The 57,671-nt window shown below is 69.9% G+C and carries 44 protein-coding genes and 1 pseudogene (2 of these 45 only partly in view); 22 read left to right on the top strand and 23 right to left on the bottom strand.

The window, feature by feature from the left end; genetic code table 11:
* Positions 1-4 carry the 5' portion of an O-antigen ligase gene (locus KCH87_RS26365; RefSeq protein ID WP_210588742.1) on the bottom strand. Its footprint begins 1,064 nt before the window's first position, so 4 of the gene's 1,068 nt are visible here — the first part of the coding sequence; its start codon is at positions 2-4; its stop codon lies off the left edge, out of view.
* A 240-nt stretch (positions 5-244) separates the two neighbouring features.
* On the opposite strand from KCH87_RS26365, the gene lnt reads away from it, so the two are divergent.
* The 4 genes from lnt (at position 245) to KCH87_RS26345 (ending at position 5,270) form a co-directional block, all read left to right on the top strand.
* The gene (gene lnt, locus KCH87_RS26360) at positions 245-1,855 is read left to right on the top strand and encodes an apolipoprotein N-acyltransferase (protein WP_210588741.1); all 1,611 of its coding nucleotides are present in this window, start codon (positions 245-247) and stop codon (positions 1,853-1,855) included.
* A 57-nt stretch (positions 1,856-1,912) separates the two neighbouring features.
* On the top strand, positions 1,913-2,392 hold the full coding sequence (locus tag KCH87_RS26355; protein WP_210588740.1) for an NUDIX domain-containing protein: 480 nt from the start codon (positions 1,913-1,915) through the stop codon (positions 2,390-2,392).
* A gap of 54 nt (positions 2,393-2,446) precedes the next feature.
* The gene (locus KCH87_RS26350; RefSeq protein ID WP_210588739.1) at positions 2,447-3,247 is read left to right on the top strand and encodes a 3-hydroxybutyrate dehydrogenase; all 801 of its coding nucleotides are present in this window, start codon (positions 2,447-2,449) and stop codon (positions 3,245-3,247) included.
* Between the two features lie 76 nt (positions 3,248-3,323).
* Complete coding sequence (locus KCH87_RS26345) at positions 3,324-5,270, top strand: GAF domain-containing protein (protein WP_210588738.1); 1,947 nt, start codon at positions 3,324-3,326, stop codon at positions 5,268-5,270.
* A gap of 67 nt (positions 5,271-5,337) precedes the next feature.
* Here the strand turns inward: KCH87_RS26345 and KCH87_RS26340 are convergent, their stop codons facing one another.
* The gene (locus KCH87_RS26340) at positions 5,338-6,723 is read right to left on the bottom strand and encodes an MFS transporter (protein ID WP_210588737.1); all 1,386 of its coding nucleotides are present in this window, start codon (positions 6,721-6,723) and stop codon (positions 5,338-5,340) included.
* A 406-nt stretch (positions 6,724-7,129) separates the two neighbouring features.
* Here KCH87_RS26340 and KCH87_RS26335 point away from each other — a divergent pair, with 406 nt between their 5' ends.
* A complete protein-coding gene (locus KCH87_RS26335; RefSeq protein ID WP_210588736.1) occupies positions 7,130-8,548 on the top strand; it encodes a Gfo/Idh/MocA family protein in 1,419 nt (472 codons plus the stop codon).
* 237 nt (positions 8,549-8,785) lie between these two features.
* Here KCH87_RS26335 and KCH87_RS26330 read toward each other — a convergent pair whose 3' ends face one another.
* Entirely contained in the window at positions 8,786-9,163 is a 378-nt protein-coding gene (locus tag KCH87_RS26330) for a MerR family transcriptional regulator (RefSeq protein ID WP_210588735.1), read from the bottom strand.
* 116 nt (positions 9,164-9,279) lie between these two features.
* Between KCH87_RS26330 and KCH87_RS26325 the strand changes: the two genes are divergently transcribed.
* Both KCH87_RS26325 and KCH87_RS50790 read left to right on the top strand, forming a co-directional pair.
* Positions 9,280-10,353, top strand: coding sequence for an alkene reductase (locus KCH87_RS26325; RefSeq protein WP_210588734.1), 1,074 nt, complete (start codon positions 9,280-9,282; stop codon positions 10,351-10,353).
* Positions 10,354-10,407: 54 nt separating this feature from the next.
* Complete coding sequence (locus KCH87_RS50790) at positions 10,408-10,701, top strand: hypothetical protein (protein ID WP_374199034.1); 294 nt, start codon at positions 10,408-10,410, stop codon at positions 10,699-10,701.
* A 12-nt stretch (positions 10,702-10,713) separates the two neighbouring features.
* Here the strand turns inward: KCH87_RS50790 and KCH87_RS26315 are convergent, their stop codons facing one another.
* A complete protein-coding gene (locus KCH87_RS26315; RefSeq protein WP_210588733.1) occupies positions 10,714-13,467 on the bottom strand; it encodes a SpoIIE family protein phosphatase/ATP-binding protein in 2,754 nt (917 codons plus the stop codon).
* A gap of 199 nt (positions 13,468-13,666) precedes the next feature.
* On the opposite strand from KCH87_RS26315, the gene KCH87_RS26310 reads away from it, so the two are divergent.
* Both KCH87_RS26310 and KCH87_RS26305 read left to right on the top strand, forming a co-directional pair.
* Entirely contained in the window at positions 13,667-14,788 is a 1,122-nt protein-coding gene (locus tag KCH87_RS26310) for a PP2C family protein-serine/threonine phosphatase (protein WP_247196848.1), read from the top strand.
* A 313-nt stretch (positions 14,789-15,101) separates the two neighbouring features.
* Positions 15,102-15,269 (top strand): annotated as a pseudogene (locus KCH87_RS26305) (hydrogenase expression/formation protein HypE); the annotation flags it as partial.
* Positions 15,270-15,524: 255 nt separating this feature from the next.
* Here KCH87_RS26305 and KCH87_RS26300 read toward each other — a convergent pair.
* From KCH87_RS26300 to KCH87_RS26290, 3 genes are all read right to left on the bottom strand, one after another.
* Positions 15,525-17,060, bottom strand: coding sequence for an AMP-binding protein (locus KCH87_RS26300; RefSeq protein ID WP_210588731.1), 1,536 nt, complete (start codon positions 17,058-17,060; stop codon positions 15,525-15,527).
* Positions 17,061-17,214: 154 nt separating this feature from the next.
* Positions 17,215-19,665, bottom strand: a complete 2,451-nt coding sequence (locus tag KCH87_RS26295; RefSeq protein WP_210588730.1) for a SpoIIE family protein phosphatase — start codon at positions 19,663-19,665, stop codon at positions 17,215-17,217.
* Positions 19,666-19,853: 188 nt separating this feature from the next.
* Positions 19,854-21,929, bottom strand: coding sequence for a SpoIIE family protein phosphatase (locus KCH87_RS26290; RefSeq protein ID WP_210588729.1), 2,076 nt, complete (start codon positions 21,927-21,929; stop codon positions 19,854-19,856).
* A 176-nt stretch (positions 21,930-22,105) separates the two neighbouring features.
* On the opposite strand from KCH87_RS26290, the gene KCH87_RS26285 reads away from it, so the two are divergent.
* Positions 22,106-25,480 (top strand): pyruvate carboxylase, encoded by a 3,375-nt coding sequence (locus KCH87_RS26285; protein WP_210588728.1) that lies wholly within the window; start codon positions 22,106-22,108, stop codon positions 25,478-25,480.
* An 88-nt stretch (positions 25,481-25,568) separates the two neighbouring features.
* Here the strand turns inward: KCH87_RS26285 and KCH87_RS26280 are convergent, their stop codons facing one another.
* Positions 25,569-26,570: a GlxA family transcriptional regulator gene (locus tag KCH87_RS26280; protein ID WP_210588727.1), complete on the bottom strand. Its 1,002-nt coding sequence runs from the start codon at positions 26,568-26,570 to the stop codon at positions 25,569-25,571.
* 106 nt (positions 26,571-26,676) lie between these two features.
* On the opposite strand from KCH87_RS26280, the gene KCH87_RS26275 reads away from it, so the two are divergent.
* From KCH87_RS26275 to KCH87_RS26250, 6 genes are all read left to right on the top strand, one after another.
* Positions 26,677-27,315, top strand: coding sequence for an HD domain-containing protein (locus tag KCH87_RS26275; protein WP_210588726.1), 639 nt, complete (start codon positions 26,677-26,679; stop codon positions 27,313-27,315).
* A gap of 97 nt (positions 27,316-27,412) precedes the next feature.
* Positions 27,413-27,844, top strand: coding sequence for a hypothetical protein (locus tag KCH87_RS26270; RefSeq protein WP_247196847.1), 432 nt, complete (start codon positions 27,413-27,415; stop codon positions 27,842-27,844).
* A 410-nt stretch (positions 27,845-28,254) separates the two neighbouring features.
* Entirely contained in the window at positions 28,255-30,501 is a 2,247-nt protein-coding gene (locus tag KCH87_RS26265) for an MMPL family transporter (protein WP_210588724.1), read from the top strand.
* Positions 30,494-30,985 carry a hypothetical protein gene (locus KCH87_RS26260; protein WP_210588723.1) on the top strand — a complete coding sequence of 164 codons (492 nt, stop codon included), beginning with the start codon at positions 30,494-30,496 and terminating at the stop codon, positions 30,983-30,985. Before KCH87_RS26265 ends, KCH87_RS26260 begins: the two co-directional genes overlap by 8 nt.
* Before the next feature lie 8 nt (positions 30,986-30,993).
* Positions 30,994-32,310, top strand: coding sequence for an amidohydrolase family protein (locus KCH87_RS26255; RefSeq protein WP_210588722.1), 1,317 nt, complete (start codon positions 30,994-30,996; stop codon positions 32,308-32,310).
* Positions 32,311-32,349: 39 nt separating this feature from the next.
* Positions 32,350-35,178 (top strand): AAA family ATPase, encoded by a 2,829-nt coding sequence (locus KCH87_RS26250; protein WP_210588721.1) that lies wholly within the window; start codon positions 32,350-32,352, stop codon positions 35,176-35,178.
* On the opposite strand, the gene KCH87_RS26245 is transcribed toward KCH87_RS26250, so the two are convergent.
* From KCH87_RS26245 to KCH87_RS26230, 4 genes are all read right to left on the bottom strand, one after another.
* Complete coding sequence (locus KCH87_RS26245; protein ID WP_210588720.1) at positions 35,168-36,010, bottom strand: GNAT family N-acetyltransferase; 843 nt, start codon at positions 36,008-36,010, stop codon at positions 35,168-35,170. The genes KCH87_RS26250 and KCH87_RS26245 overlap by 11 nt on opposite strands.
* 86 nt (positions 36,011-36,096) lie before the next feature.
* Positions 36,097-36,786: an alpha/beta fold hydrolase gene (locus tag KCH87_RS26240; protein ID WP_210588719.1), complete on the bottom strand. Its 690-nt coding sequence runs from the start codon at positions 36,784-36,786 to the stop codon at positions 36,097-36,099.
* Between the two features lie 82 nt (positions 36,787-36,868).
* Positions 36,869-37,765, bottom strand: coding sequence for an alpha/beta fold hydrolase (locus KCH87_RS26235; protein WP_210588718.1), 897 nt, complete (start codon positions 37,763-37,765; stop codon positions 36,869-36,871).
* Between the two features lie 165 nt (positions 37,766-37,930).
* Positions 37,931-38,854, bottom strand: coding sequence for an alpha/beta hydrolase (locus KCH87_RS26230; protein ID WP_210588717.1), 924 nt, complete (start codon positions 38,852-38,854; stop codon positions 37,931-37,933).
* 171 nt (positions 38,855-39,025) lie between these two features.
* On the opposite strand from KCH87_RS26230, the gene KCH87_RS26225 reads away from it, so the two are divergent.
* Complete coding sequence (locus KCH87_RS26225; protein ID WP_210588716.1) at positions 39,026-39,898, top strand: helix-turn-helix transcriptional regulator; 873 nt, start codon at positions 39,026-39,028, stop codon at positions 39,896-39,898.
* 12 nt (positions 39,899-39,910) lie between these two features.
* Here KCH87_RS26225 and KCH87_RS26220 read toward each other — a convergent pair whose 3' ends face one another.
* Together KCH87_RS26220 and KCH87_RS26215 are read right to left on the bottom strand one after the other, a co-directional pair.
* Complete coding sequence (locus tag KCH87_RS26220; protein ID WP_210588715.1) at positions 39,911-40,855, bottom strand: RNA polymerase sigma factor; 945 nt, start codon at positions 40,853-40,855, stop codon at positions 39,911-39,913.
* A 57-nt stretch (positions 40,856-40,912) separates the two neighbouring features.
* On the bottom strand, positions 40,913-42,286 hold the full coding sequence (locus tag KCH87_RS26215; protein ID WP_210588714.1) for a carotenoid oxygenase family protein: 1,374 nt from the start codon (positions 42,284-42,286) through the stop codon (positions 40,913-40,915).
* Between the two features lie 214 nt (positions 42,287-42,500).
* Between KCH87_RS26215 and KCH87_RS26210 the strand changes: the two genes are divergently transcribed.
* Positions 42,501-43,181, top strand: coding sequence for a DUF899 family protein (locus KCH87_RS26210; RefSeq protein ID WP_210588713.1), 681 nt, complete (start codon positions 42,501-42,503; stop codon positions 43,179-43,181).
* 64 nt (positions 43,182-43,245) lie between these two features.
* On the opposite strand, the gene KCH87_RS26205 is transcribed toward KCH87_RS26210, so the two are convergent.
* Genes KCH87_RS26205 through KCH87_RS26195 form a run of 3 tightly spaced genes read right to left on the bottom strand, consistent with a single transcriptional unit; the run spans position 43,246 to position 46,823 of the window.
* Entirely contained in the window at positions 43,246-44,115 is an 870-nt protein-coding gene (locus KCH87_RS26205; protein WP_247196846.1) for a geranyl diphosphate 2-C-methyltransferase, read from the bottom strand.
* Between the two features lie 42 nt (positions 44,116-44,157).
* Positions 44,158-45,396: a family 2 encapsulin nanocompartment cargo protein terpene cyclase gene (locus KCH87_RS26200; RefSeq protein WP_308298917.1), complete on the bottom strand. Its 1,239-nt coding sequence runs from the start codon at positions 45,394-45,396 to the stop codon at positions 44,158-44,160.
* Between the two features lie 5 nt (positions 45,397-45,401).
* On the bottom strand, positions 45,402-46,823 hold the full coding sequence (locus KCH87_RS26195; protein ID WP_210588712.1) for a family 2B encapsulin nanocompartment shell protein: 1,422 nt from the start codon (positions 46,821-46,823) through the stop codon (positions 45,402-45,404).
* Positions 46,824-47,090: 267 nt separating this feature from the next.
* Between KCH87_RS26195 and KCH87_RS26190 the strand changes: the two genes are divergently transcribed.
* Together KCH87_RS26190 and KCH87_RS26185 are read left to right on the top strand one after the other, a co-directional pair.
* Positions 47,091-48,332: an acyl-CoA dehydrogenase gene (locus tag KCH87_RS26190; RefSeq protein ID WP_210588711.1), complete on the top strand. Its 1,242-nt coding sequence runs from the start codon at positions 47,091-47,093 to the stop codon at positions 48,330-48,332.
* Positions 48,333-48,427: 95 nt separating this feature from the next.
* Positions 48,428-48,826, top strand: a complete 399-nt coding sequence (locus KCH87_RS26185) for an SseB family protein (protein ID WP_210588710.1) — start codon at positions 48,428-48,430, stop codon at positions 48,824-48,826.
* Positions 48,827-48,852: 26 nt separating this feature from the next.
* Here KCH87_RS26185 and KCH87_RS26180 read toward each other — a convergent pair whose 3' ends face one another.
* From KCH87_RS26180 to KCH87_RS26155, 6 genes are all read right to left on the bottom strand, one after another.
* Complete coding sequence (locus KCH87_RS26180; RefSeq protein WP_210588709.1) at positions 48,853-49,242, bottom strand: MarR family winged helix-turn-helix transcriptional regulator; 390 nt, start codon at positions 49,240-49,242, stop codon at positions 48,853-48,855.
* Positions 49,243-49,296: 54 nt separating this feature from the next.
* Positions 49,297-49,641 carry a VOC family protein gene (locus KCH87_RS26175; protein ID WP_210588708.1) on the bottom strand — a complete coding sequence of 115 codons (345 nt, stop codon included), beginning with the start codon at positions 49,639-49,641 and terminating at the stop codon, positions 49,297-49,299.
* Positions 49,642-49,789: 148 nt separating this feature from the next.
* The gene (locus tag KCH87_RS26170) at positions 49,790-50,821 is read right to left on the bottom strand and encodes a LacI family DNA-binding transcriptional regulator (protein WP_210588707.1); all 1,032 of its coding nucleotides are present in this window, start codon (positions 50,819-50,821) and stop codon (positions 49,790-49,792) included.
* Positions 50,818-51,723 (bottom strand): carbohydrate ABC transporter permease, encoded by a 906-nt coding sequence (locus KCH87_RS26165; RefSeq protein ID WP_210588706.1) that lies wholly within the window; start codon positions 51,721-51,723, stop codon positions 50,818-50,820. Before KCH87_RS26165 ends, KCH87_RS26170 begins: the two co-directional genes overlap by 4 nt.
* Positions 51,720-52,643, bottom strand: coding sequence for a carbohydrate ABC transporter permease (locus KCH87_RS26160; protein ID WP_210588705.1), 924 nt, complete (start codon positions 52,641-52,643; stop codon positions 51,720-51,722). The genes KCH87_RS26165 and KCH87_RS26160 overlap by 4 nt, the downstream gene beginning before the upstream one ends.
* A complete protein-coding gene (locus KCH87_RS26155; RefSeq protein WP_210588704.1) occupies positions 52,640-53,968 on the bottom strand; it encodes an ABC transporter substrate-binding protein in 1,329 nt (442 codons plus the stop codon). Before KCH87_RS26155 ends, KCH87_RS26160 begins: the two co-directional genes overlap by 4 nt.
* A gap of 182 nt (positions 53,969-54,150) precedes the next feature.
* Between KCH87_RS26155 and KCH87_RS26150 the strand changes: the two genes are divergently transcribed.
* Positions 54,151-56,172, top strand: coding sequence for a beta-galactosidase (locus KCH87_RS26150; protein ID WP_210588703.1), 2,022 nt, complete (start codon positions 54,151-54,153; stop codon positions 56,170-56,172).
* 116 nt (positions 56,173-56,288) lie between these two features.
* A protein-coding gene (locus KCH87_RS26145; protein WP_210588702.1) for an arabinogalactan endo-1,4-beta-galactosidase crosses the window boundary here: on the top strand, positions 56,289-57,671 show its 5' portion. The gene runs 177 nt beyond the window's last position; only the first 1,383 of its 1,560 coding nucleotides appear in the window; the start codon lies at positions 56,289-56,291; its stop codon lies beyond the right edge, outside the window.

Genomic DNA, 57,671 nt, shown 5'->3' with positions numbered 1-57,671 from the left:
TCATCCCCGTGGAACCCACCCCGCCCCCCGAACCCGGTCCCCCGACCTGTGACGTGCCTCGGCCATCCGGCCGAAAGCGGCCGTACGACAAAGGCTCCGGCACACCGTAACGGGTGATGAACGGTTTGTGGATGAGTTGCGCCGAGTTGCGCAGGAATGATGTGGCGCCCGAGCTGGGGGAACGCCCGTACCGGCCCGCGGACCGCGCTGTCGGCGGCAAGGTCACCGGCCGTACACTCCGGGAGTGACCGTCACCGCAACCTCCGTGGACGAGTCGGATCAGCTGCCACCGCAGAACGCGCCCGCCTCGCGCCGAGCGCGGCTCGCGCGCCTCGTTCCGGCCGCCGTCGCGGCGCTCTCCGGAGTGCTGCTCTACATCAGCTTTCCGCCACGCACCCTGTGGTGGCTCGCCCTGCCGGCCTTCGCGGTCTTCGGCTGGGTGCTGCGCGGCCGCAGTTGGAAGGCGGGCCTGGGCCTCGGCTATCTGTTCGGCCTCGGGTTCCTGCTGCCGCTGCTGGTGTGGACCGGTGTGGAGGTCGGCTCCGGGCCCTGGCTCGCGCTGACCGCGATCGAGGCGATCTTCGTGGCGCTGGCCGGCGCGGGCATCGCCGCGGTGTCGAGGCTGCCCGGCTGGCCGGTGTGGGCGGCCGCTGTGTGGGTCGCCTCGGAGGCGGCACGCGCGCGTGTCCCGTTCGAGGGTTTCCCGTGGGGCAAGGTCGCGTTCGGGCAGGCGGACGGGATTTTCCTGTCGCTCGCCGCGGTCGGGGGCACCCCGGTGCTCGGTTTCGCGGTCGTCCTGGGCGGCTTCGGCCTGTACGAGGTCGTACGCCTGGCCATCGAAGGTCGGCGCACCCACGCCGTCCGGCGGGGCGCCGCCGCGGCGGCGCTGCTGAGCGTGGCCGTCCCGGTGATCGGGGCCGTGGCCGCCCGGCCGCTGGTGAGCGACAAGGCCGAGGACGGCACCGCGACCGTCGCCGTCGTCCAGGGCAACGTGCCCCAGGCCGGACTGGAGTTCAACGCCCAGCGGCGGGCCGTACTCGACTATCACGCGAAAGAGACGGAACGTCTGGCCGCCGAGGTCAAGGCGGGCAAGGTCGCCCAGCCCGATTTCGTGCTGTGGCCCGAGAACTCCTCGGACATCGACCCGTTCGCCAATGCCGACGCCCGCGCCGTCATCGACCAGGCGGCCAGGGCGATCGGTGTGCCCATCTCGGTCGGCGGCGTCGTGGAACGGGACGGCAAGCTCTTCAACGAGCAGATTCTGTGGGACCCGGTCAAGGGACCGATCGACACGTACGACAAGCGGCAGATCCAGCCGTTCGGCGAGTACCTTCCGCTGCGTTCGCTCATCGGGGCCATCAACAGCGACTGGACGAGCATGGTCCGCCAGGACTTCAGCCGAGGCAGCGATCCGGGTGTGTTCACCATGGACGGCGCCAAGGTCGGCCTGGTCACCTGTTACGAGGCCGCCTTCGACTGGGCCGTACGCTCCGAGGTCACCGACGGCGCGCAGATGATCTCCGTACCGAGCAACAACGCGACCTTCGACCGCAGCGAGATGACCTACCAGCAGCTCGCCATGTCCCGGGTCCGCGCCGTCGAGCACAGCCGGACCGTCACCGTGCCGGTGACCAGCGGGGTGAGCGCGATCATCATGCCCGACGGGAAGATCACCCAGAAGACGGGCATGTTCGTGGCCGACTCGCTGGTCCAGAAGGTGCCGCTGCGCTCCTCCGAGACACCCGCCACGAAGCTGGGCATCCTGCCGGAGATCTCCCTGGTCCTGGTCGCCGCGGGCGGACTCGGCTGGGCGATCGGGGCGGGTGTGCGCGGGCGACGCGCCCGTGACGTGTAGCCGTACGCCTTCGGAACGATCTCGAGGTGAGGGAACCGGCCCGTTAGGGTCGGACTCATGGCTACCCCTGACTTCATCCGTACGCTTCGGGCCTCGGCCGGTCAGCAACTGCTGTGGCTCCCCGGAGTCACCGCCATCGTCTTCGACGACGACGGCAGAGTGCTGCTGGGCCGCCGTTCCGACACCCGCAGGTGGTCGGTGATCGGCGGCATCCCCGATCCGGGGGAGCAGCCGGCGGCCTGCGCGGTACGGGAGGTCGAGGAGGAGACCGCGGTGCACTGTGTCCCCGAACGGGTCGTCCTGGTGCAGGCGCTGGAGCAGGTCACGTACGCCAACGGCGACGTCTGCCAGTACATGGACATCACCTTCCGCTGCCGGGCCGTCGGCGGCGAGGCGCGGGTCAACGACGACGAGTCGCTGGAGGTGGGCTGGTTCGACGTGGACGCCCTGCCCGAGCTCAACGAGTTCGGGCTGCTGCGGATCAAGCAGGCCCTGTCGGACGCACCCACATGGTTCGACCCTATGAGTTTCAGCTGAAGTATGGGTTCTGAGCACATGTGGTGGGGCGTGGACGCTGCCTAGGGTCGTGCCATGACGGCTAGCAGCTCCCTCCCGGGACCCCATGCCCCCTCGCTCGACCTCGGCGGCCGTACCGCCCTCGTCACCGGTGCCGCCGGCGGTATCGGCCGAGCCTGTGCGCTGCGGCTCGCGGCCGCCGGGGCCAAGGTGAGAGCGGTCGACCGGGACGCCGAGGGCCTGGAGTCACTCGCCGAGGGGGCCCGGGACCTGGCGGGTACGGTCGAGCCGCACGTCCTCGACCTCACCGACCTGGACGCCGCGGAGATTGCCGCGGCGGGCACGGACGTCCTCGTCAACAACGCCGGGCTGCAACTGGTCCGCCCCATCGAGGAGTTCCCGCCGGACGTCTTCCACACGGTGCTCACCGTGATGCTGGAGGCACCGTTCCGGCTCATCCGCGGCGCTCTGCCCCACATGTATGGACAGGGCTGGGGCCGGATCGTGAATGTGTCCTCCGTCCATGGGCTGCGCGCCTCGGCTTTCAAGTCGGCCTATGTGGCCGCCAAACATGGACTGGAGGGACTGTCCAAGACCGCGGCCCTCGAAGGCGCTGCCCATGGAGTCACCTCGAACTGTGTGTGCCCCGCCTATGTGCGCACCCCACTGGTCGAGAAGCAGCTCATCGACCAGTCCCGGGCGCACGGCATTCCCGAGGAGCGTGTCCTGTCCGAGGTGCTGCTGCTGGACAGCGCCGTGAAACGGCTGATCGAACCGGAGGAGGTCGCCGAGGCCGTGGCCTATCTGTGCGGTCCGCAGGCCTCCTTCGTGACCGGCACCTCGCTGGTCCTCGACGGCGGCTGGACCGCCCACTGAGCGGGCCGCTGCCGCAGGCCCGTCGAGTTGTCCACAGGGCTGACGGGGCGGCGGTGCGATGGGGAATCCTGTGACCATGTCCCGCGATCACGTGCAGTCCGCCGAACGTTCCGCCACCGGTGCCGGAGCGAGTGCCGGCAGCGCCGAGGCGCCGTTCCTCGACCTGCTGGCCCGCGGCGCCTCCGCCGAGGCCTACGAGCAGCCGGTGTTGCAGGCCCGCGCCGAGGGCCGCGCCGCCGAGTGGGTCGCCGCGCTCGAGCGCGCCAAGCTGAGCGCGTTGCGCGTGCGCGCGGAGCTGGAGGGACGACGCCGACGCGAGGCGGAGCTGTCCGCCCTGTTCGAGACGGCCCACGACCTGGCAGGACTGCGGGATCTGGACGCCGTCCTCCAGGCGATCGTGCAGCGGGCCCGCTCCCTGCTCGGCACGGACGTCGCCTACCTGAGCCTGAACGACCCCGCGAAGGGTGACACCTACATGCGGGTCACCGAGGGCTCGGTCGCGGCACGCTTCCAGCAGCTGCGGCTCGGGATGGGGGAGGGGCTCGGCGGCCTCGTCGCCCAGACGGCCCGGCCGTACGTCACCGAGGACTACTTCAAGGACGGCCGTTTCCAGCACACCCTCACCATCGACGCGGGCGTGCGGGACGAGGGCCTGGTCGCCATCCTCGGTGTGCCGCTCATGCTGGGGCAGCACGTGATCGGCGTGCTCTTCGCCGCCGACCGAAGGGCCCGGGTCTTCGAGCGGGAGCAGATCGCACTGCTCGGCTCCTTCGCCGCCCTGGCCGCGGCCGCCATCGACGCCGCCAACCTGCTCGCCGAGACCCGCTCGGCCCTGGCCGACCTGGAGAAGGCCAACGAGATCATCCAGGACCGCAGCGGCGTCATCGAGCGTGCCTCCGACGTCCACGACCGGCTCGCCGAACTCGTGCTGCGCGGCGGCGGCGTACACGACGTGGCCGCCGCCGTCTCCGAAGTCCTCGACGGCACGGTCCAGTTCACCGAGGCGACCGACGCACCCGCCCAGGCCCTGGAAGCCTCCCGGGCCGAAGGGCATGCCGTGCGGCACGCGGACGACTGGATCGCCGCGGTGGCCGCCGGCGGCGAACTGCTCGGCGCGCTCGTGCTGCGCGGCCATCCCGGCCTCGACCCCGTCGACCAGCGCACCCTGGAACGCGCCGCGATGGTCACCTCGCTTCTGCTGCTCGCCCGACGCTCCGCATCCGAGGCCGAACAGCGCGTCCGCGGTGAACTCCTCGACGATCTGCTGGACGCCCGGGACCGCGATCCCCGCCTGCTGCGCGAGCGCGCGGCGAGACTCCACGCGGACCTCGACGCCGCCCATGTGGTCCTCGCTGCCCGCCTCGACGGCGTTGCCGCCGACGCCGACCAGGAGGCGGCGGCCCGTCGGCGCCTCTGGTCCGCCGCCTCGCACCTCGCCGCCACCCGGCACGGGCTGGCCGCGGCCCGCGACGGCGGCACGGTCCTGTTGCTGCCCCTCGACCAGGGGGACACCGCCACCGAACTGGCCCGCCGCACCGCCGTACACCTCGGCACGGCCGTCCACGAGGCGGTCACCGTCGGCGCCTCCGCCCCCGTGGCGGATCTCGCCGCCCGCCCGGATGCGGTAGCGGCCGCCTACGAGGAGGGCCGCCGGTGCCTCGACGCCCTGCGGCTGCTCGGCCGCCACGGCGACGGCTCCGCCGCCGAGGATTTCGGATTCCTCGGCCTGCTCCTCGCCGGCGGCCGGGACATCGCCGGCTTCGTCGACCACACCATCGGCCAGGTCGTCGGCTACGACGAACGCCGCGGCACCGATCTGCTACGCACCCTCGACGCCTACTTCGCCTGCGGCATGAGCCCGGCCCGCACCAAGGACGACCTGCACGTCCACGTGAACACGGTCGCCCAGCGCCTGGAGCGTGTCGGCCGCCTCCTGGGCGCCGACTGGCAGAGCCCGGCCCGTGCCCTGGAGATCCAACTCGCCCTGCGGCTGCACCGGTTGTCGGCATCGCCACCGAAGTGATGACCACGGCGGCGGCCCCGCACGCACGGGCGTACAGGGCCGTTCGGCTCAGGGAACAGGCAGCCGATCAGGCCGTACGCGCGTCCGCGGCCTGCGCCGCGGCGGGCGCCGCGTCGGTGGGCTGCTCGACATCGGCCAGGTCACGGTGGCGGGTCTCCTTCGCCACCCCGACAGCCACGATCGTCAGCACGGACGCGCCGATGACGTACAGCGCGATCGGCGTGGAGCTGCCGTAGTCGGACAGTAGCGCGGTGGCGATCAGCGGCGCCGGCGCGCCCGCCGCGACCGAGGCGAACTGGGCGCCGATGGAGGCGCCGGAGTAACGCATGCGGGTCGCGAACATCTCGGAGAAGAAGGCGGCCTGGGGCGCGTACATCGCCCCGTGCAGCACCAGACCGACGGTCACGGCGAGGATCAGGTTGCCGAAGCCGCCGGTGTCGATGAGCGAGAAGAACGGGAACATCCACAGCCCGATTCCGACGGCGCCCAGCAGATACACGGGTCGGCGGCCGATCCGGTCCGACAGCGCGCCCCACAGCGGAATCGCGGCGAAGTGCACGGCGGAGGCGATGAGCACCGCGTTCAGCGCGGTCTGCTTGGAGACGCCGGCCGAGGTGGTGGCGTAGACGAGGATGAAGGCGGTGATGACGTAGTAGCTGATGTTCTCCGCCATGCGAGCGCCCATCGCCACCAGCACGTCTCGCCAGTGGTGCCGCAGCACGGAGACGAGCGGGAGCTTCTCGGCCGCCGCGACCCCCGTGGCCTTGCGGGCCTCGGCCTGCGCCAACGCCCGCTTGAAGACGGGCGATTCATCGACAGACAGACGAATCCACAAACCGACGATCACCAGCACACCGGAGAGCAGGAACGGGATCCGCCATCCCCAGCTGCCGAACGCGCTGTCCGACAGCACGGCGGTCAGGAACGACAGCACGCCGGTCGCCAGGAGCTGCCCCGCGGGCGCCCCCGTCTGCGGCCATGAAGCCCAGAAACCGCGTCGCCGAGCGTCCCCGTGCTCGGACACCAGCAGCACGGCCCCGCCCCACTCGCCGCCGAGCGCGAAGCCCTGGACCAGACGCAGCACGGTCAGCAGCACCGGAGCGGCGGAGCCGATGGTCGCGTGGGTGGGCAGCAGCCCGATCGCGAAGGTCGCCCCGCCCATCAGCAGCAGACTCAGCACCAGCAGCTTCTTGCGCCCGAGCCGGTCGCCGTAGTGTCCGAAGACGAGCGCGCCCAGCGGACGCGCGGCGAATCCGACCGCGTACGTCAGGAACGACAGCAGGGTGCCGACGAGCGGGTCGGAGTCCGGGAAGAACAACTTGTTGAAGACGAGAGCGGCTGCGGAGCCGTACAGGAAGAAGTCGTACCACTCGATGGTGGTGCCGATGAGGCTGGCGGCGACGATGCGCTTGAGGTTGCTTGGCGTTGGTGGAGCGGATGCTGCGGAGGCCATGTGCGCCACTTCCTCGTGTGCGGTGGGGACGGGTACGTGTCGGGACACCGTAGGAACATGCAGGTCAGGGGCACATGTGGCGGGACAACATAGTTCAGGGCCGACCTATGAGTCCGGCCCCCATGCTTGCTGGTGATTGGACGGTGGCGTGCTGACTCCTGTGCTGGTTCGGTGCTGGCCAAGAGCCCATGTCGACACCCGCCTTGACTTCCCCTGTGCTGATTTGGTGACGAACCGACCCGACTGACGATCCGTCAGTCACGCGTCCATGCTTGATCCTGCTCGGAACTGCCCTATATCGAGCACGTATTGACATGTACCGTCGGAGCCCGCAGAGTCATGCCCCAACAGTCCCGACAGTGCCCCCGGCAGTGATGCATGCCACACCACAGAGGAGTGTGCCGTCATGTCCGAAACGCCCGCTGTCTCACGCCGGCTGCTCCTGGGCGGAGCCGTCGCCACCGGCGCGCTCGCCGCTGGGATGACCGTTGCGGCCCCCGCCGCCGCGACCGGGCAGGCACCCCGCCGCCGACCCGGACAGAAGCCCATGATCGGCGTGCCGTTCCAGGTCCACAGAACCGTCCGCGTCGGTGTCATCGGCCTGGGCAACCGTGGCGGAGGCATGATCACAGGGTGGGCGGCCGTGCCCGGCTGCACCGTGACGGCCGTCTGCGACATTCGCGCCGACCGCGCGCGGCGCGCCGCCGAGCTGCTGGTGAGCAAGGGCGAGCCCCGCCCCGCCGAATACGGCGGATCAGCCGACTCGTACGCCCAGATGCTCCGGCGCGACGACATCGACCTGGTGTATGTCGCCACCCCCTGGGAATTCCACTACGAGCACGGCAAGGCCGCGCTGCTGAGCGGCAGGCACGCCGTGGTGGAACTCCCCGTCGCGACCGAATTGCGCCAGCTGTGGGACCTGGTCGACACCTCCGAGCGCACCCGCAAGCACCTTCTCCTCTCCGAGAACTGCAGCTACGGCCGCAACGAACTGGCCATGCTGAGGATGGCGCACGCCGGTCTGTTCGGCGACATCACCAACGGCCATGGCGGCTACCTCCACGACCTGCGTGAACTCCTCTTCTCCGACACCTATTACACAGACTCCTGGCGGCGGCTGTGGCACACCCGCAGTACCGCGTCCCTCTACCCCATGCACGGGCTGGCCCCCATCGCGGCGGCCATGGACATCAACCGTGGCGACCGGATGGCCACCCTGAGCGCCACCGCGACCGCTCCCAAAGGACTGGCCGACTACCGCGAGCGTTTCGTCCCCCGGGACCACCCGTCCTGGAAGGAGACGTACATCAATGGTGACCTGGTCACCTGCCTCATCGAGACCGAGAGAGGCAGGATCATCCGGGCCGAGCACGAAGTGAGTTCGCCCAGGCCGTACAGCAGGATCAACTCCCTCGCCGGCAGTCGCGGAATCGTCGAGGACTACGTCGGGCCCGCCCCGACGGGCGCGCGTGTTTACCTCGAACCGGACCATGGTGGCCACACCTGGCGCGACTTCGCCGACTACCGCAAGGAGTTCGACCACTGGCTGTGGCGGAAGGTCGGCGACGACGCCGCGAACAACGGCGGTCACGGCGGCATGGACTACGTCCTGCAATGGCGCACCGTCCAGCTGATGCGGGCCGGCCTGGCGCCCGACATCGACGTGTACGACTCGGCTGCCTGGTGCGCGGCGGTCCCCCTGAGCGCCGAGTCCCTGGCGAGGAACGGCCGCCCGGTCGAGATCCCGGACTTCACCCGCGATGCCTGGGCCGTCAAACGGCCGGGCCTCGACTCCAGCCCCACGGACATGCCGCCCGTCGGCTGACCCAGGAACTCGACGTTGTCCAGCGGGGCGACGGCACGCACGCCACGGCGGGGCGACTGGCACCAGGCCCGAGTGTGACCCGGTGAAGATCTGGCCGCGGCCCGTCTCGCAGCAACCCGGACTGTCCGGCAGGCCGCTGGAGGAGGAGCCCCCCGCTGCGGACCGGTGGGCCGGTGGCCTTGCGGGATGGGCCGGCCTGGGTCGAGCCCGAGGTTGAGGGCGCGGAGAGAGGGCGGGTCATCCCGCCACGGTCGACTTCAGGCTCGCACGGTGGGCCCGGTTCGTGGCCATCAGCCCGTCGAGCGCCTCCCGGGTGCGTATGAGGTCTTCGATGTGCTCGGAGAGCCGGTCCCGCTCCTCGGCCATCCGTTGCAGCGCGGCGTCGGACGTGGCGTCGCTGGGTGAGTCGACACACGGCAGCAGTTCGGCGATGGTCCGGCTGGACAGGCCCGCGGCGTACATCCGCTGGAGGAACGTGACCCGCTCGACGTGGTCCTCCGTGTAGTGCCGCTGCCCGCTCGCGCTGCGTGTGCTCGTGAGCAGGCCCTGTTCCTCGTAGTAGCGCAGGGACCTGACGCTGACTCCTGCCCGTGCCGCGAGCTCACCGATCCGCATGCCGCCCTCCCCGTTGTGATCCGGAGCACAACCCTTGCCTCTGACGTCGATGTCAGGTTCTAGCGTAACCGTCGTGCCCGGGATCAGGGCGCGACGGATCACGAAGGAGACATGACGTGACGACTCTTTTCACCGGCTACCGGCTGGGCGAACTGGCGTTGCCCAACCGCGTGGTGATGGCGCCGATGACGCGGGTACGGGCCGCCGAGGGCGGTCTGGCGACTCCGTCGATGGCGCGCTACTACGCTCAGCGGGCCACGGCCGGCCTGATCGTCACCGAGGGAGTGCAGCCGAGTCTGATCGGTCAGTCCAACCCCGGGACTCCGGGGCTGTACACCGACGAGCAGGTGGCCGCATGGCGCCCGGTGACCGATGCGGTGCACACCAACGGCGGCCGGATCTTCGCCCAGATCATGCACGGCGGACGCGTCTCGCACCCCGACACCACCGGGATGCGCCCCGTCGGGCCCTCGGCCGTCCCTGCCGTCGGCGAGGTGTTCACCCCCAACGGACCGCAGTCCGCACCGACTCCGCGCGCCCTGGACACCGCCGAGGTGCCCGAGCACGCTCAGTCCTACGCGGATGCCGCGCGCCGGGCCGTCGACGCCGGATTCGACGGTGTGGAACTCCACGGCGCCAACGGCTACCTGATTTCGCAGTTCCTCTCCGCCAACGCCAACATGCGCACCGACCGATACGGAGGCTCGGTGAGCAACCGGATCCGGTTCGCCGTCGAAGCGGCGGCCGCGACCGCCGAGGCCATCGGTGCGCAGCGGACCGGGATCCGGCTCTCCCCCGGTGGCCACTTCTGGGGCATCGAGGAGACCGACGTGGCCGAGCTCTACACCGCGCTCCTGACCGAGCTGTCCCGGCTCCGCCTGGCCTACGTCCACTTGGAGGCCACCACGGACGAAGAGACCCTTCTCGGTCTTCGCCGGACCTGGCCCGGTGCGCTCGTCATGAACCCGGTGCTGCCGATGGGCCCCAAGCAGACCGGCCACGCCGACGCGGATCACTGGCTCGGCCTCGGCGCCGACCTCATCAGCTTCGGTCGCGCCTTCATCGCCAACCCCGACCTGGTGGAGCGTCTGCGCACCGGTCTTCCGATCGCTCCCGTCGACGACACCACGTACTTTCAGGGCGGCGACCACGGCTATCTCACCTACTTGGTGTATCAGCACTCGGCGTGACGCCGGGGAGGCGAAGCCGAGGCTGACGATTGGCTGCCGCTCGAGTCGACACGAGTGCATCACCACGTAGTCGGCGTCGACCGGCCATTCTGCAACCCGAGCGCCGACTTGGTCCTGCGGCTCGCGCACCACCTCGATGGGCCGCTGCGCGATCGCAACCGGCCGCTGCCGGCGGCCGGTTGCGTACCCCGGTATGCCGAGCGGCCACTCGACGACGAGGCCCGGGACGCGGTCGCGAGGTGCTTCGCGCGCATGAGCCTCGCGGACATCACGCTGGACGAGGTCGCGATCGAGTTCTCCTGCCCGGCGGACGTGGAGAGCGCCGCCTACTGCGAGGGATCCAGCTGATCGCCGCCTCCTTCACCCCGGGGTTTTCGGGTCGGCTGCCTCTTTGTCCGGGGGCGTGTCCGCGTCGGCCGGTGTCGGGGCGGGCTGCTGGATGGCCTCGGGCAGGGCCTGTTCGGCCCAGATCACCTTGCCCTGCGGGGTGTACCGGGTGCCCCAGCGCTCAGCCATCTGCGACACCAGGAACAGGCCCCGGCCTCCCTCGTCCGTCGTCGCGGCGTACCGCAGATGCGGCGAGGTGCTGCTGCCGTCGGCCACCTCGCAGATCAGCGTACGGTCGCGGATCAGCCGTACATGGATCGGCCCGGCGCCGTAGCGGATGGCGTTGGTAATGAGCTCGCTCAGGATGAGCTCCATGGTGAAGCCGAACTCTGACAGGTCCCACGCTTCGAGCCTTTGGGACACGGCGTCGCGCATACCCGCGACGGCGGCCGGGTCCGGTGGTACGTCCCAGTCGGCGATCCGGTCGGGCGGCAGTTCCCGCGTGCGGGCGACGAGCAGGGCGACGTCGTCCTTGGGGCGCTCGGGGAGCAGACTGTCCAGCACAACCTGGCAGGTCTCCTCCGGCGGCCGACCGGGGTGGCCCGTGAGCGCATCACGCAGCAGTTCCATTCCCACGTCCAGGTCCCGCCTGCGGTCCTCGATGAGGCCGTCGGTGTACAGGACGAGCTGGGTTCCCTCCGCGAGGCACAGCTCCGCGGTCCGGAACGGCATGCCGCCGAGACCCAGGGGCGGACCGGCCGGCACGTCCAGGAAGGTGACGGTTCCGTCGGGCCGGACCAGCGCGGGCGCCGGATGCCCCGCACGCGCCACGACGTAGCGGCGCGTCACGGGGTCGTAGATCCCGTACAGGCAGGTGGCACCCACGACGCCCGCTGCACTCTCCGCCGCTTCGTCCTGGTCGATGCTCCCGACCAGGTCGTCCAGATGGCTCAGCAGCTCGTCGGGTGGCAGATCGAGGGTGGAGAAGTTGTGCACCGCGGTCCGCAGCCGTCCCATCGTGGCGGCGGCGTGCAGGCCGTGGCCGACCACATCGCCGACGGCCAGCGCCACCCGGCTCCCCGGCAGGGGAATCACGTCGAACCAGTCTCCGCCCACGCCCGACTGGGCGGGAAGGTAGCGGTAGGCGATGTCGAGGGCGTTCTGCTCGGGCATGGCCTGCGGCAGCAGGCTGCGCTGGAGGGTGACTGCCATGGCGTGCTCGCGGGTGTAGCGGCGGGCGTTGTCGATGCTCATCGCGGCACGGGCCACCAGCTCCTCCGCCAGCGACAGGTCCTCCTCGTTGAAGCGCTCATGCTGTTGCGCGCGCCAGAAGTTGGCCATGCCCAGCACGACGCCACGGGCCTGGATGGGGGCGGTGATGAGGGAATGGATGCCGTAGTCAATGATCGCTTTGGCGCGCTCCGGGTCCTGCACGCGCCAGCCCGTGGCGGTCGGCAGATCGCTCACCAGCTGGGAGCGGCCGCTGCCGTAGCCGCGTGCCTGGGGCGTGGAGGGAAGGTAGTCGAAAAGCCGGCCCTGTGCGGAGAGCGGATGGTCGTCCCGGATGCCGCACACGGCTGCGCGCCGCATGTCCGTCGCTGTGAGGGACGGCTCCTCGCCGTGCAGGACGGCGTCGGCCAGGTCCACGGTGACGAAGTCCGCGAAGCGGGGAACGGGGACCCGTGCCAATTCGTCGGCGGTGCGCAGCACGTCCAGGGTGGTGCCGATGCGGAGTCCGGCGTCGTACAGCAGCCTGAGCCGCTCGCGTGCCACCTCCGCCCTGCCGGTCACCGCCTGAAGCTCGGTGGAGTCGCGTAGCGTCACCACCGTTCCCTCGGGGCCTCCCTCGGGATCCGTGGGTCGTTGGTTGACCGCGAGCAGTCGCTCTCCCGCGAGGTGCAACTCGTCGGTGGCCTCGCGTCCGGAGGCGAGCAGTGTCTTCGTCTCGGGATCGAGGCCCGGCAGTTCCGAGACGAGCCGTCCCTCGACGTCAGGGGGCAGCTCCAGCAGTCGTCTGGCCTCGTCGTTCGCCAGTATCAGCCGCCCGTCGGCGGCCACGATCAGCACCCCTTCCCGAACGGAGTGGAGCACTGTGTCGTGGTGCTCGTACATCAGGGTCATCTCGTCCGGGGCCAGGCTGTGTGTCTGCCGCCGCAGCCGTCTGCCCACCAGCGCCGTCACACCGGTGGACAACGCGAGCGCTCCGGCCCCGGCGCCCAGGATGATCGGTAGTTGCCGGGACAACTGACTTTCGACGTTCTTGACCTTCATCCCGGCCGAGACGAGGGCCACGACCTTGCTGTTGGCGTTCTCGATCGGGACCGTGGCCTGCACCTCGCGACCGAGCGGGCCGTTGACGCTCTCCACGTAGACCTTCCCCGCCAGGGACGGCCCGATCTCGCCCACGAACCGCTTTCCGATCAGGTCCGGCAAGGGGTGCGTGTAACGGATGCCCTCGGTGTCCATGACCACGATGAAGTCGACGCCGGCGGCCCGGCGTGCCGCCTCGGTGAGCGGTTGGAGAATCCTGCTCGGATCCGGGGTCTGCAAGGCCGCCAGGACGCCTGGTGAGTGCGCGAAGGTCTGTGCCACGGCCGTGGAGCGGCGTCTGGCCTCCGCGTTGTTGTCCCGCTCCGACTGCAGGATGAGAGCGAAGACGCCGCAGGCTACGAGCAGCACTACCAGAGCCACCTGGAAAACCAACACCTGACCGGCCACGCTCCGCGTGATCTTGCTGGTCAGACGCCTCACCGATAGGTGTTGAAAACGGGCGAAACGATTCGCCATGCAACCTTTCTAGCACCGGTGATCTCAAGTGGCGAGGGCCGCCCGATCCTCGTCCGGCCGGCCTCGGGCGTCTGTGCGGCGATGCGTCGCATGGCCTCGGCTCCTCCGGGCATGGCCGTCCGCCGTCAATTGTCGCGTGCGGCGCATGATTTTGACGCGCTCGATGTCTGTTTGGGTAGATATGATGCATTTTGTGATCATGTCTGCGCGGCTGTGGCGCCGTCGCCCCGCCTACAGCGGTCGATGGGAAGCTGCCCGGCTGTCACCCGTGGTCCTGACCGTCCTCATCGCCGGCCTGGCGTTCTCCACACCCAGGGAGATCGCCATAAGCCGACTTCTGCCCGCCGCACCCGCTCTTGCCGCCGCGATGTGGCCCGTGCTCCCCACGATCCTGTTGGGGACGTTCTGCCTGCTGATCATGATCGTCCTCAGCTTCTTCCACACCGATCTGGGGACGCAGTACACGTCGGCCGCGATCATCGCGGTCACCTTGGCGGCCGCCTACGGGAGTCATGTCCGGATTCAGCGAGAGGAGATACTTTTCCAAGTCCGGCTTGTCGCTGACGCGGCACAGAAGGTGTTGCTGCGCCCGCTGCCGCGCCGCATCGCGGATGTCGAGATCGAGTCGCTGTATCTGGCGGCCCAGGAACAGGCCCGGATCGGCGGTGACTTCTATGAGGCGATCGGTACACCGCACGGTGTCCGGCTGCTCATAGGCGACGTGCGGGGCAAGGGCCTGTCCGCGGTGGGGGCGGCCTCCGCGGTGATCAGCTGCTTCAGGGAGGCGGCGTACGACGAGCCCGACCTGCGGGGCCTCATCCACCGCCTGGAGACCACCGTCACGCGCCACAGCGCTGCGTTTCCCGCCCAGGACCAGCCCGAGCACTTTGCCACCGCGATCCTCGCCGAGATTCCGCACGGCGGGGGCCACATACGACTTCTCAACTGCGGGCATCCTCCGCCGCTCATCGCGCACAGCGGGAAGGTCCGGGTCCTGGAGCCCACCGTCCCCTCCCCACCCCTCAACCTCGCCGCGCTCATCGGTGACCGCTACTGGGTCGACGTCGTCCCCTTCGCCCCGGGTGACCAGTTGTTGCTGTACACGGACGGCGTCTCGGAGGCCCGGGACCATACCGGCCAGTTCTTCCCGCTGCCGGACTGGATGCGGCGGCAAGGCGATGGGCAGCCCCGCGAGCTGCTCGACCAACTGCACCGGGATCTGCTCCAGTACAGCGGCGGAAGGCTCGACGACGACATCGCGGCCCTCGCGCTGAGGTGCTCCCATGCGCAGGATCGGGGAGCCGTCGGCGTAGAAGGCTAGGCCATCGGGTCGGCATGCCGCACCGAGGGCGTCAGTGCTTCCGGGAACAACCGCGATCATTTGCAGATCGCCGTGCCGTGCGGGGAACCTGCCCTGCTCCACCCGGCCGATGTGAGGGCGCCACCGGGCGCCCCGGGGGCGCGGGCCCGTTGCGACATCTCCCACCTGCTCTTGCCGGGGCGAGGAACACTTACTTACGTTCTCTCGCATGTCCCCCCACGGCCGCGCCCTTCCTGGCGAACCGACAGAACCCGCTGCAGCGAGCACGCCCGCGGCGGACGGACCTGACGCCCCCCCCCAGATGGTCGGTCTGGCCGACGCCGTCCTCGAGGCGATGCGGGCCCATCCTCTGGGGGCGGACTCCGTGATCATCGGTGAGGCCGTCGAGGCGCATCCCGGCATGGTCGTGGCCCGTACCGGTCTTGGGGGAACGCGGGTGGTCGATCTGCCGATCGGGGAGCAACTGCCGCGGATCTGCTGACGGGGGCGTCGCTCGCCGAGGAGCCCGCCGTCGGGGCGCCGATCGGACCGTCACCCGATCGGCGCCCCGACGGCGGGTCCTGCGGGTCCACGCCGGTCGCGGCAGAAGCGTCCTTGTTTGCCGCACCGCGACTGGCGGCCGTGTCGCTTGGAGCGGACTTCGTCTCCTTCGGCTGCCTTCGTCCGGCCCGGGCTTCCTTCGCCGTCCGGCCCGGTGACGGCTGGACCCATGTCTCCGCCCGCTCCGGCGCCCTCGTCAGTTCACCCCGCGTTCGCGACCCTCCCAATAGGGCGCGCGGAGCTTGTACTTCTGGAGTTTGCCGGTGGCTGTCCGCTCAAGAGTGCCGCGGAACTCCACGGAGGTGGGCGCCTTGTAGCCGGCCAGGCGTTCCTTGCAGTGCTGGATGAGTTCGGCTTCGGTGACTTCGGATTCGGGGGCGCGGACGACCAGAGCCTTGATGGTCTCGCCCCACTTCTTGTCCGGTACGCCGATCACGGCGACCTCGGCGACCGCGGGGTGACTGAAGAGCGCATCCTCGACCTCGATGGAGGACACGTTCTCGCCACCGGTGATGATGACGTCCTTCCTGCGGTCACTGATGGTCAGGTAGCCGTCGTCGCCGAGGGTGCCGCCGTCTCCGGTGTGGAACCAGTCGTCCGCAAGCGCCTCGGCCGTTTCCTCGGGCTGTTGCCAGTAGCTTTCGAGAACCACGTTGGAGCGGGCCAGGATCTCGCCGGAGGCCGAGGTCCGTAGGGTCACGCCGAGGGCGGGGGCGCCGGCCCGTGCCAGATTCTCCGCCCGCTGCTGCGGGTCCAGGTCGTCCCATTCCGCGCGACCGCGGTTGATCGTGAGCAGGGGAGAGGTCTCGGTGAGGCCGTAGATCTGGATGAACTCCCAGCCGAGCTGGCTCTCGACCCGTGCGATGGTCCGGGTCGGCGGCGGCGCGCCCGCGCAGATGATCCGCACCCGGTCCCGCCCGGGGATCTCACCGGGCCAGGTCTCCGCAGCGGTGAGCACGGCGTTGACCACCGCGGGCGCGGCGCACATCACGGTCACGCCGTGCTCGGCGACCCGGCGCAGGATCTCGGTGCCGTCCACCTTCCGCAGGACGATGTGGGGCACGCCCAGGGCGGTCATCGCGAAGGGCATGCCCCAGCCGTTCGCGTGGAACATCGGCAGGGTGTGCAGGTAGACGTCCCGGTCCGAGACACCCGCGTGCAGGGCGAACGTCATCGCGTTGACCCAGATGTTGCGGTGCGTGATCTGTACGCCCTTGGGGCGCGCCGTGGTGCCGCTGGTGTAGTTGATCGTCGCGGTTGCGTTCTCCTCGGCTTCCCACGGCGCGGGCTCGGCGTCGAAGCGGTACAGGTCCGCGTCGGACTCGGCTCCCATGACGAAACGGTGCTTGCAGGCGACCCCGGACAGACGCTCGGCGACTTCCGGGTCGACCAGGAGCACGTCGCACCCGGAGTGGCCGGCGATGTAGTCCACCTCCTCGGCCGACAGACGGAAGTTCACCGGCACCAGCACCCTGCCGTAGCCGGACACACCGAAGAACGAGGTGAGCAACCGCGCGCTGTTCTGCGAGACGATCCCCACCCGGGCCCCGTGTGGCACCCCGAGCGCGTCCAGCCCCGCGGCCTGGGCTCGCGCGAGTTCGCCCACTCGACGGTAGGTCAGTTCCCGCCAGGGGACGGCAGGTTGGTCGGGCTCGTCGACGATGCCGACGCGATCCGGATACACGGTCGTGGCGCGGTCCAGAAAGTCACGAGCCCCGAAGGGAACGAACATAAGGGCCTCCCGGCGCTGCGAGGTGACGCTGCATGGTGAATCAGACTCCCATCCGATCTCGTTCCCGAGGCGACGGGTACCCAAGAGCGTGGGCGTCTCGGAATATGAGCCTTGACGCCGCCCGTCTCGTCGGTGACGGGACCCTGCCGAAGTGTCAGGCACCCGACTCCGCCTGACGCGCCGACAGTGGCTGCTCGGCCCAGATGGTCTTTCTGTTGCGGCCGTAGCGCGTGCCCCACCGCTCGGACAGCTGGGCCACCAGGAAAAGGCCACGTCCGCCCTCGTCGTTGTTGTGGGCCTGGCGCAGGTGGGGGGAGGTGCTGCTGCTGTCGGAGACCTCGCAGATGAGATGGCGGTCCCGGATCAGTCGCAGCAGCACAGGGCCGCCGGCGTAGCGGTAGGCGTTCGTGACCAGTTCGCTCACGATCAGTTCGGTGGTGAAGGCGAATTCCTCCAGCCCCCACTCGGCCAGCTGGTCCGTCACCAGCATCCGGGCCCGACCGGCCGCGGTGGGCTCGGCCGGCAGCTCCCAGGTGGCCACCTTCTCCGCCGCCAGCACCCGGGTCCGGCCCAGCAGCAGCGTGACGTCATCGGCGGGCCGGTCGGGCAGCATCGCGTCCTCCACTGCCTTGCACGTGTGCTTCAGCGAGGGGTACGGACCGGCCAGCACGGAGCGCAGCAGGGCCAGGCCCTGGTCGATGTCGCGGTGGTCGGCGAGGAGGAGCCCGTCGCTGTACAGGGCGATCAGGCTGCCCTCGTCCAGTTCGAGTTCGGTCATCTCGAACGGCAGCCCGCCCAGGCCGAGCGGTGGTCCGGCGGGGACGTCGATCGGTTGCACCCGGCCGTCCGGGCCCAGCACGGTCGGCGGCGGGTGCCCCGCGCGAGCGATGGCGCAGTGCCGGGAGACCGGGTCGTAGATCGCGTACAGACAGGTCGCACCCACGATCTGGGGGGTGTTCCCGTCGGTCTGCCGCTGTTCGGTGGCCAGCTGATCCACCAGGTCGTCGAGCCGGGCCAGGACCTCGTCCGGGGCCAGGTCGAGGAGTGCCAGGGTGCGCACGGCGGCGCGCAGCCGGCCCATGGTCGCCGAGGCGTGCATGCCGTGACCGACGACGTCGCCGACGACCAGCGCGACGCGCACTCCCGACAGGGGGATGACGTCGAACCAGTCGCCGCCGACTCCGGCGGAGGCATGGGCGGGCAGGTAGCGGTGCGCTGTCTCGACCGCCGGGTGCTCGGGCACCTCACTGGGCAGCAGGCTGCGCTGGAGAGCCTCGGCGGCGTTGTGCTGCTGGGTGTAGCGGCGGGCGTTGTCGATGCAGACCGCGGCCCTGGAGGCGAACTCCTCCGCCAGGGTGAGGTCGTCCGCCTCGAACGGCTCCGGCCGCTGCGAGCGCCACAGACAGACCAGGCCGAGGATGACACCACGCGCGGCCAGCGGCACCACCATCAGCGAGTGGACACCCATCGACAGCGCCGTCTCGGCCCGCGCCGCGTCGGCGGTGAACCATCCGCTGTTGCCCTCCTGGATGGTGGGCTGGAGGATCGGACGCCGCTCGGCCAGGCAGCGTGCCGGCCCCGTGTCCTCGGGGAAGGAGAACAGATGGCCCACGGGATACATCACCTGCTGCGCCTCGGGCCGGATGCTGCGCACCGCCATCCTGCGCAGCGGGCCCGTGGCGTCGGGGGCCGGCTCGTCCCCGCGGGTCACGGGTTCCAGCAGATCCACCGAGAGGGCGTCGGCGAGCTCGGGAACCGCGGCCTCCGCCAGCTCGTGCGCCGTCCTGGCCACATCCAGGGTGCTGCCGATCCTGGCGCCGGCCTCGTTGAGCAGCGCGAGTCGCCGACGTGCCCGATGGCGGTCGGTGACGTCCTCGACGATCTCGGTGACGCCCAGGACACGGCCGGAGGGCTCCTGCATCCTGAAGGCGGACACGGAGACGAACATTTCCTTCTGGGGGTCGCGCAGCAACCGGCAGGGCTGCTCGGCGAAGATCATGGGCCGCCCCGTCTCCAGAACCCGCCGGAGCCTTTCCTCGACCAGCTCCGTGTCCAGGCCGAGCAGGAAGTCGGCGGTGCGAAGCCCGCGGTAGGCCTCGGCGGGCAGCCCGCCGAACCGCGCGATCGCCCGGTTCACCCGCAGGATGCGCAGGTCAGGGCCGAGAACCGCGACACCCACCGGGGACCGGCTGAAGAGTCCGTCCAGTACGGCCCGGTCGATCTCCCACTGGACGATGTACTCGGCGAGCGAGCCGACGAGGAGCCACTCGACGGTGGAGTCCAGTCGTTGCACGCTCCGGGCTCGGAATCCCACGTACACCCGGTGGCCCTCGCGATGCCGGACCGGCAGCAGCCCGAACCATCCGTCGTCCCGCACGCATGTGGCGGTCGCCTCGGCGATCACGGCCTCGTCGCCGCGTTCGACCAGGACCTCGCGCACCGTCCGGCCCAGCACCTCGTCGGCCCGGTACCCGAGGAGCGCGGTGGCCTGTTCGCTCCATGCGACGACCCGTCCGCGGCCGTCCAGGACGGCCGACGCGGATCGGATGACCGAGAACGGATCCTCCGGGCTCTCGCTGAGCGACGTCGGGGATGTGTTGTGCATCGCCACCCATCTTGCGTCGTTCGCGGGGCCGGGGCCCGTCGTGCGGCGCCCCGGGGCGCTCCTGCCGTTCCGCTTGCCTGCGTTTGCAGTGGCTCATTTCCAGTATCGGCCGTGCGGGCACGACGTGCCTCGTCGTCGCGGCCTGGACCGTCTGTCGAGTGCTGGTCGTGACGGTGCCGCGTACCGGTTCACCGGGGGAGTGCCCGGGCGAGGAGTACCGCCACGTCGTCGTCCGCCACCTCGGGCATGACGTGGGCCAGCAGGTCGTCGCAGAGCTGTTCCAGAGGACGGCCGGGGTGCCGCAGTGCCTGTGCCAGACGGCGCATGCCCTGGTCGAGGTCAGTGCCCCGGGTCTCGATCAGACCGTCCGTGTAGGTCACCAGGAGGCTGCGCGGCGGAAGGATCACCCGCTGGACCTCGCCGTCCTGCCGGCCCACGCCCAGGGGCGGGCCCGCGGGTCCGTCCAGGAAGGTGACCGTTCCGCGCTCGTCGGCGACCACGGGGGGCGGGTGGCCCGCCCTGGCGATCAGGCAGTGGCCGTCGACCGGATCGTGCACGGCGTACAGGCAGGTGGCCATCTCGTTGTCGCCCAGGTCGGCCACGGCGGCGTCCAGGAAGCGCAGCACCTGGTCGGGCGCGGTGTCCCGGCGTGCCAGGGTCCGTACCGCCGTGCGCAGCTGGCCCATGACCGCCGCGGCGTGGATGCCGTGCCCCATCACGTCGCCGATCACCAGTGCCGTCCGGTGGTCCGGCAGGGCGATCGCGTCGAACCAGTCGCCGCCGACCTCGTGCTCGCCGGCCGGCAGATAGCGCCCGGCGAGTTCCAGTCCGCTGACGGCGGGCAGGGAGGTGTTCATCAGGCTGCGCTGGAGGGTGAGTGCCGCGTCGCGTTCGCGCCCGTACATGCGAGCGTTGTCGATGTTCAGCGCCGCTCGGGCGACCAACTCGTCGATCAGCAGCGTGTCCTGTTCGCCGAACGGCTCTCGATCGCGGGTCCGGGTCACCACGACCGCGCCGAGTACGGTGCCCCGCGCCACCAGCGGGACCAGACGCGCCGAGCCCACGCGCGCGTGGAGGTACGCGCGCAGCCGGTCGGCGCCGCCCGCCGGGATCAGCCGGTCGATGTCGCTCAGATAGAGGTTCATGGGCAGCCCGGCGCTGATGATCTGCTCGTACACCGAGCCGGGCGGGACCTGAAGGGTCATGCCGACCGCGAGGTGTTCGGCCGGCGCGGCCGGATCGGTGAAGGCCACCGCGACGCGGCGGACCACGCCGTGCGCCGATGCGGCGGTCTCGTCCGGAGCCATCGCCTCCTCCAGCAACTGGACGTCGGCGGAGTCGGCCAGCCGGGGCACCAGCACGCGGACCGCGTCCTGCGCCGTCCGCGTCAGATCCAGGGTGGAACCCATCTGCGCACCCGCCTCCGCCAGCAGCGCAAGCCGCTGCCGTGCCCGCTCCGCCTCCAGGTGGGCACGCTGCCCCTCCGTGATGTCGATCAGCGAAGCGATCACCCCCACCCGCCGGCCGCCTGCGCCGAGCAAGGGGGCGTAGGAGCAGGACCACGTCCGCTGCCGTCCCTGGGCGGCAGATCCGGCGGTGTGGCGGAAGTCCACCACCGCCTCACCCCGGTCCAGGACCTGCCGCATCACCGACTCCAGCGCGCCGGCGCCGGGGGCGACCTCGGTCACGCGTCTGCCGACGTGCTCTGCCACCGGCACGCCGTCCATCCGGGCCAGAGCCTCGTTGACCCGGAGGAACCGCAGGTCGGGGCCGAGCATGGCCAGGCCGATCGGGGACTGGGTGAAAAGTCCCTCCAGCGCGGCCAGCGCATCCCGCATCCGCTCCACGGCGGAGGTCTCCGCCGCGATGGCCAGCACACCCGTACGCCCCCGCCCATCCGCGATCGGACAGTGCCACATCTCCATGTCGACCAGGGATCCGTCGCGATGCCGGACCGGCAGCCGCGCGACCACCGCCGCACCCGTCCGCAGCGTCCGGGCCAGACGGTCGGCCAGCTCCAGGTTCTCCTCGGGTACGAGTACGCGCCTGGCGTCCTCGCCCACCATCTGCTCCGGCGTGTGACCGAGCAGGTCCTGAGCGGCGAGCGACCACTGCACCAGGCGCCCGTCGGCATCGACCACCCAGAGCGCGAGCGGGAGCAGGTCCTGGAACACCCCCGCATGACCTACCGCGGACGTGCGCCGATCCGGCGTTTCGCCGATCGTGTCGTGGGCACGTGCACCGCGGTGACTCGCGCTGGTCATGGGGGCACCTCGCTCACATCACCCTTGACCACAGGAGGCTCAAGGACAGCCTAGGCCCGTCCGGGCGATCGAGGGCCTGTGATCGATCATCGATAAGTGGCCCGGCTCACATGGCGTGAGGAGGGCGTCACCGACACCATGGGTGCTCCGTCACCGGCAGGCTGAAGGGATCAAGGATGTTCCGCAAGGTGCTGGTAGCCAACCGCGGCGAGATCGCGATTCGTGCGTTCCGTGCGGGCTACGAGCTGGGTGCGCGCACCGTCGCCGTCTTCCCGCACGAGGACCGCAACTCCCTGCACCGGCTGAAGGCCGACGAGGCCTACGAGATCGGGGAGCCCGGGCACCCGGTGCGGGCCTATCTGTCCGTGGAGGAGATCGTCCGCGCGGCGCGCCGTGCGGGAGCGGACGCCGTCTACCCGGGGTACGGATTCCTGTCCGAGAACCCCGATCTGGCCAGGGCGTGCGAAGAGGCGGGCATCACGTTCGTCGGACCGAGCGCGGACATCCTGGAGCTGACCGGGAACAAGGCGCGCGCGGTGGCCGCCGCACGGGAGGCCGGCGTGCCGGTGCTGGGCTCCTCGGCGCCGTCCACCGACGTGGACGAACTCGTCCGAGCCGCCGAGGACGTCGGTTTCCCCGTGTTCGTCAAGGCCGTCGCGGGCGGCGGCGGACGCGGTATGCGGCGCGTCGAGGAGCCCGCCCAGCTGCGGGAGGCCATCGAGGCGGCATCGCGTGAGGCGGCGTCCGCGTTCGGTGATTCCACGGTCTTCCTGGAGAAGGCCGTCGTCGAGCCCCGCCACATCGAGGTGCAGATCCTCGCCGACGGGCAGGGCGACGTCATCCACCTCTTCGAGCGGGACTGTTCGGTGCAGCGTCGCCACCAGAAGGTGATCGAGCTGGCGCCGGCACCGAACCTCGACCCGGAGCTGCGCGACCGTATCTGCGCCGACGCCGTGCGCTTCGCCCGCCAGATCGGCTACCGCAACGCCGGCACCGTGGAGTTCCTGCTCGACCGCGAAGGCAACCACGTCTTCATCGAGATGAACCCGCGCATCCAGGTGGAGCACACGGTGACCGAAGAGGTCACCGACGTCGACCTGGTGCAGTCGCAGCTGCGCATCGCCGCCGGCGAGACGCTGGCCGACCTCGGCCTCGCCCAGGAGACCGTCACACTGCGTGGCGCCGCGCTACAGTGCCGGATCACCACGGAGGACCCGGCCAACGGCTTCCGCCCGGACACCGGCACGATCAGCGCCTACCGCTCGCCGGGCGGCTCGGGCATCCGCCTCGACGGCGGAACCACCCACGCCGGTACGGAGATCAGCGCCCACTTCGACTCGATGCTGGTGAAACTCACCTGCCGGGGCCGGGACTTCACCACCGCGGTGGGCCGTGCCCGGCGCGCCCTGGCCGAGTTCCGCATCCGCGGCGTGGCCACCAACATCCCCTTCCTCCAAGCGGTGCTGGACGACCCCGACTTCCAGGCCGGCCGGGTCACCACGTCGTTCATCGAGCAGCGCCCGCACCTGCTCACCGCCCGCCACTCCGCCGACCGCGGCACGAAGCTGCTCACCTACCTCGCCGACGTCACGGTCAACAAGCCGCACGGTGAACGGCCCGCCCTGATCGACCCGTTGACCAAGCTGCCCGAGCTGCCGGCCGGCGAGCCGCCCGCCGGGTCCCGGCAGCGGCTCGCCGAACAGGGCCCCGAGGGCTTCGCAAGCTGGCTGCGCGCGTCGCCGACCATCGGCGTCACCGACACCACGTTCCGCGACGCCCACCAGTCGCTGCTCGCCACCCGGGTGCGCACCAAGGACCTGCTCGCCGTCGCCCCGCTGGTGGCCCGCACCCTGCCCCAGCTGCTGTCCCTGGAGTGCTGGGGCGGCGCCACCTACGACGTCGCCCTGCGCTTCCTCGCTGAGGACCCGTGGGAGCGCCTGGCGGCGCTGCGGGAGGCCGCCCCGAACATCTGCCTCCAGATGCTGCTGCGCGGCCGCAACACCGTGGGCTACACGCCGTATCCCACCGAGGTGACCGACGCGTTCGTGCAGGAGGCGGCGGCCACCGGCATCGACATCTTCCGCATCTTCGACGCCCTCAACGACGTCGACCAGATGCGGCCCGCCATCGACGCCGTACGGCAGACCGGAACGGCCGTCGCGGAGGTGGCCCTGTGCTACACCTCCGACCTGTCCGATCCGTCCGAGCGGCTCTACACCCTGGACTACTACCTGCGGCTGGCCGAGCAGATCGTGGACGCGGGCGCCCATGTGCTGGCCGTCAAGGACATGGCCGGCCTGCTGCGGGCACCGGCCGCGGCGAAGCTGGTGTCGGCCCTGCGCCGGGAGTTCGACCTGCCGGTCCACATTCACACCCACGACACCGCTGGTGGCCAGCTCGCCACCTACCTCGCCGCCGTGCAGGCCGGCGCGGACGCGGTGGACGGGGCGGTGGCGTCCATGGCCGGTACGACCTCGCAGCCTTCGCTGACCGCGATCGTGGCCGCGACCGACCACTCCGAGCGGCCCACCGGCCTGGACCTCCAGGCGGTCGGCGACCTCGAGCCGTACTGGGAGAGCGTCCGCAAGGTCTACGCCCCCTTCGAGGCGGGTCTTGCCGCGCCGACCGGCCGTGTCTACCACCACGAGATCCCCGGCGGGCAGCTCTCCAACCTGCGCACCCAGGCGGTCGCGCTGGGTCTGGGCGACCGCTTCGAGGAGATCGAGGCGATGTACGCCGCCGCCGACCGGATGCTCGGCCGTCTGGTGAAGGTCACCCCCTCCTCGAAGGTGGTCGGTGACCTGGCGCTGCATCTGGTGGGCGCCGGCGTGTCCCCGGCCGACTTCGAGGCCGAGCCGGACCGGTTCGACATCCCCGACTCCGTCATCGGCTTCCTGCGCGGCGAGCTGGGCACCCCGCCCGGCGGCTGGCCCGAGCCGTTCCGCACCAAGGCGTTGCGGGGCCGCGCCGAGGCCAAGCCGGTGCCGGACCTGAGCGCCGACGACCGTGAGGGGCTGGCGAAGGACCGGCGGACGACACTCAACCGACTGCTGTTCCCGGGACCGGCGCGCGAGTTCGAGACCCACCGTGACACCTACGGCGACACCAGCGTGCTGGACAGCAAGGACTTCTTCTACGGGCCGCGCCCGGGCAAGGAGTACGCCGTCGACCTCGAACGCGGTGTGCGGCTGCTGATCGAGTTGCAGGCCGTCGGCGACGCGGACGAGCGTGGCATGCGCACCGTGATGTCGTCCCTGAACGGCCAGTTGCGGCCGATCCAGGTCCGCGACAGGGCGGCCGCCTCGGACGTCCCCGTCACCGAGAAGGCCGACCGGGCGAACCCCGGCCATGTCGCGGCGCCGTTCGCCGGCGTGGTGACCCTCACGGTCGCCGAGGGGGACGAGGTGGCGGCCGGTGCCACGGTGGCCACCATCGAGGCGATGAAGATGGAGGCGTCGATCACCGCCGCGAAGTCCGGCAGGGTGACGCGACTGGCCATCAATCGCATTCAACAGGTCGAGGGCGGCGATCTGCTCGTGGAACTCGCCTGAGCCGCCTGCCGCGTACGTCGTCACCGGCCCCCCTCTCGCCCCGCGCAGCAAGACACCTGCGCGGGGCGTCGTAGGGCAGCAGCCCGCTTCATGAAGGCCCGCGCCCCCGGCCTGGACCGGGCGGCGCCGGTGAATCCTGCCGGCGTGTGGTGGCGAAGCGTCTGCGGTACACGGTCGGAGTGGTGCCCAGGTGGCGGGCGAAGGCGCGGCGCAGGGTTTCGTCGCTGCCGAGCCCGCTGCGGTGCGCTGCCGAGGTCACGCTGTGCCCGTCGAGGAGGAGTTGCTGCGCTCGGTCGAGGCGGACGCGCTCCACCCAGCGGGCGGGTGTGGTGTTCAGCTCGGTCTGGAACAGCCGGGTCAGGTGCCGGGTGCTGACGGCGGCGGACGCGGCCATGGCGGGCAGGCTGTGGTCGGCGGCCGGGTCGGCGAGCACGGACGCGGTCACCGAGCCCAGCAGGTCGCTGCGGGCCGGTGGGGTCACCAGCGCCGTGGAGAACTGCGACTGTCCGCCCGGGCGTTGCATGAAGACGACCAGTTCGCGCGCGGCCTCCCGGGCCGCATCCGCTCCGTGGTCGTCCTCGACCAGTGCGAGGGCGAGATCGATGCCCGCGCTGATGCCGGCGGAGGTGACGTACCGGCCGTCCCGGATGTGGAGGGCGTCCGGTTCGACCCGCACGTCGGGGTAGCGGTGGGCGAGCGTCTTGGCATGCCGCCAGTGTGTGGTCGCCCTGCGCCCGTCGAGCAGGCCCAGTTCGGCGAGGACGAAGGCGCCGGTGCAGACCGACGCGACGCGTGGCGCCCGCTCGGCGAGGCCGGCGGCCGCGGCCAGCAGCTCCTCCTCCGGTGACTGCTCGGCCAGCCGGTCGGCTCCGGCGACCACGAGCGTGTCGACCGGCCCGACGTCGGCCGCGGTCACGGTCCGGGCCAGCGCCAAGCCCGAGGAGGTCGTGACGTCACCGCCGCGTGGGGAGACCAGCACCGGTGTGTAGGGGTGGCCGAGCCGTCCCGCCTGGTGCAGCACCTCCAAGGGGCCGCTGACGTCGAGCAGGGTCACATCGTCGAACACCAGGAACGCAACCCGATGCGTCATGTCTGAATCTGTGGGATGGATGGCAGTAGGGACATGGCGCCACGATATGGCACCGGGCGACGCTGAAGGAGATCACTGATCGAGCAAGGGCAGGAAGGCGGTCATCATGGGTGAATCGATTGCGGGCGTGCAGATCCCGGACAGTGCACTGACGCGGGAGGCGACCGAGCTGGTACGGGACGTCGCCTCGCCGCTGCTGTTCGATCACTCCCGGCGGGTGTTCCTCTTCGGGGCGCTGCGCGGTGGGGAGCAGAAGCTGGACTTCGACCCCGAGCTGCTCTACGTGGGCGCGATGTTCCACGACCTCGGGCTGACCGAGCGCTTCCGCCGCACCGACCAGCGTTTCGAGATCGACGGTGCCGACGAGGCCCGCCGCTTCCTGCACGCCCATGGCATCACCGATGAGCCGGCCGACCGGGTCTGGACGGCCATCGCCCTGCACACCACGCCGGAGATCCCCCTGCACATGGCGCCCGAAGTGGCCCTGGTGACCCGCGGCGTGGAACTGGACGTGCTGGGCATCGGCTACCACGCCGTCTCGGACGAACAGCGCGCTGCCGTCGTCGCGGCCCACCCCCGCCCGGACTTCAAGAACCGGATCCTCGCCGCCTTCACCGAGGGCATCGAGGACCGCCCCGAGACGACCTTCGGCAACGTCAAGGCGGACGTGCTGGCCCACTTCTGCCCAGGCTTCGTACGCGGCGACTTCGTGGAGGTCATCAAGGGCTCCGACTGGCCCGAGTAACGGCCTGAGTGTGCTGACAACGCGGTGCCCGGCGATGGCGAGGGGTCCTCAAGGCCCCCTCGCCATCGTCACGTCCAGGCGAAAGAATGAGCGGGCGATGCGAGCGGTGGCTCAGGCACATCCGCGCACCGGTGCTTCGATCACGGTGCACACCAGCGCAGGCTCCCGTACGGGACTCGTCGCGCAGAACGTCCTGCGCAGCGAAGGCGTCGACCTCGGCGCGGTCGTCACCGGCCACAGCGGTGACACCGCCGACCTGGACTACCTGCACGAAATCATCGACAACGGCTCGTACGTCGGAATGGACCGCTTCGGCCTCGACATCCTCCTGCCCGCCGACCAGCGGGTGGCGACCGTCGCGACGCTCGCGCGCGAAGGGTTAGCGCCGAACTGGCACCACACCCACCTGCACGACGAGGTACTCCCGGCGCCGCGCCGGGCCGGCGTCTCCGAACTCGCGCTGACCAGCCGGGTTCGGGCGACATTCAGCCGTTCGCGGCGGATAGCGGCCTCGACCGTGGCCCGTTGACCTGTGGGTGCCGTGTCGTGGGCGCCCTCCGCGGCCAGACAGGCCAGGTCCAGCAGCCGGTCGCACGCGATGTCGAAGCCGGCCTCGGAGAGCTGCTCGCGCTCTTCGTGCAGCGTCGTCGTCAACTCCCGGATGATTCGGCCCAGTCCGCGGACACCGCTGAGCATGTGCGGCCCTCCGGCCTGTCGCCCTGTTCCACCCAGGGCGTCCCGGCCAGCGGTACCAGGAGTTCGTACGTGCCCCGCGGATCGGACCGGATGTGCCGGGTGTCCCTGTCGGGGAGGGCGTGATCGAGGTCACATCTTCCGGATCGAACTCTGGGGCCCGTCATCCGTCTTGTCTGCGCTCGGCGATGCACAGACACAGAAAAAAAGAGTACGTCCTTCTCCGAACGAGTCGAAAGGAAAGGCATGTTTGACCGCGTTGCGGACCTGACGGTCCGGCGGCCCAGAATCGTGCTTGTAGTAGCCGCGGTCCTCGTTGCCGCGATGAGCGTCGTGGGTGTGGGCGCTTTCGGGAAACTGGTGGGCGGTGGTTTCGATGACCCGGATTCGCAGTCGACGCGTGCGAGTGAGGTCATAGATGAGGAATTCGGCGGAGAAGCGAACCTGGTGCTGCTGGTCAGCAGCGGCACCCAGCGTGTCACCGACTCGGCGGTCGAGCAGGACGGCCGCCAGTTGGTGTCCGAGCTGCGCAAGGAACCCGAGCTCAGCAACGTCGTCTCGTACTGGGACACGCGCAGCGACTCCCTGCTGGCCCGTGACGGCCGTTCGGCCATGGTCGTCGCCCATGTGAAGGGCGACGAGTCCACGCAGGAAGAGCACGCGCACGACGTCATCGACGCCTACGCGGGCCGGTACGAGGGACTCACCGTGCAGGCCGGCGGCGGCACCGCGGTGGGCACCGAACTGTCGGAGCAGGTCCTCAAGGACCTTCTCCTCGCGGAGATCATCGCCGTCCCCGTGACGCTGCTGCTCCTTCTCGTGGTGTTCGGGGGCGTGGTCGCGGCCCTGCTGCCGCTCGCCATCGGCACGGTGGCGGTCGCCGGGACCTTCGCGGAACTCTCCCTCCTGGGCAGCGTCACCGATGTGTCGGTCTTCGCGATCAATCTGACCACCGCCCTGGGGCTGGGGCTCGGCATCGACTACGCGCTGTTGATGATCAGCCGCTTCCGGGAGCAGCTCGCCGAGGGCATGAGCGTTGCCGACGCGGTTCGGTCGACCGTGCACACCGCCGGACGGACGGTCGTGTTCTCGGCAGGTACGGTCGCCGTCGCGCTCACCGCACTTCTCGTCTTTCCGCAGTACTTCCTCCGCTCCTTCGCCTATGCCGGCGTGGGCGTGGTGGTCATCGCCGCCCTCGGCACCCTGTTCGTGATGCCTGCTCTGCTCATGCTGCTGGGGCATCGCATCAACAGCGGCAAGCTCCCCTGGCCCAAGGCCGACCGTCATCGCCGGCGGGCACCGTTCTGGGGCCGACTGGCCGGGAACGTGATGCGCCGGCCGGTGCTGACCGCCGTCCCGGTCCTGGCGGTGCTCCTGCTCGCCGCGGCCCCGCTCATGGGCGTCACCTTCGGCACCCCCGACGAAAGGGTCCTGCCCGAGGACGCCCCGAGCCGACAGGTGTCCACGGCACTACAGGCGGACTTCCAGGGCGACGACGAGGCGGCCATCCAGGTCGTCGCCCGCGGATCCATGAGCTACGAGACCGTGGACGCCTACGCGCAGGAACTGTCGCTCCTCAACGGGGTCGCGCGCGTCGAGGCGTCGACGGGGTCCTATCAACAGGGAGGCGCGCAGGCCCCCGGCCCGGCGAACGAAGCCCTGGACGGCCCCGACGCGCAGCGCATCAGCATCATCGGCTCCGCACCGCCCAAGTCGGACAGCGCCCAGTCCCTTGTCCAGGTGGTCCGAGGGGTCAAGGCGCCCGCCGGCTCCGAGGAGGTTCTGGTGGGAGGCGGGGACGCCGAACTGCTCGACGCCAAGGACTCGATCGCGAGCCGCCTCCCTCTCGCCGCCGGCCTCGTCGCCGTCACCACCTTCATCCTGCTCTTCCTGTTCACGGGAAGCATCGTCCAGCCGATCCGCGCGCTGGTGCTGAACATGATCAGCCTCGCGGCGGCGATCGGCGCGATGACCTGGATATTCCAGGACGGCCATCTCAGCTCCGTGCTGGGATTCACCGCCCAGCCCATGGACACATCCATGACGGTCCTGCTCTTCTGCATCGCCTTCGGACTGTCCATGGACTACGAGGTGTTCGTCACCAGCAGGATCAAGGAACTCCACGAAGCCGGTGAGGACACCGAGACCGCTGTCGTTCACGGCCTCGGACACACCGGAAGAATCGTGAGCGCCGCGGCCTGTCTCCTCGCCGTCGGATTCTTCGCCTTCGCCACCGCGAAGGTCAGCTTCATGCAGATGTTCGGCCTGGGCAGCGGGCTGGCCATTCTCATCGACGCCATCGCCGTACGCGGAGTGCTGCTGCCGGCCGCCATGCGCCTCCTCGGCCGCTCGGCCTGGTACGCACCGGAACCTCTGCGCAGGTTCCACCAACGCTTCGGAATCAGCGAGAGCGACCCCACGGCGACCCACGCCTTCGCCGCACCAGAAACGCACGACGGAATGTCCATGAAGGGAGCCGCGAGGAATGCGTGACCTTGCGAAGTTCAGCATTGCCACCGCCGGTGTCTGCACTGTTCTGCTGACCGGCTGCACGAGCGACGACTCCGCCGACGACGCGTCGGCCACCAGGCCGTCGACGCCGGAAACGAGTACGGTCGCGGAGACTCCGAGCGCTGCCGCGGCATCGGGCACCGCCCTTGACGGCGGCTGGCTCGGCGAGTCCGATGTCGACAAGACGGCCATGATCATTCAGGGCAAGAGGGTCATGCTCGCCTTTCAGAGCACGGACGGCAAGAAGCGGCAGGCATGCGAGGGCCTTCTGCAACAGGAGCAGTCGATTCTGCTCAAGTGCGTCGACAAGAGCAAAGACCGCGTGAAGGGCACCATCGAAATAGCGAGCGGCGAGAAGATCGCCATTGCCTGGACCTCCGGCAAGAAGGACGTCCTGACGAAGAGCGGCAACGGTCAGACGGACTTCTCGCAGTGGGGTCTTCCCTCGCCTCCGGCGGCGGGGTGATTCCGTCCATGACTGTGACACGACGCTTCTCCGCCCCGGTGGTTCTGCCGGCCGACCCCGCATGTTCCGTACTCCGGGACGCGGTGGTCGACGTCGGACCCGACGGACGCATCACCTACTGCGGCGCTGCCGCTGCCGCTCCTTCGATCCCGGACGACATCCCGCGCAGCTCCTTGTCCGGCATCCTCGCTCCCGGTCTGGTCAATGCCCATGCGCACTCTCCGATGACTCTTCTACGGGGACTCGGCGGCGACCTTCCGCTGCTGGCGTGGCTCCAGGACGTCATCTGGCCGGCCGAGGCACGTATGCAGCCGCAGGACGCCCACACGGGGATGCTCCTGGGATGCGTCGAGATGCTCCGATACGGCGTGACCACCAGCGCCGAGATGTACGCACACGCCGAACACGTGGTCGACGCGGCGCTGGAGGCCGGTAGCCGTGTCCTCGTCGCACCCGCCTATTTCGACCGGCCCGGAGGCGACTGGCGCGGTGACCTCGCGGCCATAGGGAAGTGGATCGACGCGGACGGCCTGCGCTTCGGGCCGGGCGATCGCATCGAACTCTGCTACGGGCCGCACTCCGCCTACACCCTGCCGCCCGAGGCCCTGCACGCGACGGCGGAGGAGGCCGCGCAACGCGGGGCGCTGGTGCACATCCATGTCGCGGAGACCCTTGCCGAGGACGTCGCACAACGCGAGCAACACGGATCGGTGCCTCAACTGCTGCGGACGAGCGGGCTTCTCGACGGTCGGCTGCTGGCGGCGCATGCCGTGCATCTCTCCGACAGCGACATCCGGCTGCTCGCGGAGTCAGGGGCCGGTGTCGCGCACTGCCCGGGCTCGAACGCCAAACTCGCCTCCGGAACGGCTGCGCTGCACGCGCTCCGCGCCGCGTCCGTCCCCGTCGGTCTCGGTACCGACGGACCTGCGAGCAACGACGATCTCGACCTGTGGGAGGAAGCGCGTCTTGCGATGATGTTCTGCCGCCTTTCCACGGCCGACCCGTTGGCCCTCACAGCCCAGGACGCCTTCCTCATGGCGACTTCGGGCGGAGCGGCGGCATTGGGCAGGACGGATATCGGATCCCTTCGCACAGGAAACTGGGCGGACATGGTTCATATCGCCGTGGACGGCCCTCATTTCGCGGCAGGCCTGGATGTCGCGGACGGCCAACTGCTCGCGAATCTCATGTGGGCGGCCGGCTCTCGCGCGGTCAACGATGTCTGGGTCGCGGGTGAGGCCGTGGTCGTGAACGGCGAGACGGTCCGCGTCGACCGGATCGCCGTGCAACGTGCTGCCGGTGAAGCAGCAGCACGCCTTGGATGAACCGCCTGTGTGATGCAGGACACTCACTTGGGAGGCTTCATGTCGTCCCCGATACCGCCTGACCCGAAGGGCGACCCAAAGGGCACCGACGATTCCCATGGGAAATCGGCCGGTCGTCTCGTCGGTCGAGCAGCGGAACTGGCGGTCATCGACGGCCTCTTCGGCTCAGCCGTCACGCGCGGAACCGCGCTGATGCTGACCGGAGAGGCCGGGGTGGGCAAAAGCGCGCTGCTGGACGCCGCGGCGCTGCGTGCGTCCGAAATCGGCTTCCGGGTTCTGCGTGTCGTCGGCTCGCAATTCGAGAAAGGTGTCAGCTTTTCGGCACTGAACCAGATCTTGCAGCCGCTGGCCGGAGAGATTCCGGCTCTGCCGCCCCGGCAGGCGGAAACACTGCAGGCAGTCCGAGGGCTGGCCGAAGGGCGGCCCACCGAACTGCTGGTCATCGCGAACGCTGTGCAAGCCCTGCTGACCCGGGCGGCCACCGCGAGCAGTCCCCTTGCGCTCGTCATCGATGACGTGACGTGGCTGGACCGCCCCAGCGCCGCGGTCCTGGGTACCGTCGCCCGCTCCGTCCACACCGGCTCCCTCGCCCTGCTCGCCGCGTCCCGGACCGGCGACGTGTCCTTCCTGAGCAGCACCGGGACGCCCACACACGAGGTTCAGCCCCTGGACGACGTAGCGGCGCACGAGTTGGTGAGCGAGCGGTTCCCCGCCATGGCGGCCAGGGTCCGCCGGCGTCTGGTCTCCGAGGCCCGGGGAAACCCCCTGGCGCTGCTGGAGTTGCCCGTCCCGCTCAATGACGCACAGCAGACGGAGCGAGGAACGCTGCCGGCCGTGCTGCCGCTGACCGAGCGCCTCAAGAAGATCTTCTCCTCCCGCGTCGAGGCCCTCCCGGACGCCACACGGAAACTGCTGCTGCTGGCCGTCCTTGACGCCTCGGGTGATCTGCACGTCCTCCAGCGGGCCATGGGCAGCCCGGACGGCCTGCGCGGGCTGTGCTCGGCCGAGCGGGCCGGACTCGTACAGGTCGACAACCTCACGGGCCGTCTGGTCTTCCGGCACCCGCTCACCCGTTCCGCGGTCATGGATCTGTCGACCAGCGCCGAACGCCGGTGGGGACACCTGACGCTCGCCGGGGAACTGCCGGAAGGGTCCGAACGCCGGGCCCGGCACCTCGCCGACGCCGCCGTCGGCCCCGACGACCAAGTGGCCGCCCTGCTGCACGAGGTGGCCTACAGCACCCTGCACCGTGGCGATGCCGTCGGCGCCATCTCCACCCTGCTGCGTGCCTCGGAGCTGAGCAGCACAGGGGAGGCCAAGGGGCGGAGACTGGCCGAAGCGGCCTGTCTGGGCGCCAACATCACCGGTGATCTCGGCAACGTACGCGCTCTGCTGGAGAATGCCGGCCGTGCCGATCCGGCCGGCACCGAATCCCTTGCGGCCGCCACCGCTGCGGCCAGCCAACTCCTCAACGGCGAGGGCGACGTGGACACGGCCCATAGGCTGCTCGTCACCGCCATCGACACCCATGCCCGGCCCGAGGACACGGACGACAACATCCTCCGCGAAGCCCTGAACACCCTCCTCATGGTGTGCTTCTTCAGCGGACGGCCGGAACTGTGGCACTCCTTCGACAGCGTCGTGACGCGCTGCCGGCCGCCCTCTTCGAACCGTCTGCTGCCGGTCATCCTGGGCGCCTTCGGCGATCCGGCGTACGCGGCACTGCCCGTACTCGACCGTCTCGACGGGCTGATCTCGGGCCTCCACCAGGAGTCCGACCCCGTACGCGTCTTCGGGACCGCGCTCTCGGCCGCCTACGTCGACCGCCTGCCGGGCTGCCGCAGTGCGTTGCGGCGCGTCATCGACGACGGCCGGAACGGAGGAGCCATGGCCCTGGCGATCCAGGCGCAGTTCCTCCTGGCGAACGACGCCTACGCCGGTGGCCAGTGGGACGACCTCATGGAGATGACCGACGAGGGCCTCGGGTGGTGCGCGACGTACAACTACCGGCTGCCGGCCTCGTCGGGCCACTTCCTTCAGGGGCTACTGGCCGCCGCCCGAGGCGACAGCTCCACCGCACGCGAGGTCGCGGACCGCCTCGTCTCCTGGGGCAATCCCCGAGGGCTGGGGGCGCTCCGTGTCTACGCCGCTCAGATCCGGGCGCTGTCGGCGCTCGGCAGCGCGGACTTCGACACCGGCTACCGCCTTTTGAGAGCCCTCGGCACACCCGGTGAGGTGCCGCGGTATCAGCCCCACGCCCTCTGGCTCCTGCTGGATTTCGCTGAAGCCGCGACGCGGACCGACCACCACGATGAAGCGGCCGCGCATGTGGAGGCGATCAGAAAGACCGACATCCCGTCGATCTCCCCGCGGCTGGCCATGCTGACCGATGCCGCCGAGGCCATGGCCGTCCCGGACTTCATCGACCATGATCTGTTCGAAGCGGCCATCGCCACGCCCGGCGCCGAGCGCTGGCCGTTCGACTGGGCCCGGATCTGTCTGGCCTACGGCGAGAGACTGCGCCGAGCCAAGGCGGGTGTCGCGGCACGCGTGCACCTGGAGGCCGCGCTCGGCACGTTCGAACGTCTGGGAGCCGTGCCCTGGAGTGCGCGAGCGGCGAGCGAACTGCGGGCGAGCGGGATCCTCATCAGGACCGTCATACCCGGCGCGGGCCCGCCCTCCCAACTGACCCCGCAGGAACGGCAGGTGGCACAGCTGGCCGCCACGGGACTGACCAACAAGCAGATAGCCGCGCACCTCTTCCTGTCTCCCCGCACCGTGGCCGCCCATCTGCGGGGCGTCTTCCGGAAGTTGAACGTCACCTCGCGCGCCGGACTGCGCGACGCGCTGAGCGGCGTCACGCCATGAGGTGCCAACTCCAGTTGCGGCGTTCGTACGCCACCTGGAAGCCGAGGCGGAGCATGTTGTGCAGGGAGGAGTTGTGGGTCCCCGGGGCCTCGGCACCGGTCTCGGCGATGAGCACACGACACCCGAGTTGCTGCGCCAGCCGGGCCCGGGCGGCCAGCAGGGCCGTTTGGCCACCGCGCTTACGCGCGTGCGGCAGCACACCGCCGGCGAACATCTGCGCCGTCCCACCCCGGACGAGCATGGTTCCGGTCCCGACGATCTCCCCGTCCAGCCACGCGGCGAAGGGATGCCACCCCGGCTGGGTCGCGGACGCGGCGCCCATCCCCGAGTAGTGCTCGACCGGCGCACCGAAGGCACGCATCATGACCGAGCCCCACTCACCGGCTCGGCCGACTTCCAAGGGGGCGACGCGGATTCCGTCGGGAGACACGTCCAGTGCGTCGGCGCGGGCGACAGCCTCCTCGGTCGGGCACACGAGCTTCACCCAGGACGACTCCGGGCTGATGCCTTCCCGTTCACAGATCTCCGGCCACTCCTCGGGCAGGAACGCGGGGGCGATCTGGAAAGTGGCCTGCGGAGTCTTCTCGGCCCGGTAGAAGTCGCAGACCTCCCGGATCAGATCGGTGGTCACGGCGGCGGTGACGCCGAAGCCGAGGGCTTTGCTCCAGTAGTGGGTGGGGTCGTTGCGCATCGACAGCACCACTCCGCCACCGATCCGCGTGCCGCTCATTCCCAGTGCGGTGCGGACGGTCTCGGGAGCCTCGGTCTCGAATCGGAAGAGCGCTTCTGCCTCGGACTGTTCGGCGACGGACGGCTGAACGACGGTACTCATGAACCTGTTTCTCTTTGAGGAAGCGAATTCGGGAAGGGAAGCCGACAGCCCACCTGGCTCGAGGCGGGCTGTCGCTCGGGTTCTGCCTAGGCCTGGTGGGCGGCGGCCTGCTTGATCAGCTCGGCCACCGCTTCCGGCCGGGAGACGTAGATGGCGTGGCTTCCGGCGGCCTCGGTCACGGTGGCTCCGGCGCGCTCGGCCATGGAGCGCTGCGCCGGCGGGGGGATCATGCGGTCGTCGGTCGCGACGAGGTACCAGCTCGGCTTGGTGCGCCAGGCGGCCTCCGTGACGGTCCCGCCGAGCGCCCCCACACCCCACGGAACCTGCGAGTCGGCCATGAACCGGGCGTCCTCGGGCGGCACATCGGCCGCGAACGACGCGGCGAACTTCTCCCGGTCCAGGAACAGGAAGCCGTCCTGGGGCGGCAGGATCGGCGGAACGGGCGCGTCGGGAGCCGGGTCGGCGATCAGAGTGCCGACCGACTCGTCCTTGTCCGGCGCGAAGGCCGCGATGTAGACGAGCTTGGCCACCCCTTCGTGCCGGCCGGCCTCCGTGATCACGGCGCCTCCGTAGGAGTGGCCGACGAGCACGGACGGCCCGTCCTGGGCGTCGAGGACCTGGTGCGTGACCGCCACGTCGCCTTCGAGGGAGTGGGTCGGGTTCTGGACGACGCTGACGTTGAAGCCGTCGCGGGTGAGGAGGCGGTACACCGACTGCCAGCCGGAGCCGTCGACGAATCCTCCATGGACGAGCACGACGTTCTTCACGGTACTCATGTGATTGCTCCTCGTGTGCCGGAAACCTTCCGGGCACTTACAAGCTAGAACGCACCGCCCGCTCCGGCTTCGACCAAATGGCCTAGTTGTCGTGGGCGTTCACAAAACGCGCCACTGCCTGCGCGAAGGCCTCCGGCTCCTCCAGGTGACCGAAGTGCCCGCTGTGCTCGAGGATCCGCAGCTCCGATCCGGGGATCAGCCCGTGCAGTTCCTCGGCCCAGCGCACCCCGCAGATGAAGTCGTGGCGGCCGACGACGACGAGGGCCGGCACGGCGAGTGCGCCGAGATCCGCACGGTCGTCGACGACGGACGGGGCGAGGTCCTCGTCCAGCCAGGAGATATGGGTGGCCTTCAGGGAGGCACGCAACGCGGCGAACTCCTCCTCCCGGCCCCAGTAGTCGGCGAAGTACGCGGGGAACAGCCCCTTGGCGACGGCCGTCTGCGCCGCGTCGTCGGAGATGGTGGGAATCGTCTGGAAAGCTGCCAGGATCCCGGGGAGTTCGGGGTGCCCGGCATGCCGCTCCGCGAACAACTCCACCTGGCGCATGGTTTCGGCGCCGTGTTCGGGACCGGTCACCGGCGAGCTCTCGTAGAGGATCACCCCGGCGATGCGCTCGGGGCGGTGCAGGGCGTGGTACTGGGCGACGAAGCCGCCGTGCGAATGACCCAGAAGGTGCACTTCCGGGACCCCGAGGTGCTCGATCAACGCATCAAGGAAGTGGCTGTAGCGGGGCCGGGTGTAGCCGTTGGGGTGGGAGGGCAGGCGGCCGGAGGCGCCGGAGCCGATGGGCTCCGGGTAGACGACCGTCAGGTGCCGCTCCAGCGCCGGCATGCGCAGGTACTCCCAGAAGATGCCCGGCCCACCGGAATGGGCGACGCACACCGGTCCCGTGCCGCGCACGTGATAGCGCTGCACGACTCCGTCGATTTCGATGGTGTGCGTTCCGACGGTAAGCGGATCGGTCGAAGTGGTGGTCATGGGGTCTCCTGTCCCGCAGGTGTCAACGACACCGGCAGGACGCTGGAGACAGAGCGAAGTTCGACGCGAATCGTGTGATGGCCGTCACATGGGAAGCAGTGGGTTGGTGGCCCGGTAGGGCTTCGGGTGGAACAGTCGCAGGCGGTGCACCCGGCTGAGCTTCGTCTACCGGGTCCTCGTCAGGTGGACCCCGAAGAAGTCGGTCAGCCTCGCGACTGCGGGGCCCACGTACTGCTCCCTGTCGTAGAGGTCGACATGGCCGGCACCGTCGATCCAGTGCAGCTCCTTGGCGCCGAGGGCGTTCTGGAACGCCTCGATGCTCATCCACGAGGTCACTGCCTCGCGTCCGACGATCATCAGTAGCGGGCGCGGGGCGATCAGGTCGACGAACCGGAAGGCGTCGAAGGACACGATCCGGTCGACGCTGATCCAGGGCAGGGACTTCGCTGAGCGCGGGTGGAATCCGCGGTCGGTGCAGTAGTACTCGAAGCCCTCCGAGCCGTGCCGGCCGCCCATGGCCCTGGCCTGCTCGGCGGTGTCAGGGAAGAGCGGGAAGCGCCGGGTCTCCTCGCCGTGGGCTGCTGCGGTACGCGCCACGGCGGCCGCGTCCAGCATGCCCTGGATGACTGCGGGGTCCTGGGCTCCGTCGGCGCCCAGGCGGAACTGGCGGGCGATGTCGACAGCGCTGACGGTGGCGACGGCCTTGATGCGGTGATCGGCCGCGGCGGCCGCAAGGGCATACCCGCCGGAGGCGCAGATGCCCAGCGCACCGATGCGGTCGGGATCGACCTCGTCACGGGTGGTGAGGAACGAGACCGCGGCCTTGATGTCCTCGACCCGATGGGCCGGGTCCTCCAGGCCACGCGGTTCACCCTCGCTCTCACCCTGGTAGGCGGCGTCGAACGCGAGCGTGACGTAGCCCTGCTCGGCCAGGCGCCGCGCATACAGGCCGGCGGTCTGCTCCTTCACACCGCTGCCCGGGTGGCCGACGACGATCGCCGGGTGCGGGTCGGCCGACGCCCCGTCCGGGGTGTACAGGTGGCCGGCGAGCTTCAGGCCGGCGCTGGGAAAGGTGATGTCTGTCTTCACGGTGGTGCTCTCCAGGTGCACGAGAAAACGGGGGCTTCGGAGGGCGATGGCTGCCTGAACCCCGAGGCCATGTCCTCACCGTCGCGCCGCCCGGTGACCCGTGCCAGGGACGGCCCTGCCTATGCAGACCAGTACCAGGCACGCGACCGCGCTCTTGCGCACACTGGAACCATGGAACAGCCCGGCACCTCTCCCAGCGGCACTGAACTGGGCGCCTTCCTTCGCTCCCGGCGCGCTGCCCTCCATCCGCGCCAGGCCGGACTGCCTGACGACGGCAGCCTGCGCCGGGTACCAGGTCTACGCCGCGAGGAGCTGGCACAGCTCGCGCACGTCAGCGTCGACTACATCGTCCGGCTGGAGCAGGGACGCACCCGCCGGGTCTCCCGCCCCGTCCTCGACGCGCTCGCCCAGGCGCTGCAACTCGCCTCGGACGAGCGCGCCTACCTCTTCACCCTGGCCGATCTCGCACCCGCCACGCCCGCTCGACAGCCCGGTCGGTCCCAGGTCGCTCCGCGGCTGCGGCAACTGCTGGAGACCATGCACGACGTGCCTGCGCTGGTGCTGAGCCGTGGCATGGACGTGGTCGCCTGGAACAGGGGGGCCACCGCTCTGCTGGCCGACTTCGGCGCCATGCCCCCGGCGGAGCGCAACCTGATCCGGCTGACCTTTCTCGACGACACCTTCCGGTCCCTGTATGCGGACTGGCCGCGCGTCGCCCGCGAGTGCGTCGCCGTCCTGCGGATGGAAGCGGGCCGGCACCCCGAAGACCCGACGCTGACCGCCCTGGTCGACGAACTGAACGCCCGTGACCCGGACTTCCGCACCTGGTGGGCCGGCCACCAGGTGCGCGGGCCACGACAACTCACCAAGACCTACCACCATCCCGTCGCCGGCACCCTCACCCTCGACGTCCAGCAGTTCTCCGTCGACACCCACCCCGACCAGCTCCTGGTCGCCTACACGGCACCGGCCGACTCGCCGTCCCACGAGGCGTTGCGTTTCCTCCTCCAGTGGTCCACCGGCCGGGACACGGCGGCGAAATAACCGGGTGAACGCTCACTGCTGCGGCTGTGGGAAGACCACCCGGAGCCTCTGAACACGTCCGTCGCGGCGGAACATGAGCCAGGCGACGCTCGGCGGGCAGACATGGACGGCACCCGGGTGGCTGATGCCCATCTCCCAGATGCCGATGGAGCGGCTGGCCACCACATGGTGCACGTGCTGGCGCACCCCGTCTTCCAGGAACCGGCGCATGACAGGGACGGGATGGACGCGTTGGCCCGGCCGACCGAGTGCGCCGACCATCTCGGACTCCGCCGGCCACAACTCGGAGATCTCCCGAGGCAGGGAACCGGATTCCCACGCCTGCATGGTCGCCACGGCCTCGTGCCTGCTGTCCTCGGCGAGAGCGGAGGCGTCGTCGTGCGTCTGCGAGGCGGTCGACATGAGGGCCGCGGCCATCTTTCCCCGGGCCTGGTTGAGCCGGCTGCGCACCGTGCCCACCGGCACCTCACAAGCAGCGGCGATCTCCTCGTAGGACGTGATGCCAGTGAAGTGCCGCAGCATCAGCACCAGCCGTAGTTTCGGCGGCAGTTCCTCCACCGCGTACCAGATCCAGTCCCGCATCGCGTGCTGCTCGATGAGCCGCTCGGGGTGCGACGGCTCATGGTCGCGCAGATGCAGATGGTCCAGGCCGTCCAGGCCGTCCAGGCCGGGAATCTCTCGCGTGCCGCGCAGGCGCGTGCGGGCGCCGTTGCGGACGACCGCCTTCAACCACGCACCCACGGCCGCGGGTTCTCGTACGTCTCCGATGCGGCGCAGCGCGGTGAGCGCCGCGTCCTGTACGGCGTCCTCGGCGTCGGGGCCGTAGCCGAGCAGGCTCAGCGCCACCGCGCGCATCGGCGCCTGATGCCGGGCCAGCAGCAGACCGAGGGCACCGGTCTCGCCGGCCTGGGCCCTGCGGGTGAGTTCCTCATCCGTGGGCGGGTTGACGGATGCCATGTCTGAACGCCTCCGTGGCGACGTATCCCGAACCGTACGCAGAGTAGACCCTGCGCATCAGCCATTGGTCCAGGATCGGCTGACGGGCTCCGGCAGCCAGCTTCCGTGGAAGCCCGCCGGGACCGGATACGGCAGTTCCACCACTGCCTGGACGGAGAGTTCCGCGGCGTCGAGGACGAGCAGTTCCCCGGCCTCACCGTCATCGTTCGAGACGAGCGACAGGAGCCAGCCCTCGTCCTCGTCGGTGCCGCCCGCCGCCGGTACGAAGACCGCCTCGCCGGCGTAGCGGCTGCCGGGCGTCTCGTAGGTGTGACTGGTGCGGCGCATGAGGTCGTGTTTGGTGATGCCGTCACCGGAGACGGTGTACAGGTAGCGGTTCGGGTGCCCCGTGAAGGCATCGTTGTGGGTGGGGAACTCGGCTGCGCGGTCGTCCAGTTGGGACTCCGTGACGCGCCCGGAGGCCGGGTTCAGGGTCCAGCGGTGCAGGACGGCGCGGGCGGGGGAGTGGCCCGGTTCCCGCACCCCGGCCTGGCCGCTCGGCCCGCCGATGGCCGACCAGGTGTGCTGGAAGCCCGCATCGTCGTAGCGCACCGCGTCCAGCACGAGGTGCCCGTGCGCATCCTCGTACGCGTTGCCGACGTGGAAGACGTAGCAGGGATCGATCCCGTACCACCGCACGTCGGTGGAGCCGGGCGTTCGGGACATGACTCCGAGCCGCGCGCCGTACTCCTCGTCCCACCGGTAGGGCAGAGCGCCGCGTCTGGCGAGGGCGGGGTCGAAGACGACGGGCAGATCGAGCCAGACGACGTGGTGCTCGGTGATGGCGAAGTCGTGCATCATCGTCGGGCCAGGCACGTCGACCGGCCGGCTGTCGAGCAGCAGTCCCTCCGCGGTGACCCGGTGGTACGTGAGGTAGGGAGGGGTGAACCCGGTCCCGAACAGGTGCAGTTCGCCCGTCACGGGGTCTTCCTTGGGATGAGCGGTCATCGCGGTGGTCAGCCGTCCCGCGAAGTCGTACGGCCCGACGGTCTCCAGCGAGGGCGAGACCCAGTAGGGGAGGCCCACCTCGCACAGGGCCAGCACGATGCCGGCGTGCCGGATCACATGGGTGTTGGCGGGCGTCACGGCCAGGTCGATGGTGAAGTCCTCGCGGATGAACGGATATCCCGCCAGCTGCCGGGTGAGGACCCACCGGTTGCGGTACCACTCGGCGCGTCCGTCGCGCAGCCGGATCCCGTGGAGCATGCCGGGACCCGTGAACCGGTGCCCCCGGTACCGGCCGGGCGGCGGATTCGGACCGTTGCGCAGATAGCGGCCGTCCAGATCGGGTGGCAGGGCGCCCCGCACCGTGAGATCGGCAGCGCTGTGCTCCTCGGGGACCGGGGCGAAGCGGCCCCGGAGATACGGGGGAAGAGCTGTCTGGTCGCTCATTCTGCTTTCCTTCCGATGCCGCTCAGTGGCCGACGTCGACTGGATAGATGGCGACCAGCAAAGTTCGGTCATTGGACCGTGACGCTCATCACGGTCCCGCAGACGACTGTGACCAGGGCCTTGTCATCTCGCCCTGACGAGCCCCGCGCACAGGCATACGGTGGTGGGGCAGAGCCGATGGCGGCACCGGACGGCAGCTGGGCCGGAGGTAGCGATGCGTCCAACCAATCTCACCGGGGAGTCGGCCGAATACGTCAGCGCCCGCGAGGAGCTGCGGCACGCCGAGATCGAGCTGATGCGCCACCGTGAACGCGTCGCCGACCTGCGCCGCCGGTTGCCGCTGGGCCCTGTCGTCGACGACTACGTCTTCGAGGAAGGCCCGGCCGATCTACAGGCCGGCGACGCGCCGACGCGGACCGTGCGCCTGCGTGACCTGTTCACCGGCCCCGGACGTGACCTCGTCGTCTACCACCTCATGTACGGCAAGAAGCAGACCGAGCCGTGCCCCATGTGCACGATGTGGTGCGACGGTTTCAACGGAGTGGCCCGCCACATCGCGCAGAACGCCGACCTCGCGATCGTCGCCGCAGCCGACCTGCCCGCACTCCGCGCGCACGCCCGCAACCGGCAGTGGACGAACCTGCGTCTGCTCGGCGCCGGGGCCGGCACCTTCAAATACGACCTGGGCAGCGAGGACGCCGACGGCAACCAGGACTCGACGGTGTCGGTGTTCACCCGCGACGACGACGGGTCGGTACGCCACTTCTACTCGGTGCACCCCCGGTTGTCCGAAGACATCGACCAGCGGGGCATCGACCTGTTCAGCCCCGTATGGCACCTCCTCGACCTGACCCGCCGAGGCCGGGGCGACTGGATCGCCTCACTGAGCTACTAGAGGCCGGTCGGGCACCGGCCGTCGGGGGCAACGGAGTCTCCGCTGCCCCCGCACCGGCTCCAGGTCAGATCCGGTCGGCCGCGATCAGGAGATAGTGGAAGCTGCCCTCCTTGTACGCCGCCAGGAACGCCTCCTCGATCCCTGTCGCCACCTCGGACTGCGCGCGCAACTCCCAGTACGGGATCGTCGCCGGCGTCAGGTCCACCACATCGATCGGTACGAGGCCGTTGGCGGCCAGTGCCCGGAAGTACTCACTGCGCGGGTGGATGTTGCAGGTGTAGTGCTCGTCGATCCTGCTGACCGCCTTGGACCGCAGCCCCTGGACGTCGTTGGAGCAGCCGGTGATGCACACGTACCGGCCGCCGTACTCCAGCAGCCGCGCGAACTCCCCGTACAGCTCGAAGAGATCGACGTACATCGTCGTCTCGTTGGTCCAGATGCCGCGCCGCGAGCCGGTGTCGAAGCCGGTGTCGAGCATGTTCTTGAAGTGGAAGCGCACTCGGTCGTCGACGCCGCGCCGGGCAGCCTGGTCGCCCGCGAAGCCGACCTGTTGCTCGGAGATGCTGACGCCGTCGACATGGCAGCCGAAGCGGGCGTTGGCCATGATGCTGGTGCCGCCGCGGCCGGAACCGGCGTCCAGGAGACGGTCCCCGGGCTCGATCTCGCCCAGGTGGTCGAGGAGTACGTCGGCCTGCGAGGTCTCCAGCCGGTGCATCTCCTCGATCATGCGCTGCTCGCGGGTGCCGGCCGGGCCTTCGAGGACGGACGGGTCGTATTCGCCGAGGCCGTAGTGGTGGTGGTAGAGGTCGTCGACCTCACCGAGGCGGAGGTTGACGGGGTTCTTCTCGGCGTTCCAGTAGGCGGCGACGGACTTCTGGTAGGCGGTGCGCAGGACGCGGTGTGCGGTGTTCGAGGGCATCTCGGTGATGGACATGCTGGATCGATCTCCTTGCTGGTAAGGGGATGTGAAAGGGCGTCAGGCTGCCGTGGTGTAGCGGGCGCTACGGGCATGCCATTCGCGGCTGCCGCCGAGCCAGGCCCAGGTGCCGGCCAGGAAGCGGCGCAGCTCGGGGGAGCCGGTGAGGGCGAGGGCGGCCGCTTCAGCCTCGAAGGTGTGCATGAGTTCGTTGTGCAGGTCGACGGTGCGGTCGACGGCCTCCTCCAGGGAGCAGTCGTCCTCGGTGGCGATCAGCCGGGGAAGGCTGAAGTCCGTCGGGCTCTCCTTGCCCATGGAGTAGAGGTCGTTGACGATGACGCTCGCCGATCCGGCCATGGTGAACGCCCGGCGCACGCGGGGATCGGCGAACTCGCCCTGCGGCACCTCGTATCCGGCGACCGCGTCGACGAGCACCATGCAGGGCACGAAGCTGTTCTCGTGCCGGTGCATCAGGAACTCCCAGACCGGCGGCCGCTGTTCGCCCGTCTGCCAGACAGCCTCCTGGTTGTACGCCACGAACATGATCGCCAGCTCGTGGCGGAGCCGGCGCACCTGGGTGGTGGTGGCAAAGCGGGCGAGACCGTCGAGGCCGGAGCGCAGCGCCCGCATGACCGGGTCGGCCCGGACGACCTCCTCCAGCCGTGCGGCGTACGACAGCGGCAGGTGGGCCTGGTCGATCACCGAGTGGGCGATCGCGAGGCGCTGCCCGAGCAGTTCCGGCCGGGCCACCTCCACCTCGCCGTCCATGTAGTGGTCGTCGACGGACCACTCGGACAGCGCGCACTTGGCCGCCGCCAGCAGCCGGTCGGGATCGTCCGACTCGGGATGCGCCAGCATGATCAGGCGGCCGAAGTCCGCCCGGTGGACCTTGTCGAGCTGGCCGGGATAGATCCCGACCTCCTCGGCCCACTCGACCAGCCGCTCGTTGACGGTCTCACCCAGGGCGGGATCGTCGCGGACGGCGGGCGGACAGTGCAACCGCGCGCCGGGCTCGACGGGCGGTACTTCCGGAGGCGGACCGGGGGCGAACGCGCGGGCGGCCGACGTGCCGAGACCTGCGGGACCGGTCGGCATGCGGGGCCCTGGCAGTCGTACGACGCCTGCGGGCGGCGGCGTGGGCAGAGCGGTCCCGACCGGCCGCGCCGCCGACGTGCCCGGTCCGGCCGGAGCGGACGGCAGCCGCAGCTGCGCGGTGACCCGGGCCGACAGCAACGCCGCCACCAGCTCGGCCAGTTCACGGCTCGCCGGGGGCGCCAGAGCCCTGGAGATGACAGACACCGGCGTCAGCTCCCGCTCGGGCGGGAGACCTCGACGTTCTCCAGGAGGCCGAGCGCGTCCGGCACCAGCACCGCTGCCGAGAAGTACGTGCTGACCAGGTAGGAGGTGACGGCCTGCTCGTTGAGGCCCATGAACCGCACATTCAGGCCCGGCTCGATCTCGTCCGGGATCCCGGTCTGGAACAGGCCGATCACGCCCTGGTCCTCCTCGCCGGTGCGCATCGCGATGATCGTCGAAGTGCGCGCGCGGCTCACCGGGATCTTGCCGCACGGCAGGATCGGCACCCCGCGCCACGCCGGCAGATGGTGGCCGCCCAGGTCGACGCTGCCGAAGTAGATGCCGCGCTTGTTGCACTCCCGGCCGAACGCGGAGATCGCCCGCGGATGCGCGAACAGGAATCGCGTGCCGCGCCGCATGCTCAGCAGTTCGTCCAGGTCGTCCGGGGTCGGCGGCCCGGAGTGGGTGGAGATCCGCTGGTGGTAGTCGGCGTTGTGCAGCAGCCCGAAGTCCCGGTTGTTGACCAGCTCGTGTTCCTGGCGTTCGCGCAACGCCTCGACGGTCAGCCGGAGTTGCTGCTCGGTCTGGTTCATCGGCTGGTTGTAGAGGTCGGCCACGCGCGTGTGCACCCGCAGTACTGTCTGCGCGACGCTCAACTCGTACTCGCGCGGGGCGAGTTCGTAGTCGACGAAGGTGCCCGGCAGATCCGGTTCGCCGACATGCCCCGAGCTGAGCGCGATGGCGGCCTCGCCCGACCGGTTGGTGGGTTTGTGGTGGTCCGACCCGGCTTGCAAGACGTGCGCGTGCAGGTCCTGATGCCGGCCCGCCACTGCCTCGTACGCCGCGCGCGGCAGCGCCAGCACCGTGGTGGCCGTCGTGGCGCGCGCCGTGAAGTCCCAGGCGCCGTCCGCCCCGGCGAGGACATGGCCGCCGAAGGTGTCCCCGTCCGCCAGCAGACCCACGACCGCCTCACCGCCGTAGGGGCCCGCGCCGATCTGCTCCACCTTGCCGTGCGCCACGAGGTACACATGGTCGGCCGGGCCGCCGGCGGTCACGACGACCTGGCCCGGTGCGTACTCCCGCTGCTCGAACCGCTCGGCCAGTGCGCCGAGCGCGTCACCGTCCGAGAAGCCGCGCAGCAAGGGGAGTTCGCACAGCTCCGCCGGGACGACCCTGACCTCCGATCCCGTCTTGACGAACGTGACGCGCCCGTCGCCGATCGTGTAGGTCAGGCGCCGGTTGACCCGGTACGTGCCGCCCGGCACGTTCACCCACGGCAGCATGCGGGTCAGCCACCGGGAGCTGATCTCCCGCATCTGGGGTACGGACTTGGTCGTGGTCGCGAGGTTCCGCGCGGCGGCGGTCCCGAGGCTCTGCTGCGCCCGTTCCGCTGCGTCCGCCGGGGGCGCCGTATCGGTCTCGACCGACATGGTTCCTTCTCTCCTGTCGCGATGAGTGACAGTCCATTTGCGGACCGTCATATTCCGCGGCTACAGCTACCCGTGAGCGGCCCCGTCGAGTGATGCCGGCGGACGGCGCACGAGGCACGCCCCGCACCCAAGTGCCCCCGCACCACCCCGGATTCCTTCGTCTGCACCTACTTGGCGGTATCCGGTCGGTACCCCGAAGCGCAATGCCGTGTTCAATCGCTCATATCGCGTCACGAACGGACACGGCCCCACACGCCAGGAGGCACCGTGATCGCCGCTCCCGAACCCGGACTGACCGAACACGAGATCATCGAACGGGCCGTGGCGCTGCGGCCCGCGCTGCTCGAACGCCAGCCGGAGACCGAACGGTTGACGCACTACCCCAAGGACACCCACGACGACTTCCTGCGGGCCGGCTTCTACCGGACACTCCAGCCGCGCCGATACGGCGGCTACGAGTTCGCGCTGCCCGTGTTCTACCGCGTGGTCACCGAGATCGCCCGCGGCTGCCCCTCCACCGGCTGGGCCCTGTCGCTCACCGCCGCCCATGTCCTCCAGGTCGCCTCGGTCTTCGAGGAGCGGGCGCAGGACGAGACCTTCGGCGCGGACGGCGACTTCCGGGCGGCGTCCACGGTCATGCCCGTCGGCATCGCGCGGCCCGACGGTGACGGCCGGATCGTCCTCGACGGCACCTGGCCGTACTCCTCCGGCGCGCCCTACTCCACGCACTACGTCGGCCAGACCCTGCGCGCCCCCGAGAAGCCCGGCGACCCACCGGGACCGCCGGTGCTGTTCGTCGCCCCACGCTCGGTGTGGACGGTCCTGGACGACTGGTACGGCGTGCTCGGCCTGCGCGGCAGCGGATCCAACAGCATCCACATGGAACAGGCCCGCATTCCCGCGTACTGCACGATCGAGGCGAGCCTGCTCGACCTGCCGGTGGAGGGCGGCAGCAGCGGATCGCGGCTGCACGGAAACCCGATGTACGCCGGGCGCGCGCCGAGCTTCTTCCACGGTGAGCTGGCCGCCATCATGATCGGCACCGCGTACGCCGCCGCCGACGAGTACGCCCGGATCGTCGCCGCCCGTCCCCTTGCCATGGAACCCGACCGCACCCGCTCCGAACTCCATGACTACCAGCGGCACTTGGGCGAGGCGCTGGGTGTCGTCCACACGGCCGAGGCCGCGCTGCGGCGCACCGCCGAGGACTGGATGGAGGCCTGCCACGGCAACGCCATGGGCGGGGCCCCCTTCACCCTCGCCGAGGACAACCGGCTCGCGCTGATGTTCCTGAACGCCGGACGCATGGCCTGGGACGTACTCCAGGGCATCCTCTTCCGCACCGCCGGCTCCCGGTACGCCCGCGACGGCGAACGGATGCAGCGCTACTTCCGGGACGCGGCCACGTACTGGACACACGTGGGCCCGAGCATGGCCGAACCGCTCCACCGTCGGGTCGGCTGCGACCGCCTCGGCCTGCCCTCGCACCACATCCCGCTGATCCCCTGAGCCCGGATGAATGCGCTGCTCCGGATGGGGTACGCGAGCAGGGCCCGCTTCTGTCCGGAGCGGGCCGTACCGCCGCCGCTACCAGGGAATCTGCCATGGAGACACCCCACACGACCACCCCGGCCGAGCGCGCACTCGACGCGCTGGCCCAGAACACCGAGGACACGACGGCGCTGGCCACGCTCGCGAGCAGTGATGTGCTCGTGCCCGTGCCCGACGATGTCAGCGAGGAGGATGCCGCCGATCCCGGTGCGGTGGCGCTGCCGGTCATCGAGCATCCGGGAGGCGAACCGACGGTGCCCGTGTTCACCTCGGAACCGGAGCTGGCCGGGTTGCTGCCGTTCGTCTCCCGCTACCGCCTGGTACCCCTGGGTGCCCTCGCGGCGCAGTGGCCGACCGGCGATCTGGCGCTCACCATCGACGGTGCCTCCCGGCATCCGCTGACGCTCACGTCTGAGGGAGTGCGGACGCTGCTGGCCCGCCCGGGCGGCTGAGCGGGTCGGGCCCGGCCCGGACGGTGTCAGCCGGCCAGCATCCGGGCCAGCACCTGCCGCTGTAGCGGCAGTACCTCGGTGTGCAGGTCGCGGCCCTTCGGGGTCAGGGCGACCCAGACGCCGCGCCGGTCCTCCACGCACACCGAGCGCTCCACCAGGCCGTCCTTCTCCAGCCGGCCGATGAGCCGGGACAGCGCGCTCTGGCTGAGATGGACCCGGCCGACCAGGTTCTGCACCCGGCAGTGGTCGCCTTCCCTGGGTGACTCGGTGGCGAGGATGTCGAGGACCTCGAAATCGCTCGCCCCCAGCCCGTGCGGGTGCAGCACGCGATCGATCTCGCACATCGTGCGCGCGTGCACCGACAGAATGTCCCGCCAGCGTTCCTCGAGCCGGGCCTCGGCCGTTTCGACTGCCATGTACGCAATGTTAATGCACATGCATCAACGCTTGAACGGTGCTCGAAGGCGGACTCAGGCGTCCTGGAGGAGCCCGACCAGGTTCCCGTCCGCGTCCCTCACGAAGGCGATGAGCCGCCCGCCGCCGACGTCCTGGACGTCCTGGAGCAGCTCCGCGCCGGCGTCCAGCAGGGCCGCGAGGCGGGCCCGGATGTCGGTGACGGTCCAGTACGGCACCGGCCCGGTCATGCCCTTGGCGTGTCCGTTCGGGTCGAGGCCCACGTCCTGGCCGGCTGCCTTGAACCCCACGTAGTAGGGCTCGTCGGCGTAGGGCTCCACCTCCAGCAGCGCGCTGAACAGGGCCTTCGCCTTGGCGATGTCCTTGACGGGATACATGATCGTGTTGAGGCCGGCGGTCATGACGTACTCCTTTGCCAAGCGTGGCCCGACGATGTGCGTCGGGTTTCGGGCCGAGGGTTTTCGGCGCTGGTTTCACGCTAGGACGGGGGAGCGGCGGCCGGCTTCTTCGATCCTGACCGGTTGCTCCGGTACACCCTCTGCGCCCGGGTTACGTCGACTCCCGCTTCACCAGTTCCGTCGGCAGAATCACCGCCGCCGGGTCCTCGCCCCCGATCTGGGCCAGCAGCACGCGGACCATCTCGGCGCTGATGCGGTCGTAGGGCTGCCGGATGGTGGTGAGCTGGGGGCGGGCCGCAAGCGCGGCGGACGAGTCGTCGAAGCCGCCGACCGCGACATCCTGCGGGACCCGCCGCCCCGCCCGCTCCAGTGCCGTGAGCACGCCCTGCGCCATCAGGTCGGAGGCGACGAACACGGCGTCCATGTCCGGCGCCTGCGCGAGCAGCCGCTCGGCGCCCGCCTCACCGCTGGCCCGGCTGTAGTCGCCGGAGACGATGAGGCGCTCGTCGATGCCGGTACCCGCGTCGGAGAGCACCTCCTTGTAGCCCGCCAGGCGCTCGACGCCGCCCGGGGTGTCGAGCGGACCGGTGACCACACCGATGCGCCGGCGCCCCAGCGACAGCAGGTGCCGCACCATGTCGCGGGCGCCGTCCCGGTCGTCGGCGGCCACGTAACTCACCTTGGAACCCAGCCCTATCGGCTTGCCGCACGCGACCAACGGCACCCCGGCCTCGCGCAGTTCCTCGGCGACGGGGTCACCGGAGTGGCTGGAGACGAGCAGCACTCCGTCGACGTGACCGGCCGTGATGTAGCGCGTGATGCGCCGCCGTTCGTCATCGGTGCCCGCCAGCATCAGCAGCAGGGGGATGTCGTGCGCCGCCAGCGCCTGGGTGCAGCCGCGCAGCAGCACATTGAAGTTGGGGTCCTCGAAGAACCTTTCCTGCGGCTCCGTCAGCAGGAAGCCGATGGAGTCCGAACGCCCGGTGATCAGCGAGCGGGCGTGCCGGTTGACGACGTAACCCGTCTTGCGGATCGCGGCGTTGACCGCTTCCTGGGCGGTCGGGCTGACGTAGTGCCCGCCGTTGAGCACACGCGAGACGGTGCCCCGTGAGACCCCTGCCTCGCGCGCCACGTCATGGATCGTGGGCGGTTTGCGCCGGCCCCCCGTATTGCTCATGGTCATGACTTTACGGCTCCGGAGAGCAGATCGAGGCTCCAGAACCGCTGGATGACCAGGAAGAGCGCGACCAGCGGGATGACCGCGAGAAGTGCGCCGGTGATCACCAGGGTGTACAGCGCCGGGGTGTTGGCGCCCTGCTCCAGGAGTGTGTAGAGACCGAGCGTGATCGGGAACTTCTCGTCGTCGCTGAGCATGATGAACGGCAGCAGGAAGTTGTTCCACACGGCCACGAACTGGAACAGGAACACCGTCACCAGACCGGGCACCATCATCGGCAGCGCGACCCGGGTGAAGATCCGCCACTCGCCGGCGCCGTCCATCCGCCCGGCCTCGACCACATCGGTCGGTACGGCGCCGGTGGCGTAGATCCGGGCCAGGTAGACGCCGTACGGCGACAGGATCAGCGGCAGCAGCACGGACAGGTACGAGTCGGTGAGGTCGGCCTTCGCGAGGAGCAGGTACTGGGGGATGGCGAGGATCACCGGCGGCATCAGCACGCCCGCCAGCAGCACGTTGAAGACCGTCTCCCGGCCGCGGAACCGGTAGATCGCCAGCGCGTAGCCGCTGAACGCCGACACGACCGTCGACAGCAGGGCGCCGGCACCGGCGTACAGGGCGGAGTTGCCCATCCACTTCCAGTACACGCCGTCGCGGTAGGCGTTGAGGTCCTTGATGTTGTCGGCGAAGCCGCTGCCCGGCAGGAACGTGAACGTGGAGAACAGCTCGCTGCCGGACTTGGTGGCCGCGATCACCACCCAGGCGACGGGCAGCAGACAGTAGATCGCGCCGATCAGCAGGGTGATCGTCGGTACGAACGCGATACGGCGGCGCAGCGGCGGGCCCTGGGCGGTGCCGGGTGTGGTGCCAGCGGCCGGTGAGGCCTTGCGGACGGCAAGAGAACTCATCGTGCTGCCTCCTGCTTGGTACGACGGTTCGCGGCCCGCAGGAAGCCGAAGGACAGGACGAGCGTGACGAGGGCGATGATCACGGCCTGGGCGGCGGCCGCGTAGATGTCGCCCTTGCCGAAGGCGTCCTGGTACACCTTCATCAGCGGACTCCAGGTCGTGCTCACGGAGTTGGTGAGGGGTTTGAGGGTGGTCGGCTCGCTGAACACCTGGAGCGTCGCGATGATCGAGAAGAAGAAGGTGAGCACCAGTGAGGGCGCCACCATCGGGATCTTGATCCTCAGCGCGGTCTGAAGCGGAGTGGCCCCGTCCAGCTTCGCGGCCTCGTGCACCTCGGCCGGGATGGCCTGGAGCGAGGTGTAGATGACGATCATGTTGAAGCCGGTGCCGCCCCAGACCGCGATGTTCGACAGGGCGAGATACAGCGGACCGCCGTCGAGCAGGTCCGGCTGCGGCATACCGAGCTTGTCGAGCACGAAGTAGAACGGGCTGACGTCCGGCAGATACAGAAAGCCCCACAGCAGCGCCGCCACGACGCCGGGAATGGCGTACGGCAGGAAGATCGCGAGCCGGGTGAAGGGGGCGAGCCGCACCTTGTCGGTGTCCATCATCAGCGCGAAGAGCAGGGCGAGGCCCAGCATCACCGGGACGACGATGCAGCCGTAGCCCAGCACGCGCAGCGCGCCGTCCAGGAGTTCGCTGTCGGTGAGGGCGTCGGTGTAGTTCTCCACACCGGCCCAGACCTCCGAGCGGGCACCGGCACCGAGGCCGAGACCCGAGACCTTCACCTTGCGGAAGCTGAGCCAGAGCGCGTACCCGATGGGCAGCGCGAAGAACAGGACGAAGAGGATCAGGGCGGGGAGAAGGAAGGCGTACGGGGCCCCCTTGACCCCGTACGACGTCCGGCGTGCGCTGGTCACTCGGAGACTCCGAAGCCCTGCTTCTTCATGTCGGCGACCGTGTCGTCCTGCATCGTCGTCAGGGCGGCGGTGAAGTCCGACTTGTTCTTGGCGGCGGCGCCGAACGCGTCCTTGAACGTCGTGTAGGCGACGTTCACGTTCGGGCCCCACGCGGACGGCGCGGTCGTCCCGGCGATCTCGGCGGCCTCGGTGTAGAAGTCGGCCTGGTTGGAGAAGTAGTCCGGCGGGGTCTGGAAGGCGCCGCTGAGCTGGGCGGACGTGGAGGCCGGGTAGATGCCGCCCTCCTTCGCCAGCGCGTTGAGGGCTGCGCCGTCGGTGTTCAGCCAGGCGGCGAACTTAGCGGCGGCCTCCTTGTGCTTGGAGTCCGTGGTGACACCGGTGGAGGAGCCGCCCCAGCTGCCGGTGACGTTCTCGCTCGCGGACCACTGGGGGAGCGGGGCCATGGCCCACTTGCCCTTGGTGTCGGGCGCCGCCGTGGTCAGCGTGCCCGGCGCCCACACCGCGGAGACCCAGGCGATCTGCTTGCCGGTGTTGAGCGCCTTGTTCCAGGCCGGGGTGTACATCGGCTGGTTGTCGATGGCGCCCTCCTTGACGAGGCCACCCCAGAACTCGGCGACCTTCTGCGTCGCCGCGTTGTCGATGCCGACCTTCCACTTCTCGCCCTCGGTGGTCCACCACTTGGCGCCTGCCTGCTGGGCGAGGCCCGCGAACAGACCGGAGTCGTTGGCGGAGAACGTCGTGAGATCCGTGTCGGGATCCGCCTTCTTCAGCTTGCGCGCGGTCTCGGCGAACTCGTCCCAGGTCGTCGGAACCGTCAGGTCGTACTTCTTGAACAGGTCCTCGCGGTAGTAGAACATCATCGGCCCGATGTCCTGCGGGACCGCGTAGACCGCGTCCGTGCCCAGCGTCGTCTGCTGCCAGACACCGTCGGCGAACTTGCTCTTGGCATCGCCGACATCGCCCGCTATGTCGGCGAGCGCGTCATTGCTGACCAGTGTCGGCAGCGCCTGGTACTCGGCCTGGACCAGGTCGGGCGCCTTGCCCGCCTTGTGCGCGGTGAGGATCTTGGTGACCAGTGTGTCGCCGGACGCCTGCTTCTTCACCGTGACGTTGATCTGGTCCTTCTTGCCCTGGCCCTTGTTCCACAGGTCGACGACCTTGTCCATGCCGGGCGTCCAGGTCCAGTACGTCAGCGAGACCGGCCCCGATTCGGTCTCGCTGTCGTCGTCGGACGAGCCGCAAGCGGCGAGGGCGGTGGCGCCAAGTGTGACGGCGACCGTCGTGGCTGCGATTTTCCCGAGCCGCCGGCGCTTTGTGTTCGGCATGGAACTCTCCCCTGACCAGGGTCCCCGCCTACCGCGAGAACCTGCCATGCTTCTGTGAGCGTTCACAGTAGAGAAACATCCCGGACACTTGTCAATGGTTGTTGCTGTGCGGTTATGTTGGGCTCGCACCGCCGCGGTTGTGTGTGCACGTTCCCAAATGATCGACAAAACGGGAGAGATCCATGCCGGAGACCAACCCCAAGGGCCTCACCGGGCTCGCCTTCGGTGGGGACTACAACCCCGAGCAGTGGCCGGAAAGCGTCTGGCGCGAGGACGTCCGGCTGATGCGGGAGGCCGGCGTCACCATGGTGAGCGTCGGAATCTTCTCCTGGGCGCTGCTGGAACCCTCGCCCGGGGAGTACGACTTCGGCTGGCTCGACCGCCTGCTCGACCTGCTGCACGAGAACGGCATCCGCGCCGACCTGGGCACGCCCACGGTGGCGCCGCCCGCCTGGTTCTACCGGGCGCACCCCGACGCGCTGCCCGTGACCGCGGAGGGCGTGCGCTACGAGTTCGGCTCCCGTGCCGCGATCTGTCACAGCAACCCCGAGTACCGCGCGGCCGCCGCGAACATCACCACGCGGCTCGCCGAGCGCTACGGCAACCACCCGGCGCCGGCGATGTGGCACGTGCACAACGAGTACGGTGTCCCGGTCTCGGCCTGCTACTGCGACTCCTGCGCCGCCCACTTCCGCCGCTGGCTGGCGGCGACGTATCAGACGGTCGACGCGGTCAACGAGGCCTGGGGCACGGCCTTCTGGGGCCAGCGCTACGCCGACTTCGAGCAGATCAACCCGCCGCGGCTTGCGCCCACGGTCGGCAACCCGGCCCAGGCGCTGGACTACAAGCGGTTCGCCGACGCCACCATGCGCGAGAACTTCCTGATGGAGCGGGACATCCTGCACCGTCTGTCACCCGGCATCCCGGTCACCACGAACTTCATGACCGCGCTCAGCCAGTGCGACTCCGTCGACTACTGGGCCTGGGGCCGCGAGGTCGACATCGTCACCAACGACCACTATCTGATCACCGACGGCCGCCGCACCCACGTCAACCTCGCGATGGCCGCCGACCTCACCCGCTCCGTCGCCGACGGCGCCCCCTGGCTGCTCCTCGAACACTCCACCTCGGGCGTCAACTGGCAGGCCCGCAACCCCGCCAAGGCCCCCGGCCAGATGGCCCGCAACTCCCTGGCACACGTGGCACGCGGTTCGGACGGCGCCCTGTTCTTCCAGTGGCGCCAGTCCCGGCGCGGCGCCGAGAAGTTCCACTCGGCGATGTTGCCGCACGGCGGCACGGACACCCGCGTCTGGCGCGAGGTCGTCGAACTCGGCGCCTCCATCGACTCGTTGAGTCTGCTGCGCGGCACCCGTACCCGGGCCGACGTCGCCGTCCTGTGGGACTGGCACTCGTGGTGGGCGCAGAACCTCCAGTGGCGCCCCACCGAGGACCACGACGCACGCGAGCGTGCCGACTCCTTCTACGAGGCCCTCTTCGACCGCCATCTCACGGTCGACTTCGCCCATCCGGAAGCCGACTTGTCGAGGTATCCCCTTGTCGTCGTGCCTGCCCTGTACCTGATGACGGAGGCCGCCGGGAACAACGTGCGCGAGTACGTCGAGAACGGCGGCACCCTCGTCGTCTCGTACTTCTCCGGCATCGTCGACGAGCACGACGCCGTGCACGAGGGGGCCTACCCGGGCCCGCTCAGGGACGTCCTCGGTCTGACCGTCGAGGAGTTCTCGCCGCTCCTGAAGGGCGACACCGTCCGTATCACCGGCCCGGACGGCTCCGAACTCACCGGTGATGTCTGGACCGAGGTCGTCGTGCCGGGCGACGCCGAGACCGTGTGGACGTACGCCGACGGCCTCACGGCGGGCCACCCGGCCGTCACCCGGCACCGCCTCGGCGAGGGCACCGCCTGGTACGTGTCGACCCGCCTGGACGCGCACGGTCTGGACGCCCTGCTCGGCTGGGCCACCGAGGACGCCCGTATCGCTCCGCGCGCCGACCTGCCGCACGACGTCGAAGTGGTGCGCCGCACCGGTGAGTCGGGCACCTTCCTGTTCGCCATCAACCACAGCCCGTCCGACGCCAAGGTGCCGCTGGAGGCACATGGCACCGAACTGCTGACGGGCGAACGCGCCGCGGGCCGCCTCGCGGTTCCCGCGGGAGCCGTGCGGGTCGTACGACTCGACGGCTGAGCCGACTCCCCTCCGCCCGCGCGTGCCACGAGAGCCGCGGGCGGAGGGGATCCCTCACCTTCTTGGCGAGGGAACCCACATCCCCGTTTTTCACGTCGAAGGGACGACGGACGACGATGTTCCATCCCAGACGCACCCTGAGAGTCCTGCTGCTGCCGCTCGCCGCCGGACTCGCCCTCACCGCCCTGCCCGCGCAGACCGCGCAGGCGGCGAGCACGCTCACCAACACCGGGTTCGAATCGGACGGTGCGGGAGCCGCCACGCCGGCCGGCTGGTCGGAGTCCGGCAGCACCGGCGCCTCGTACGTCGAGGCCGGTGGCCGCAGCGGGAGTTACCGCCTGAGCCACTACTCGTCCGCCGCCTACAAGGTGGAGACGTACCAGTACCTGTCCGGGCTGACCAACGGCAACTACAAGCTGACCGCCTGGGTCCGTTCGGGCGGTGGGCAGAACTCCGCGTACATAGCCCTGAAGAACTGCGGGAGTTCGGAGCAGCGCACCGATCTTCCGGTGTCCGCCAGCGGGTGGATCCGGATCGTCGTGCCGATCAATGTGACGAACAACCAGTGCACCATCAGCATCAACAGCGATGCGAACGCGGGCAACTGGATCAATGTTGACGACCTGAGCTTCGCATCGGGTACGTCCAGTACGTCGATCCATGGTGCCGACATCTCCTCGCTCGCCAAGAGTGAGGCCAAGGGCGGTGTCTACAAGAACAGTTCCGGCACCACCGGCGATGCCCTCGCCATCCTCAAGTCGAACGGCATGAACTACGCACGCCTGAAGGTCTGGGTGAACCCGGCCGACGGCTACAACAACCAGACGCGCGTGCTGGCGTTGGCCAAGCGCATCAAGGCCCAGGGCATGAAGCTGCTGGTCGACTTCCACTACTCGGACACCTGGGCCGACCCGGGCGCCCAGGCCAAGCCGGCCGCGTGGGCGGGCCACTCGTACAGTCAACTCAAGACGGACGTGTACAACCACACGTACGACGTGTTGAACGCGTTGAAGGCGCAGGGCACCACCGCCGACATGGTCCAGGTGGGCAATGAGATCAACGGTGGCATGCTGTGGTCCGAGGGTTCCACGGACAACTGGACGCAGCTGGCCGGTCTGCTCAACTCCGGCTACGACGCCGTCAAGGCGGTCAACTCGTCCACCACAGTGGCCCTGCACCTCGCCAAGGGCGGGGACCTGGCCGGCACGCGCTGGTGGTTCGACTCGGCCGTCTCCAACGGCGTGAAGTTCGACGTGATCGGCCTGTCGTACTACGGCTATTGGCACGGCTCGCTCTACGACTTCCAGACGACCCTGGACGATGCGGCTTCCCGCTACGGCAAGCCGGTCTACGTCGCCGAGACGGCCTACCCGTTCCGTCTCGACAGCGAGGACTCGCACGAGAACATCATCGACGTGAGCGGTGAACTCGTCTCCGGTTATGCGGCCTCGACGGCCGGCCAGACCCGGTGGATGAAGGACATCGCGAGCATCGTGGAG

This window comes from Streptomyces sp. GESEQ-35 (assembly GCF_017948485.1).
Lineage (GTDB): Bacteria > Actinomycetota > Actinomycetes > Streptomycetales > Streptomycetaceae > Streptomyces.
The sequence above is the reverse complement of the archived record's forward strand: the minus strand, read 5'-3'. Positions and strand labels throughout refer to the sequence as shown.

Bases quoted from the DNA above. Each gene is read 5' to 3' on its own strand.
- KCH87_RS26355 (WP_210588740.1), top strand. From the start codon at position 1,913: ATGGCTACCCCTGACTTCATCCGTACGCTTCGGGCCTCGGCCGGTCAG.
- KCH87_RS26350 (WP_210588739.1), top strand. From the start codon at position 2,447: ATGACGGCTAGCAGCTCCCTCCCGGGACCCCATGCCCCCTCGCTCGAC.
- KCH87_RS26345 (WP_210588738.1), top strand. From the start codon at position 3,324: ATGTCCCGCGATCACGTGCAGTCCGCCGAACGTTCCGCCACCGGTGCC.
- KCH87_RS26340 (WP_210588737.1), bottom strand. From the start codon at position 6,723: ATGGCCTCCGCAGCATCCGCTCCACCAACGCCAAGCAACCTCAAGCGC.
- KCH87_RS26335 (WP_210588736.1), top strand. From the start codon at position 7,130: ATGTCCGAAACGCCCGCTGTCTCACGCCGGCTGCTCCTGGGCGGAGCC.
- KCH87_RS26330 (WP_210588735.1), bottom strand. From the start codon at position 9,163: ATGCGGATCGGTGAGCTCGCGGCACGGGCAGGAGTCAGCGTCAGGTCC.
- KCH87_RS26315 (WP_210588733.1), bottom strand. From the start codon at position 13,467: ATGGCGAATCGTTTCGCCCGTTTTCAACACCTATCGGTGAGGCGTCTG.
- KCH87_RS26310 (WP_247196848.1), top strand. From the start codon at position 13,667: ATGTCTGCGCGGCTGTGGCGCCGTCGCCCCGCCTACAGCGGTCGATGG.
- KCH87_RS26300 (WP_210588731.1), bottom strand. From the start codon at position 17,060: ATGTTCGTTCCCTTCGGGGCTCGTGACTTTCTGGACCGCGCCACGACC.
- KCH87_RS26295 (WP_210588730.1), bottom strand. From the start codon at position 19,665: ATGCACAACACATCCCCGACGTCGCTCAGCGAGAGCCCGGAGGATCCG.
- KCH87_RS26290 (WP_210588729.1), bottom strand. From the start codon at position 21,929: ATGACCAGCGCGAGTCACCGCGGTGCACGTGCCCACGACACGATCGGC.
- KCH87_RS26285 (WP_210588728.1), top strand. From the start codon at position 22,106: ATGTTCCGCAAGGTGCTGGTAGCCAACCGCGGCGAGATCGCGATTCGT.
- KCH87_RS26280 (WP_210588727.1), bottom strand. From the start codon at position 26,570: ATGACGCATCGGGTTGCGTTCCTGGTGTTCGACGATGTGACCCTGCTC.
- KCH87_RS26275 (WP_210588726.1), top strand. From the start codon at position 26,677: ATGGGTGAATCGATTGCGGGCGTGCAGATCCCGGACAGTGCACTGACG.
- KCH87_RS26270 (WP_247196847.1), top strand. From the start codon at position 27,413: ATGCGAGCGGTGGCTCAGGCACATCCGCGCACCGGTGCTTCGATCACG.
- KCH87_RS26265 (WP_210588724.1), top strand. From the start codon at position 28,255: ATGTTTGACCGCGTTGCGGACCTGACGGTCCGGCGGCCCAGAATCGTG.
- KCH87_RS26260 (WP_210588723.1), top strand. From the start codon at position 30,494: ATGCGTGACCTTGCGAAGTTCAGCATTGCCACCGCCGGTGTCTGCACT.
- KCH87_RS26255 (WP_210588722.1), top strand. From the start codon at position 30,994: ATGACTGTGACACGACGCTTCTCCGCCCCGGTGGTTCTGCCGGCCGAC.
- KCH87_RS26250 (WP_210588721.1), top strand. From the start codon at position 32,350: ATGTCGTCCCCGATACCGCCTGACCCGAAGGGCGACCCAAAGGGCACC.
- KCH87_RS26245 (WP_210588720.1), bottom strand. From the start codon at position 36,010: ATGAGTACCGTCGTTCAGCCGTCCGTCGCCGAACAGTCCGAGGCAGAA.
- KCH87_RS26240 (WP_210588719.1), bottom strand. From the start codon at position 36,786: ATGAGTACCGTGAAGAACGTCGTGCTCGTCCATGGAGGATTCGTCGAC.
- KCH87_RS26235 (WP_210588718.1), bottom strand. From the start codon at position 37,765: ATGACCACCACTTCGACCGATCCGCTTACCGTCGGAACGCACACCATC.
- KCH87_RS26225 (WP_210588716.1), top strand. From the start codon at position 39,026: ATGGAACAGCCCGGCACCTCTCCCAGCGGCACTGAACTGGGCGCCTTC.
- KCH87_RS26220 (WP_210588715.1), bottom strand. From the start codon at position 40,855: ATGGCATCCGTCAACCCGCCCACGGATGAGGAACTCACCCGCAGGGCC.
- KCH87_RS26215 (WP_210588714.1), bottom strand. From the start codon at position 42,286: ATGAGCGACCAGACAGCTCTTCCCCCGTATCTCCGGGGCCGCTTCGCC.
- KCH87_RS26210 (WP_210588713.1), top strand. From the start codon at position 42,501: ATGCGTCCAACCAATCTCACCGGGGAGTCGGCCGAATACGTCAGCGCC.
- KCH87_RS26205 (WP_247196846.1), bottom strand. From the start codon at position 44,115: ATGTCCATCACCGAGATGCCCTCGAACACCGCACACCGCGTCCTGCGC.
- KCH87_RS26195 (WP_210588712.1), bottom strand. From the start codon at position 46,823: ATGTCGGTCGAGACCGATACGGCGCCCCCGGCGGACGCAGCGGAACGG.
- KCH87_RS26185 (WP_210588710.1), top strand. From the start codon at position 48,428: ATGGAGACACCCCACACGACCACCCCGGCCGAGCGCGCACTCGACGCG.
- KCH87_RS26180 (WP_210588709.1), bottom strand. From the start codon at position 49,242: ATGGCAGTCGAAACGGCCGAGGCCCGGCTCGAGGAACGCTGGCGGGAC.
- KCH87_RS26175 (WP_210588708.1), bottom strand. From the start codon at position 49,641: ATGACCGCCGGCCTCAACACGATCATGTATCCCGTCAAGGACATCGCC.
- KCH87_RS26170 (WP_210588707.1), bottom strand. From the start codon at position 50,821: ATGACCATGAGCAATACGGGGGGCCGGCGCAAACCGCCCACGATCCAT.
- KCH87_RS26165 (WP_210588706.1), bottom strand. From the start codon at position 51,723: ATGAGTTCTCTTGCCGTCCGCAAGGCCTCACCGGCCGCTGGCACCACA.
- KCH87_RS26155 (WP_210588704.1), bottom strand. From the start codon at position 53,968: ATGCCGAACACAAAGCGCCGGCGGCTCGGGAAAATCGCAGCCACGACG.
- KCH87_RS26150 (WP_210588703.1), top strand. From the start codon at position 54,151: ATGCCGGAGACCAACCCCAAGGGCCTCACCGGGCTCGCCTTCGGTGGG.